General features: G+C 40.9%; 46 protein-coding genes and 1 tRNA gene (1 of these 47 running past the window's edge). 27 read left to right on the top strand and 20 right to left on the bottom strand.

Going from position 1 to position 57671, the window contains the following annotated elements; translation table 11 throughout:
- Positions 1-6107, bottom strand: partial view of a type I polyketide synthase gene (locus K245_RS0106155; RefSeq protein WP_027358592.1) — the 5' portion only. Its footprint begins 1045 nt before the window's first position; the window shows 6107 of its 7152 coding nt (coding positions 1-6107); its start codon is at positions 6105-6107; its stop codon lies beyond the left edge, outside the window.
- 466 nt (positions 6108-6573) lie between these two features.
- Positions 6574-7485 (bottom strand): type 2 periplasmic-binding domain-containing protein, encoded by a 912-nt coding sequence (locus K245_RS23315; RefSeq protein ID WP_156906711.1) that lies wholly within the window; start codon positions 7483-7485, stop codon positions 6574-6576.
- Between the two features lie 372 nt (positions 7486-7857).
- Between K245_RS23315 and K245_RS0106140 the strand changes: the two genes are divergently transcribed.
- The gene (locus K245_RS0106140) at positions 7858-8790 is read left to right on the top strand and encodes a hypothetical protein (RefSeq protein ID WP_156906710.1); all 933 of its coding nucleotides are present in this window, start codon (positions 7858-7860) and stop codon (positions 8788-8790) included.
- 29 nt (positions 8791-8819) lie between these two features.
- Here K245_RS0106140 and buk read toward each other — a convergent pair whose 3' ends face one another.
- Entirely contained in the window at positions 8820-9890 is a 1071-nt protein-coding gene (buk, locus tag K245_RS0106135; RefSeq protein WP_232223799.1) for a butyrate kinase, read from the bottom strand.
- A 353-nt stretch (positions 9891-10243) separates the two neighbouring features.
- Here buk and K245_RS0106130 point away from each other — a divergent pair, with 353 nt between their 5' ends.
- The 10 genes from K245_RS0106130 (at position 10244) to K245_RS0106080 (ending at position 17874) form a co-directional block, all read left to right on the top strand.
- Positions 10244-10849, top strand: coding sequence for a DedA family protein (locus K245_RS0106130; protein WP_027358589.1), 606 nt, complete (start codon positions 10244-10246; stop codon positions 10847-10849).
- A gap of 5 nt (positions 10850-10854) precedes the next feature.
- On the top strand, positions 10855-11271 hold the full coding sequence (ndk, locus tag K245_RS0106125; RefSeq protein WP_027358588.1) for a nucleoside-diphosphate kinase: 417 nt from the start codon (positions 10855-10857) through the stop codon (positions 11269-11271).
- Positions 11264-12013: an RNA methyltransferase gene (locus K245_RS0106120; protein ID WP_232223798.1), complete on the top strand. Its 750-nt coding sequence runs from the start codon at positions 11264-11266 to the stop codon at positions 12011-12013. Before ndk ends, K245_RS0106120 begins: the two co-directional genes overlap by 8 nt.
- 249 nt (positions 12014-12262) lie before the next feature.
- On the top strand, positions 12263-13024 hold the full coding sequence (locus K245_RS23310) for a metal-dependent transcriptional regulator (RefSeq protein WP_084156146.1): 762 nt from the start codon (positions 12263-12265) through the stop codon (positions 13022-13024).
- A 366-nt stretch (positions 13025-13390) separates the two neighbouring features.
- Positions 13391-13813, top strand: a complete 423-nt coding sequence (locus tag K245_RS0106105; protein ID WP_027358585.1) for an EamA family transporter — start codon at positions 13391-13393, stop codon at positions 13811-13813.
- Between the two features lie 6 nt (positions 13814-13819).
- Positions 13820-14242 (top strand): acyl-CoA thioesterase, encoded by a 423-nt coding sequence (locus K245_RS0106100; RefSeq protein WP_027358584.1) that lies wholly within the window; start codon positions 13820-13822, stop codon positions 14240-14242.
- A 476-nt stretch (positions 14243-14718) separates the two neighbouring features.
- The gene (locus tag K245_RS0106095; protein ID WP_027358583.1) at positions 14719-15180 is read left to right on the top strand and encodes a universal stress protein; all 462 of its coding nucleotides are present in this window, start codon (positions 14719-14721) and stop codon (positions 15178-15180) included.
- A 443-nt stretch (positions 15181-15623) separates the two neighbouring features.
- Entirely contained in the window at positions 15624-16232 is a 609-nt protein-coding gene (locus tag K245_RS0106090; RefSeq protein WP_027358582.1) for a TetR/AcrR family transcriptional regulator, read from the top strand.
- A complete protein-coding gene (locus K245_RS26405) occupies positions 16229-16777 on the top strand; it encodes a PaaI family thioesterase (protein ID WP_051283918.1) in 549 nt (182 codons plus the stop codon). The genes K245_RS0106090 and K245_RS26405 overlap by 4 nt, the downstream gene beginning before the upstream one ends.
- Positions 16774-17874 (top strand): patatin-like phospholipase family protein, encoded by a 1101-nt coding sequence (locus K245_RS0106080; protein ID WP_027358581.1) that lies wholly within the window; start codon positions 16774-16776, stop codon positions 17872-17874. Before K245_RS26405 ends, K245_RS0106080 begins: the two co-directional genes overlap by 4 nt.
- Positions 17875-18189: 315 nt before the next feature.
- Here K245_RS0106080 and K245_RS0106075 read toward each other — a convergent pair whose 3' ends face one another.
- Positions 18190-18381 carry a hypothetical protein gene (locus K245_RS0106075; RefSeq protein WP_027358580.1) on the bottom strand — a complete coding sequence of 64 codons (192 nt, stop codon included), beginning with the start codon at positions 18379-18381 and terminating at the stop codon, positions 18190-18192.
- A 91-nt stretch (positions 18382-18472) separates the two neighbouring features.
- Here K245_RS0106075 and K245_RS0106070 point away from each other — a divergent pair, with 91 nt between their 5' ends.
- Together K245_RS0106070 and K245_RS0106065 are read left to right on the top strand one after the other, a co-directional pair.
- Positions 18473-19171, top strand: coding sequence for a GntR family transcriptional regulator (locus K245_RS0106070; RefSeq protein ID WP_027358579.1), 699 nt, complete (start codon positions 18473-18475; stop codon positions 19169-19171).
- 38 nt (positions 19172-19209) lie between these two features.
- A complete protein-coding gene (locus tag K245_RS0106065; RefSeq protein WP_027358578.1) occupies positions 19210-20763 on the top strand; it encodes a glycerol-3-phosphate dehydrogenase/oxidase in 1554 nt (517 codons plus the stop codon).
- Between the two features lie 189 nt (positions 20764-20952).
- On the opposite strand, the gene K245_RS0106060 is transcribed toward K245_RS0106065, so the two are convergent.
- Both K245_RS0106060 and K245_RS0106055 read right to left on the bottom strand, forming a co-directional pair.
- Positions 20953-22050, bottom strand: a complete 1098-nt coding sequence (locus K245_RS0106060) for a HAMP domain-containing protein (protein ID WP_027358577.1) — start codon at positions 22048-22050, stop codon at positions 20953-20955.
- Positions 22051-22066: 16 nt separating this feature from the next.
- Positions 22067-22528: a hypothetical protein gene (locus K245_RS0106055; RefSeq protein ID WP_027358576.1), complete on the bottom strand. Its 462-nt coding sequence runs from the start codon at positions 22526-22528 to the stop codon at positions 22067-22069.
- Positions 22529-22726: 198 nt separating this feature from the next.
- Here K245_RS0106055 and K245_RS26400 point away from each other — a divergent pair, with 198 nt between their 5' ends.
- From K245_RS26400 to K245_RS0106035, 3 genes are all read left to right on the top strand, one after another.
- Positions 22727-23746 carry a Smr/MutS family protein gene (locus K245_RS26400; RefSeq protein ID WP_051283917.1) on the top strand — a complete coding sequence of 340 codons (1020 nt, stop codon included), beginning with the start codon at positions 22727-22729 and terminating at the stop codon, positions 23744-23746.
- Positions 23747-23952: 206 nt separating this feature from the next.
- Positions 23953-24318, top strand: coding sequence for a CidA/LrgA family protein (locus K245_RS0106040; RefSeq protein WP_027358573.1), 366 nt, complete (start codon positions 23953-23955; stop codon positions 24316-24318).
- Entirely contained in the window at positions 24315-25034 is a 720-nt protein-coding gene (locus K245_RS0106035) for an LrgB family protein (RefSeq protein WP_027358572.1), read from the top strand. Before K245_RS0106040 ends, K245_RS0106035 begins: the two co-directional genes overlap by 4 nt.
- Positions 25035-25262: 228 nt before the next feature.
- On the opposite strand, the gene K245_RS0106025 is transcribed toward K245_RS0106035, so the two are convergent.
- A complete protein-coding gene (locus K245_RS0106025) occupies positions 25263-26642 on the bottom strand; it encodes an FAD-binding oxidoreductase (RefSeq protein ID WP_027358571.1) in 1380 nt (459 codons plus the stop codon).
- A 139-nt stretch (positions 26643-26781) separates the two neighbouring features.
- Positions 26782-28140 (bottom strand): chromosomal replication initiator protein DnaA, encoded by a 1359-nt coding sequence (gene dnaA / locus K245_RS0106020; protein ID WP_027358570.1) that lies wholly within the window; start codon positions 28138-28140, stop codon positions 26782-26784.
- 804 nt (positions 28141-28944) lie between these two features.
- On the opposite strand from dnaA, the gene pdxA reads away from it, so the two are divergent.
- Both pdxA and uvrA read left to right on the top strand, forming a co-directional pair.
- Positions 28945-29967, top strand: a complete 1023-nt coding sequence (pdxA, locus tag K245_RS0106015) for a 4-hydroxythreonine-4-phosphate dehydrogenase PdxA (protein ID WP_156906709.1) — start codon at positions 28945-28947, stop codon at positions 29965-29967.
- Between the two features lie 561 nt (positions 29968-30528).
- Complete coding sequence (gene uvrA, locus K245_RS0106005) at positions 30529-33351, top strand: excinuclease ABC subunit UvrA (RefSeq protein WP_027358568.1); 2823 nt, start codon at positions 30529-30531, stop codon at positions 33349-33351.
- Positions 33352-33588: 237 nt separating this feature from the next.
- On the opposite strand, the gene K245_RS0106000 is transcribed toward uvrA, so the two are convergent.
- Both K245_RS0106000 and K245_RS0105995 read right to left on the bottom strand, forming a co-directional pair.
- Positions 33589-34065: a hypothetical protein gene (locus tag K245_RS0106000; RefSeq protein WP_027358567.1), complete on the bottom strand. Its 477-nt coding sequence runs from the start codon at positions 34063-34065 to the stop codon at positions 33589-33591.
- 178 nt (positions 34066-34243) lie between these two features.
- The gene (locus K245_RS0105995; protein WP_027358566.1) at positions 34244-34936 is read right to left on the bottom strand and encodes a 4Fe-4S binding protein; all 693 of its coding nucleotides are present in this window, start codon (positions 34934-34936) and stop codon (positions 34244-34246) included.
- A gap of 355 nt (positions 34937-35291) precedes the next feature.
- On the opposite strand from K245_RS0105995, the gene K245_RS26395 reads away from it, so the two are divergent.
- Positions 35292-36653, top strand: coding sequence for a hypothetical protein (locus K245_RS26395; protein ID WP_051283916.1), 1362 nt, complete (start codon positions 35292-35294; stop codon positions 36651-36653).
- A gap of 468 nt (positions 36654-37121) precedes the next feature.
- Here K245_RS26395 and K245_RS23295 read toward each other — a convergent pair whose 3' ends face one another.
- The 3 genes from K245_RS23295 to K245_RS0105970 all read right to left on the bottom strand — a co-directional run bounded on the left by K245_RS23295 (position 37122) and on the right by K245_RS0105970 (position 40092).
- Complete coding sequence (locus tag K245_RS23295; protein ID WP_084156144.1) at positions 37122-38249, bottom strand: HD-GYP domain-containing protein; 1128 nt, start codon at positions 38247-38249, stop codon at positions 37122-37124.
- A gap of 51 nt (positions 38250-38300) precedes the next feature.
- Complete coding sequence (locus tag K245_RS0105980) at positions 38301-39119, bottom strand: hypothetical protein (RefSeq protein WP_027358565.1); 819 nt, start codon at positions 39117-39119, stop codon at positions 38301-38303.
- A gap of 130 nt (positions 39120-39249) precedes the next feature.
- On the bottom strand, positions 39250-40092 hold the full coding sequence (locus tag K245_RS0105970) for a glycosyltransferase family 2 protein (RefSeq protein WP_027358564.1): 843 nt from the start codon (positions 40090-40092) through the stop codon (positions 39250-39252).
- Between the two features lie 853 nt (positions 40093-40945).
- Here K245_RS0105970 and rpsF point away from each other — a divergent pair.
- From rpsF to hflX, 5 genes are all read left to right on the top strand, one after another.
- Positions 40946-41371 (top strand): 30S ribosomal protein S6, encoded by a 426-nt coding sequence (rpsF, locus tag K245_RS23290; protein WP_035276606.1) that lies wholly within the window; start codon positions 40946-40948, stop codon positions 41369-41371.
- Between the two features lie 18 nt (positions 41372-41389).
- Positions 41390-41656, top strand: a complete 267-nt coding sequence (gene rpsR, locus K245_RS0105955) for a 30S ribosomal protein S18 (RefSeq protein WP_027358563.1) — start codon at positions 41390-41392, stop codon at positions 41654-41656.
- Between the two features lie 33 nt (positions 41657-41689).
- Positions 41690-42133 carry a 50S ribosomal protein L9 gene (gene rplI, locus K245_RS0105950; protein ID WP_027358562.1) on the top strand — a complete coding sequence of 148 codons (444 nt, stop codon included), beginning with the start codon at positions 41690-41692 and terminating at the stop codon, positions 42131-42133.
- 104 nt (positions 42134-42237) lie between these two features.
- Complete coding sequence (gene dnaB / locus K245_RS23285) at positions 42238-43593, top strand: replicative DNA helicase (protein WP_035276605.1); 1356 nt, start codon at positions 42238-42240, stop codon at positions 43591-43593.
- Positions 43594-44104: 511 nt separating this feature from the next.
- A complete protein-coding gene (hflX, locus tag K245_RS0105935) occupies positions 44105-45772 on the top strand; it encodes a GTPase HflX (protein ID WP_027358560.1) in 1668 nt (555 codons plus the stop codon).
- Positions 45773-45783: 11 nt separating this feature from the next.
- On the opposite strand, the gene K245_RS26390 is transcribed toward hflX, so the two are convergent.
- From K245_RS26390 to K245_RS23275, 6 genes are all read right to left on the bottom strand, one after another.
- Positions 45784-47118, bottom strand: coding sequence for a GGDEF domain-containing protein (locus K245_RS26390; protein ID WP_051283915.1), 1335 nt, complete (start codon positions 47116-47118; stop codon positions 45784-45786).
- 124 nt (positions 47119-47242) lie between these two features.
- Entirely contained in the window at positions 47243-48205 is a 963-nt protein-coding gene (locus tag K245_RS0105925; protein ID WP_027358559.1) for an electron transfer flavoprotein subunit alpha/FixB family protein, read from the bottom strand.
- Positions 48206-48207: 2 nt separating this feature from the next.
- Complete coding sequence (locus tag K245_RS0105920) at positions 48208-48993, bottom strand: electron transfer flavoprotein subunit beta/FixA family protein (RefSeq protein ID WP_027358558.1); 786 nt, start codon at positions 48991-48993, stop codon at positions 48208-48210.
- Positions 48994-49106: 113 nt separating this feature from the next.
- On the bottom strand, positions 49107-51194 hold the full coding sequence (locus K245_RS0105915) for a (Fe-S)-binding protein (protein ID WP_027358557.1): 2088 nt from the start codon (positions 51192-51194) through the stop codon (positions 49107-49109).
- Between the two features lie 327 nt (positions 51195-51521).
- The gene (locus K245_RS0105910; RefSeq protein ID WP_027358556.1) at positions 51522-53321 is read right to left on the bottom strand and encodes an acyl-CoA dehydrogenase; all 1800 of its coding nucleotides are present in this window, start codon (positions 53319-53321) and stop codon (positions 51522-51524) included.
- Positions 53322-53347: 26 nt separating this feature from the next.
- Positions 53348-53923, bottom strand: coding sequence for a TetR/AcrR family transcriptional regulator (locus K245_RS23275; protein WP_269545259.1), 576 nt, complete (start codon positions 53921-53923; stop codon positions 53348-53350).
- 593 nt (positions 53924-54516) lie between these two features.
- Here K245_RS23275 and K245_RS0105895 point away from each other — a divergent pair.
- From K245_RS0105895 to K245_RS0105880, 3 genes are all read left to right on the top strand, one after another.
- Positions 54517-55818, top strand: coding sequence for a pyridoxal phosphate-dependent aminotransferase (locus tag K245_RS0105895; RefSeq protein ID WP_027358555.1), 1302 nt, complete (start codon positions 54517-54519; stop codon positions 55816-55818).
- 266 nt (positions 55819-56084) lie between these two features.
- Positions 56085-56606, top strand: a complete 522-nt coding sequence (locus K245_RS0105885) for a YkgJ family cysteine cluster protein (RefSeq protein ID WP_027358553.1) — start codon at positions 56085-56087, stop codon at positions 56604-56606.
- Between the two features lie 151 nt (positions 56607-56757).
- Positions 56758-56844: transfer RNA gene (locus K245_RS0105880), tRNA-Leu, on the top strand.
- Between the two features lie 640 nt (positions 56845-57484).
- On the opposite strand, the gene K245_RS0105870 is transcribed toward K245_RS0105880, so the two are convergent.
- The coding region (locus K245_RS0105870) for an integrase core domain-containing protein (RefSeq protein WP_027358551.1) at positions 57485-57671 on the bottom strand (187 nt) is incomplete at its 5' end.

Here is a 57671-nt window from a genome sequence, read left to right as displayed (position 1 = left end):
AATTCTTTTTTGAGGGCTGGATTAACCATGCCCCCATCCCAAGGCCCCCAGTTTATTGAAACAACCCTGCATCCAGGCCTCTTGGAGGATTCATAAACAGCCATCTTGTTAAGAACTTCATTGGCCATTGCGTAATCAACCTGCCCCTTGTTCCCCATTCTGGCGGATACTGAAGAGAAGAATACAATGGCCTTGAGAGGATCGTTTCTTGTGGCGTCGAGAATATTTTTGAGTCCTTCGGTTTTTGTTCCGAATACGTTTTCAAACTGGGTAATTGTCTTGTCCGCAATGAATCTGTCTTCAAGAACTCCAGCTCCGTGAATTATTGCGCTTACAGAGCCATATTTTGTTCTAATTTTGTCTACGACCATTTCCATGTCAGAATGACTTCTTACATCAGCCTGATAATAAAAGGCCTTTGAACCTTTTAATTTTATCGAGTCTATTGTTTCTGAAATTTCTCTTCCAGCCTTGAATTTTCTGTAAGATTTTTCAAGTTCCTGGGGAGTTGCCTTCTTGCCCTTGAACTCATTATCAAGAATGGCTTTTTTCATCGCAGGCTCACCATTAACGCTGGAAAGCCAGGCAGGTTCTTTTTCAGGTTCGGGAGATCTGCCCAGCAGAACCATTATCGGCTGACAGAATTCAGCAAGCTCTTCAGCGCATGCAGCTGTAACTCCTCTTGCGCCTCCGGTTATAATAACAACATCATTCTTGCCCATTGTTTGAACCGGCTTGCTGAAGCTCACATCTTCAAGCTCAAGACCATACTGTGAGAAATCATCAAATCCGGTTTCAACAGGTCCTTTTGACAGAATTTCATCCGCAATAAGAGAAGCTGTTTTTTTAATGTCTGATATAAAAGGACTGACGTCAAAAGCCCTGCATGAAACATCTGGCCACTCGATTCTTGCTGTTTTAACCAGACCAGGAAGAGCGCCCTGCATCGGATCAGAGATATTTGAGGTAAGAAAGCCGAAAGCGCCATCAAGTCTTGTTATTGTTGCAAAAACAGCGCTTTTTTCCTTGCCAGCCGCGCAGAGCTTGGCAGAAGCATTTTTTGCTGCAAGAAAAGCTTTTTTAAGAAAGTCTGCTTTTGAATCCTTCCAGATTCCTGATTCAGGAGAGTTATCCGCTACAATAATCAGACCTGCGGCATTATCAGAAAACTGCCCGGCCCAGTCTATCTGATCTGGCTGATCTTTCTGGTCTGGCTGGTCAATATCAATGGTTTTAACATTAATGCCTTTAGATGAAAGCTCTTGGGCAACTTCTTTTCCAAGTCCATCAAGACAGCCTGTTACAAAAACCGTTCCTGAGTCTGGCAAGACAATTTTTTCTGAAGAAGCAGAACCAGTCATCTTGTAAACATTTACGGTTTTTCTTGAGATATCTTCTGGCAAGGAGATCTTATCAGCAGACTTAACCTCAATTGGGCCTGCTTCTGATAATATTGCAGATGGCTGTTCTTTACTGCCAGACCCTGAGCAGAGGCTGTTAATATGACTGATTATCTGGCCAAGGGTTTTCAGTTTTCCGAGATCATCAGGCTGAACAGGAGGAATCCCCGGCATTTTTTCTTCAAAAGCTGAAAGAATCTCGACTCTTTTTATGGAATCAATACCAAGATCAGACTCAATATCCATATCAAGATCAAGCATTTCCGAAGGATAGCCTGTTAGACTACTTACGACTTCAATAAGCAGATCTTTGATTTTTTCAGAATCATGTCCTGAAGAAGATGCCTGAACATTTACTGTGGCGGTTTCAGAAGGCCCTGATTGAGAGACATGCCTTATGGATAAATGATTGGTGGATACATGTTTAATTATCTGGCCAAGAGTCTTAAGCGTTCCAAGGTCTGACGGATCAATATTTCCGGCTCCTGGCATCTTCTCTTCAAAAGCTGAAAGAATCTCAACTCGTTTGATTGAATCTATTCCTAAATCAGATTCAATATCCATATCAAGATCAAGCATTTCCACTGGATATCCTGTGAGAGAACTCACCACATCAAGAAGAGCCACTCTTATTTCATCAGAATCTGCAGATTTATTCACACTAGCCGAAGAGTCCTGCAAAACAATAGTAGAATCAGATGGAGAAATCTTGACTATATAATCGATTATCTGGCCAAGAGTCTTAAGTGTTCCAAGGTCTGAAGGATCAATATTTCCAGCTCCGGGCATCTTTTCTTCAAAAGCAGAAAGAATCTCAACCCGTTTGATAGAATCTATGCCGAGATCTGACTCTATATCCATATCAAGATCAAGCATTTCCGCAGGATAGCCCGTAAGATTGCTGACAACATCTATCAGCGTTTCCTTTATTTTTTCCTTATCAGGGCCAGCCTGAATATTGGCTTTTGAACTTGAAGGAATATTGGCAGTCTGGGCATTAACCGGTAAATTAACTGAAACATGGTCAATTATCTGCCCAAGGGTTTTAAGCCTTCCAAGATCTGAAGGATCAACATTACCGGCTCCAGGCATTTTTTCTTCAAACGCTGAAAGAATCTCAACCCTCTTGATAGAATCTATGCCGAGATCAGATTCGATATCCATATCAAGATCAAGCATTTCAACCGGATAACCTGTAAGATCGCTTACAACACCAAGAAGGGCATTTTTAATTTTTTCAGGGTCGATCGCATCTGCTTTAGCAACAGAAGCAGACTTTGGAGAATGAATCTCGGTTTTAACAACCGTTACATTTGGAGCCTGTTTTGTTTCAATAATTGCTTTTTCAGGTTCAGCAGTTTTCTGAACATAAGCAGGTTTACTATCAGGATATGATTCAGCCTTCACGGTTTTCTGAGCAGGAGCAGAAGAGACGTTATTAGCATATGCCTGGACAGAAGAAGTCATTCCAGATATTTCACCGATCTTCTGCATCAGGGTTTCGAGGGTTTTACTTGCCTGCATCTGGGTTTCAAGGAATTTTTTGTGTGCGTCTGTAGTCTGCATCTGAAGCGACTGCATCGCCTTGAAACCTTCATTAATTGACCTTACCGCTGCATCCGCAGATTTTGAAGAGACACTACTAACCTGAGTGCCCATTGATGGCGGCCTTTCCGGGCCAGAAGAAACATTTTTTGCAGAATCTGTTATCTGAGGATTAACCGCAATTATGGGATCATTGTTTGAAGACAAGGCCACATTTTTTAATTCAGAAGCATTTTTTATGTTTTCCACTTCTGGCTTAGTTTCTATATTTTTCTCTATTGCCACTTCGGAGACATTCGCAGATAAAAGTGAAGAATTTGTCATCACCATAGGCTCAGAAGCCGGAATTTTAATAATTTTTTCTGGGCTTCTATAGTTTGTACCGCTGATTGGAATATTCATTTTAGGTTTTCTTGGAACAAGAGGCTTGGTTTCCCAGTTTTCCAGAGCTATTTCATGGCCAATGGCAGCAAGTTTACAAAGAAGGGTCGCGATATCAAGGAGGCCTGATTTTTTACCGGATGAATCGTCTGTTGCCGCGCATTCAAAAGCCTTGCCCTTGAGTATCGACTTTACAAGCCCGGTAAGAACTGTCTTGGGGCCTGTTTCTATGAAGGTATGAACGCCTGAAGAATGCATGGTTTCGATAATTCCGACAAAATTGACGGAATTCACAAGCTGGTTCCCAAGAAGATGCCTTGATTCCTCAATACTCGAAGGATAAGGAGCAGCCGTGGTGTTTGCAAAAACCGGGATTTCATTTTTTCTGAAATCAATTTTTTCAAGCTCTTTAGAAAATGGAACAGCAGCTGAAGCAACATATTTACTATGAAAGGCTGCCGCCACATTGAGCTGGGAGCCTCTCATCTTTCTTTCCTTGCAAAGCTGTTTTGCCTGTTCAATTGCCTCTGCTGAACCAGACAGAACTCCCTGGTCGTGGCTGTTTCTGTTCGCAAGAACAACATCCACTCCGGTTTCGCTTATCATTTTTTCAATATCAGCAAGCTGTGCTTTTACGGCAAGCATGGTTCCGGCGTCTCCGCCCTTCCCTGCTTCAGCCATATATTTGCCTCGGAGAACCGCAAGCTTGAAGAAATCCTCTTCAGTTATACTTTTTGCTGATGCAAGCGCAGTAAGCTCACCAAAGCTGTGGCCGCATACTGAGTCAGGCTTTATGCCAAATCTTTCAAGAATCTTCATTGCTCCAAGACTAACTGCTCCTATGGCAGGCTGGGCAACAGAAGTATTTCTAAGATTTGATTCGTTCTCTTCTTCTACGCCTGATCTCGGATAGATGAGATCATGAAGTTTTTGATCCCCTTTAAAAACTGATGAAGCTTTTTCAATGCTTTCCATCATCTCCGGGAATATACAGGAAAGCTCGCGCGCCATGCCTGTATACTGGCTTCCCTGTCCTGGAAAAATAAAAGCAATTTTTCCTGGTTTGGAACCTTCTGCATAATAGGCTGACCCTGAGCGGGAAGTATAATCCTTTTCTCCTGCATCAAGCATTGCCTTTGTCTTTTCAAAGACCTCCCCAACCTTGTCAAAAAGCGCTGAAGCAAGAAGTCTGTAATTCTTTTTTGAATCAAAACTTTTTCTTGATTCATAGGCTGTCAGACTTGTCATCTTGCCATCAGAAACGATGGTGTTCCTTGCTTTTTCAAAAGCTTTCATCAAATCCTCTCTGGAATCAGAGCTGAAAGCGAATATTTCAATTGATCCATCCCATGACGGCTCATTTTTATCTTTTTTGTATTCTTCGAGTGCCATATGAAAATTGCTGCCTCCAAATCCAAAAGCTGATACACCGGCTCTTCTTGGATGTTCATCATTTGAAAACCACGGTAAAGATATTGATGGTAGATAAAATGGACTGTTTTCTATTTCAAGCTTCGGGTCAGGCACAGAAATTTTCAACGTCGGAGGTATTACCTTATTATAAATGGCAAGAGCTGTTTTTATCATTCCAGCAGCACCGGCAGCGGCTTTTGTATGGCCAATCATTGATTTTACAGAGCCAAGCGCAATCTGATTTCTTTCTTCTCTCTTTGAAAAGACGTGGCGCAATGCATTGAATTCAACTGCATCGCCTACCCTTGTTCCTGTGCCATGGGCTTCAACAAGATCAACTGTTGCAGGACTGAACCCGGCAAACTCATAAGCCTTTTTAAGCGCCTTTTCCTGACCCTTTGCATTGGGCGCGTAAATACTCTGGCTTTTGCCATCGCTGGATGAACCTGCGCCCTTAATTACAGCGTAGATTCTGTCTCCATCTTTTTCTGCATCTTCAAGGCGTTTCAACGTCAGCATGCCTATGCCTTCACCAAGTACCGTGCCATCCGCATTTTCAGAAAAAGGTTTGGCATCTCCTGATTTTGAAAGAACTCCTGTCTTTGCAAAACACATATGCATAAAAATATCATTAAGAAGGTCAACGCCCCCTGTAATCGCCATATCACTTCTGCCTGTCAATAGCTCAAGAAGGGCAAGGTGAATAGCGCCGAGCGAGCTTCCGCAAGCTGCGTCAACCACACAGTTTGTTCCTCCCAAATCAAGTCTGTTCGCTATTCTTCCGGCTATCACATTTCCTAAGAGTCCTGGAAATGAACTCTCCTGCCATGAGACAAAACCAGCGGATATTCTCTTGATGACTTCTTCAGTCTTTTCAGATGGAATACCAGCATCATTCAGCGCCCTTCGCCAAACAGGATGACCAAGACGAGTTGCAAGCGGAACTGTCAGTTCCTGGGTTCCGGTTGCTCCTATTATTACGCTGGTCTTATTCCTGTTGAACTCCTTGCCGCCTTCGCCATATCCGGCGTCATTCAACGCCATTTTTGCGGCTATTAGCCCAAGCAGCTGGGACGAGTCAGTCGCTTCAAGAATTGAAGGAGGTATCCCGAATTCAGAAGGATCATAAGCCTGAGGATCTATGAACCCACCCCTTTTGCAATAAACGTGATCAGGTTTCTGGGGATCTTCGTCATAATAATCAGACGGTGACCAGTGAGATTCAGGCACTTCACCAACACAGTCAAGCCCCATGAACAGGGCGCGCCAAAACTCTTTTGCTCCTGTTGATTTAGGAAATATGCATCCTATCCCGGTAATGGCAATAGGAGTGAAACCATCTGAATTTCGAGAACTGCTCTTTTTCAATTCTTCACCTGTAAATTATATGAAAACACTGATGATGAGTTTTTGCGGGGAGCTAAAAACCTAAAATCTGCTGAAAATGCCTGACTACAGAATGTCTATTAATATATTAATTTATTAACGATTAATATCCCGCAGTTGTTAAATACAATAGTTTTACACAGATATAATGGCATACATAGACACTTCAGGTTGTTTTGATTCGGTATGCAGAGAGCGCGGACTAAAAAAAGAAGGTTCTGGTCTCGTTAAGTGAGGAATATTTTATTATTCCAATAACTACTGATATTTTTAATAAAAAAGATACCAAAGAGTCGCTCTTTTGAAAAAAGATCCGCAAAAAGTCAAAAAAGGCAACAGCGTCATGCCGGACATGATCCGGCATATTTGTATTTTCAGATACTTCTGGATCCCAGCCTGCGCAGTAATTAAGAGAACCGGACTTTTTTGCGACCTTGTCAAACTTATCTTATTTTGATTTTATTAATAAATCATTTAACCACCAGGAAGTGTCAGGTTCAGGAGTTCCAGCGGAGAGATCCGGATTTGAGAGCCTTAAAACCATTCTATTATCAAGATTTACCTTTTTTATGGCAGAAGAGTGCTCTTCAAGAAAAAGCCTCTTAAATGCCCCTTCTTTTTCAGCTTTTTTTAAGCCTTCTTCTATCCTGTTTGCAAGGGCTGCATTGTTCTTGTTGACGAAGAAATAGACAGGCATGGGATAATAAAGGGCCAGTTTTTTTTCCTCATCTATGGCTGGAAATGTATCCCTGATCTTAGAAAGCTCTGGCCCTATTTCATTTATTCCTCTTGGGAAAAAATCAAAGCGCTTATAATAAAGCATTGGGAACAGATTGGTGTATACGCTTGATGTCACGACGCGAATGCCATTTGCCTTTAGAATATCAATATCTGCCCACTGATCACAGAATCCGGCGACAAAACCATCCTTAAGATCCTTGAAATTATTAACTTTTTCGAATCTTGGGGCATTATCTTTATGTATGAGTAAAAGCCTTAAACCAATAATTCCTTTCATGATATCCATTTTGACAGGCAAAAAACGTTTTTCTCTTTCGATATTTGATGGAAGAAAAGCTACGTCGTAATTATTTTTTTCAAGTTCGTACAAACCTCTTGCCTGGGTTATTTCCGAATCCCCCTTGTATGGCACAAGAACATACCCTCCATGGGTTTCCAGTGTTTTCTCAAGTGCAAGTGCAAGCAATTTTATTCTGTAATCGTATCTCGGATCAGTCTGGAAATACCTGACAACAGTATCAACTTCTGCAAAGGTAATGCCTGGGCATGTCATCATGCCCGCAAGGACGATGATAAATAATAGCGGAAAAATTTGGGGATAAAAAAGAAACTTACTCATGAGAAACCCGATATTTATGGTTAGGCTGAAATATTGATGGAATCGCAAAAAGTCAAAAAATGGCTTTAGCATCATGCCGGGCTTGATCCGGCATCTTTGTATTTTCAAATATTTATGGATTTCGACCTTCGCCGGAATGACGGGGATCTGATTTTATTGCGAGATCATCAAATATTATATTGTCATTTAGAGCAAATGCTGACATTCCGGTTAACAGTTCTATTTAAGATCTCATTGTCTCGCGTCAAAATATATATTACTTAGATCTTGTTAGTCGAACAAATAATTCACCATATAAAAATTATGATTATAAAAACAAAAGATTCCAACTACATCAAAATAAGCATTTGCATGTTTGCAGTCTTCATTTTCATGTCAATAAGCCTGGATGCTGCTATTTCAGAGCCATTGACCCAAAAAGGGTATTCGTTTCTTGGAAATATTGAGCACCCTGATCTTTTTGAAGCAAGCGGACTTGCATATTCCACGTTGAACCAGGGTATCATCTGGTCCCATAATGACAGCGGTAATGCCCCTGTTATTTACGCAATGTCAACAAATGGCCGGAATATGGCATGCTTCACGCTTGAGGACTCAGGATGCCTTGACTGGGAAGACATAGCTTCATTTTCAAAAAACAAAATATCTTATCTGCTGATATCAGACACAGGAGATAACCTTGGGATCAGAGACCTGAATTATCTGAATATTGTCAGGGAGCCATTATTAAACAAGACCCCGGAATCAATCAATCAGGAATCAGTCATGAATGATGAAAAATGCTCTAAGAGCCTCAAGCCTGAGAAGATCATCAAATTCAGATATCCTGATGGCAGTCATGACTGTGAGGCTGTGGCTGTGGATACAACATCAGATTCGGCTTTCCTTGTATCCAAAGGAGAGATGCCGCCTGTTCTTTATGAAATCCCCTTATCTTCTTCAGGGAATGAGGCCATAACTGCAAAAAAAATCGGAATCATCAATCTTGCATCATCTGATTCAAATGATAATGAAAAAATAAATCAGGGTAAAAAAAGTTTACGTGTGACTGCCATGGACATAAGCAGGGACTGCATGTCCATGGTACTTTTGACTTATACCGACGCATATCTCTTTAAAAGAACGAGTTTAAAAGAATCGTGGCGGTCAGTTGTTTCACGCCCTGCTCAAAAAATAAGCCTCTTAAGTAATACAGATAAAAGACTACCCCAAAGGGAAGCTGTCTGTTTTGAGCCAGACGCTTCTGCGATTATTGTCACAACGGAAATAAAGCCTTCTGGTATTTTCAGATTCCCGGTTAAATAATTGTCTGATTATTCGCTTATTTGTGGCTATCAATAATTCTTTGCGGCTTCTTCTCCGTTCAAAACCCTTAGCGCTCCTGCTGCAAGTGCTGACATTTCGTCCTCTCCAGGAAAAATTCTTACGGGTGCTATAAATGAAACCATTTCAGTAATCCAGCCTGTGAGCCTTTTGTCAAAAGCCAGTCCCCCTGTAAGGATTATTAAGTCGACCCTACCCTTTAAAACTGCGCCGCACATACCTATTTCCTTGCCTATTTGGTAAGCCATGGCATTGTATACAAGAAGCGCCTTTTCATTGCCGGAATCTATCATTTCAGATACTTCCCTGCCATCATTTGAATTGAGGTAGGCGACAAGGCCGCCCTTCCCTTTTATTCTTTTTTTCATTTCTGAAAATTCAATTTCTCCAGAAAAGCAAAGCCTCGAAAGTTCGCCAACAGGAAGACTGCCTGATCGTTCAGGGCTGAATGGCCCATCACCGTCAAGGGCGTTATTCACATCGATCACCCTGCCTTTTTCATGTGCTCCGACAGAAATGCCTCCGCCCATATGACAGACTATGAAATTGCAGTCATTGTAGCCTTTCCCAAGTTCTTCGGCTGCACGTCTTGCAACGGCTTTCTGGTTGAGTGCATGGAATATTGATCTTCGTTCAATTTCAGGTAGCCCGGATATTCTTGCAAGGTCAGAGAGTTCATCCACAACCACAGGATCCACAATAAAAGACGGGACTCCAAGATTTCCCGCAATTTCATTGGCAATAACTGCCCCAAGATTGGAGGCATGCTCGCCGTAAAATCCTGATTTAAGATCAGCTATCATTGTATAATCGACAATATAGGTACCACCGGATACAGGTCTAAGCAGACCACCACGACCTACAACCGCTGTCATTTCAGCAAGATTAACGCCATTTTTTTTTAAGCTCTCAAGTATTACATCTTTTCTGAAACTGTACTGGGATAGTATTGATTCAAAAGAATTAATTTCATCGCTCGAGTGCCTGAGAGTTTCCTCAAATAAAGGAACAGTTTCCTTAAAAACCGATATTTTAGTGGATGTCGAGCCAGGATTGATGGCAAGAATCATATTTCCCATCATTAAATGATTTCCTTTTATAATTGACAAGGTCGCCAAAAGTCCGACTACCGTCATTCCGGAGCAGGCCGGAATCCAGACCTTTCTGAAAAGACTGGAGCCGGGTCAAGTCCGGCATGACGCTAAAGCCATTTTTTGACTTTTTGCGAGTCCATCATAATTTGAACTTTTCAGGTTCTTTTTTGATATAAAAAACGATTTGCAGTCAACATGATTTTGGCGCCGGACAACAGGCATGATTCAAATTTGTCATTGCAGCAACGCCGCATCCGTTGTATTCAGGCAATCTCGAATGTATATAATGGGTTGTTCAAGCCTCTTAAAAAAAATACAATAGAATTTGCATAAGGAGCCTTATGGGTATTACGCAGTTTTTAATAGAAAAAGCCACCTGGATAATTGATCTTACTGGTCATCCGGGCATAGCTGTTCTAATGATGTTTGAAAGCATGATCGCCCCTATACCAAGCGAAGCTGTAATGCCATTTGCAGGATGGCTTGTTGCGACCGGGAGATTCACATTCCTTGGAGTTTTCATATCAAGCACCATCGGCAGCATTGTCGGATCTCTGCTCTCTTATTGGATTGGATATTACGGAGGCAGACCACTTGTAGAGAAATTCGGAAAATATCTTCTGCTCAACAGTTCAGATCTTGAGGCAACAGAAAGGTTCTTCTCAAAATACGGCTCACCAGCAATATTCATAGGAAGATTCATTCCTGTTGTCAGACATCTGATATCGCTCCCTGCCGGCGCCGGTAAAATGAAACTTCTCCCCTTCTGCATCTATACAACAATAGGTGCTTCGGCATGGAACATGTTCCTTGCGTGGGTCGGATTCAAAATGGAAGGATACAGAGAGCTGATTCATCATTACAGCAGGCCTGTTGACGTTGTGGTGGTTCTTGTTATTCTTGCAGGAGCGGCCTATTTTGTTAAGTCTCATCTGAAAAGAGGATAAGAATCATGCAAAAGACCCTTGCGCTTATTAAACCTGATGCCGTTGCGATAAATGCTACAGGAGAAATAATTAAAAGAATCCAGACAAAGGGATTCAGAATAAAAGCAATGAAAATGACCAGGCTCTCCCTTGAGATAGCAGAAGATTTTTATGACGTTCACAAAGGCAAGCCTTTTTATGACGATCTCAATTCCTTCATGATCTCAGGCCCGATTGTGGCCATGGTGCTTGAAAAGGAAAACGCCATAAAAGCCTGGAGAGATCTCATGGGAGCGACAAACTTCAAGGAAGCGGCAGAAGGAACCATAAGAAAGGATTTCGGCTCTGCCATGGAAAAAAATGCTGTGCATGGATCTGACGCCCCTGAAACAGCTGCGAGGGAAATTTCTTTTTTCTTCAGTAAAATGGAGCTGGTTGGATAGAAAGATCATGGTTGAAGCTTTAAAACTCGAAAATATCAGTATTGTTCTTCACAGGCCAAAATTCCCGGAAAATATAGGAAGCTCCGCAAGGGCCATGAAAAACATGGGAATAAAAGAACTCCTTGTTGTTGATCCTGATGATTTTGATCTTACAAAAATCGGGAAAATGGCCACACATGCATCTATGGATATTGTGGATAATATCAAAAGGTTTGATACCTTGAATGAGGCCCTTGCAGACTTCTCCTATGTAGTCGGGACAACAGCCAGAATAGGAAGAAACAGACAGGTCATTCATGATCCGGCGGATCTTGCGCAGTCACTCATTCCTGTGTCAGTGAATAACCGTATAGCCATTGTATTCGGTCGTGAAGACAGGGGTCTTGAATCAGGTGAAGTCCAGCTATGCCACAGCCTGCTCAATATTCCGACAGATGGATTTTCCTCTCTCAATCTGTCCCAGGCAGTAATGGTTGTATGCTATGAGCTTTTCAAAGCAAAGGGATATATTGGCAAGGATTTTCTACCCACACTTGCGACAAGATTCGAGCTTGAACAAATGTACTTTCATCTGAAGGATATTCTCCTGAAAATTGATTTCATACAGAAAGACAATCCTGATTACTGGCTCAACAATCTGAGAAACTTCTTTTCAAGACTGCCTTTAAGAGCCAAAGAAGTCAGAATAATCAGGGGGATATGCAGGCAGATTGAATGGTATGGGAACAGGGACAAGGAATAGTTATACCAATTCCAAATCAAAGCGCTATCTATGTTGGCATCGTCGTCAGCTCCTCAACGTACAAACCACGTACGTTTGCGTCGCTTCCTCCTTGCCGCCTTGATTTCATCTTTGATTTGAAAATGGTATTATATAGTTCACTGACTGCTCTTTTTACAAAATATCAGGTCTTTGCATTCTTACACAATTTGGGATATATGTTTGGGGCTTTATTTATTAAACCTTATTTTAAAATAAAGGTGCCTCTTAATGGAATTTGACATAACCCTGACCGCCAGCCTTGAAGATTATCTCGAAGCAATTTTTCATATAGTTGCCGAAAAACAGGCTGCCAGAGGAAAAGATATTGCAAAGAGGCTGAACGTTAACAGCTCTTCTGTTACTGGAGCCCTGCGTTCATTATCTGAAAAAGGTTATATTAATTATGCACCATACGACCTTATAACTTTAACTGAAAATGGTCAGACAATAGCAAGGGAAATTGTACGAAGACATGAAACCCTAAGGGATTTTTTTGAAAAAATTCTGAAGATAGAAAAAATAGAAGCGGAAGAAACTGCCTGCAAAGTAGAACATGCTGTTTCGAGGAAAACCCTGGATAAACTGATCAGCTTTGTCGAGTTCATAGAAACATGCCCAAGAACAGGAAGAGACTGGCTTGCAAGTTTCGATGGCAGGTGCGAAAACCCGTCCATGCACGAAGAAGAATGCTCTGAATGCCTTAGTCGTTGCATAAGCCTAATGCAGAAAAGGATTGGGGATCTTTCAGACAAACAGAATATTCACTCCCTTTTGTTCCTCAAAAAAGGAGAAAAAGGGACAATAAATGAAATCGGAGAAAATAGCTCCATAGCAAAAAAACTTGCAGATATGCAGGCTTCTCCGGGATGTATCATAACAGTCGAAAATTCTGATATGGAATCTGGTCAGATGGATATAAAAGTTAAAGGCTATCACCTTAAAATATCCAAGGAAGATGCCGAAAGAATAACCGTGGTTCATCTCAAATAATTTTGTGGGTATGTCTTATTTTCAGTTACAGTGCCTTGTATGGTTAAATTGCCGTAAAAAAGGCCAATTCGTCGGATAAGAGCGTCCTTTGCTCGTAATCCGACATTGATCCGAATGCCTTCGGCGAGTCGCTTTTTGAAAAAAGCTCCGCAAAAACTTTATGGTTTTGTTAGTAGACAAAAAACTGATATTTTTAGAGTTTTAAAAATGTTAAGCCCATGAACTTTCAAATATTACTGAGAATTGAGCATAACCACAAAAACTTATGATTTAGTATAAAAATTTGCCAAAGTCCTTCTCGAAGTCTTTTTTACTAAACCATCAAGTTCAAGTCCAAATTTGTTTTAGTTCTTTATGAGTTTATAAATGCTTTTAGTTTCAATATTCATAGTAATAATATCGGGTGTGCTTTATCACTTCTGCCAGAAGACAATATCTCCGGACGCCCACCCACTAGTTTCCCTGATAATTACATATACAACAGCAATCGTGCTGTCATTGGCGGCTTTTTTCTTTTTTCCGCTAAAACATGGAATAGTGGATTCTTTAAAACAGGCGGGATGGGCAACATATTTGCTCGGTATAGCAATATTCGGTCTTGAGGCCGGATATCTATTAGCATACAGAGCTGGAGCCGATCTTAGTTCTACGGCAATTTACACCAATGCTGCCGTTGCCATAATGCTTATTCCAATTGGAATGTTCATATTCAGGGAACATCTATCTGCGGCAAGGATGGCGGGAATAGTATTGTGCATAGTCGGATTTCTTCTTATCAGTCGAAAGTGAGTAAATATGCCAAAAGTTACAATTGATATTCCGGAAAAATGCCATTTCGAGACAACCATAAACGTCAGAATCACAGATCTAAATTATGGAAATCATGTTGGCACGGACAATATGGTTTCCCTCATTCATGAGGCCAGGTTCAAATTATTTGCAAGCCTCGGCTACTCGGAAATGGATATTGAAGGAACTCGTATCCTTATATCTGACCTTGTGGTTCTGTACAAAGCAGAGTCTTTTTACGGAGATGTACTAAGGTTTGAGATAAGTGTCTGCGGTTTCAATAAATATGGATGCGAGATTTTTTACAGAATCTCAGACTTGAAAGACAATAAACCAATTGCGAATGCAAAAACAGGCGTAGTTTTTAAAGACAAGAAAACTGAACAGCTGACAAGTCCGCCTCAAAAATTCATTTCCATGTTTTCATGATTAGGCTTTTCTGCTGCAAATTAATTATTGATGGACTCGCAAATAGACAGAAAAGTGATTCATCACCATGCTGGACTGGATAAGGCATCTTTGTATTTTCAAGCACTTCTGGACTCAGGCATGCGCCGAAATGACCGAAATCGGACTTTTTTTACGACTTTGTCAATTATTAGAATTTATAATTTCTGATAACCTTCCATAAGCCTTGAAATCAAATACACTTTTAGTTAGAATGTAATAAAAATAAGCAGTTAATATAGTATCAAGTTTTTTTTGAGATCTCTGTTTCATGCATTTTTGATGTGGCAGGAAGGAAGCTGCGTACGGAGAACGGGAGTTTATATGGTTATAAAGGAGGATTAGAGTACGACGCTGACGAGTCTAAAGCGCAAAAAGGCAATTTTTAGAGGTGGCCTAGGGTTATGGGCATTTTGCTTTACATCCCTGAAATCCCACCAATCTGAAAGGAGGGAGTCATGCAGACAGATCAGAAAGAATTCAAAAAAATACTTTTCCCCATTGATTTTTCCGAGCCTACCAAAAAAATCATACCTTATGTATTAACAATGGCAGACAAATTCGGAGCAGAAGTTCACATACTGTTTGTTTCCAGCACAGTTGAGCACTTCAAGAGCATTTATGTTCCGCATCCGGCCGTAAACAGTTTTGAAAAAGAAATTGCTGAAGGGGCCAAAAGGAAAATTGATGAATACACCGAGGATAATTTCCCACCCAAACAACAGCCTATAAAAGCAGTAAGGTTGGGAGATCCTGCAGATGAAATAATCAAATACGTTGAAGAAAACGCTATAGACCTTGCCATTGTTGGAACACACGCAAGAAAAGGCCTGGAAAGGATAATATACGGCAGCGTTGCAAGAAGTGTTTTTGAGAGATCAAAAATACCAATTATGGTAATCAATCCCTATCTTCTTTAGAAACGCCATCCTGCCATGATATTGACCCGGTGAAGCGCAATGCTTAACGCTTCACCGCGATGCTGAAACTATGCCTTCACCCTATGTGCTGCCATTCTTTTTTTTGACCTTTTGCTGTCTTTTTATGGTTTTTGCAATCATGTCGGGCATCAAAAAAATATGTGGTTATGTTCAATTCTCAGTAGCATTTGAAAGTTCATGGGCTTAACATTTTTAAAACTCTAAAAATATCAGGCTTAACGTCGGATTACGGACAAAGGGCGTCCTAATCCGACCTACGCATCACCCTTTTTTGATGGCAAATTAACCATAAAAGGCACTTCTTAACTGAAAATCAGGCAGAGCTACATAAAAATATTGATATTTTAGTGGTTGAATTTTTTTAAAAGGTTAACTAAATGAATATTCAATTAAGCTTTCTAATAATTAAAAGCCGGAACTAAATGAAGAAAAGACAGACCGCAGAAATAAGAAAACCTGAAATCATAAGCAATTTTTACCAAGTCATCATTGAAGAGGGATTCGAAAATGCCTCGATCCAGAAGGTTGCAAAAAGAATGGGGATTCACCCTAGTCTGATCATCCACTATTTTGCATCAAAGGAAAATATGGTGATGGGACTGGTTGACCTTGTGCTTGAATCCAACTCCAATCTTTTTACAGGACTTCCTCCTTACGACTTTTCCCCGGAAAAAAGGCTCAAATCCCTTATCGGGATTATATGGAGCCAGGACTGGCAGACAAACATCGACATTTCAGTTGTTTATGCCGTTTTGTCCATGGGATACAGAAACACCAAGGTTTTTGAAAGAATTCTGAATCTTTACACATCCTATAAACTGTTTCTTAAAACAGAACTTTCAAGATTCAGTGAGGCAGGAATAATAAGCGGCATTGATCCTGAAAACGCAGCTGATATTATTATTTCAATGTCTGAAGGCTCCCACTATTTCATGCCGTTTCATATAAAACATGAGGAAATTGAAGCACACAGACAAAGAATGATGGATGCGGCTTTAAAGCTGCTGAATTATAAGGGCATGGAACCATGAAATCTGCAAGCAATCCAAATGCACAAAAAAAAGAAAGAAAACTTCTGCCTGTGATAGATCTCAAATGCTTCGGATGCGGAAGCGAAAATCCTCATGGCCTCAGAATGAGATTCGAGACTGATGGTTCGAGACTCTATTCAAGACTGTCCATCGCAGAGCATCTAAGGGGCTGGAGCAACCTTGCCCACGGAGGCGTCATTTCGTCCATCCTTGATGAAGTGATGAGCTGGACAGCAATATGCCTGAGCGAACGACTAATTCTTACAAAAAAGATGGAGGTCGAGTTCCTGAGACCTGTTTTAATTAAAGAGGAAATATTCGCGGAAGGCTGGTCAGACGAGATCATAGATGGCCGGACAGCAATAATTTCGGCCCACATAACGGATGCAAAAGGCAATGTACTTGCACGGGCAAAAGGGAATTTTGCACTTCTAAAAAAATCCAGTTTTGAAAGGCTGGGAATAACAGTTGAAAATCTGCCCAACAGCATTGAAACTCTTCTTGAAATTGTGGCAAATCTCAAAAATATGGATGAAGACAAATGAAATCAGGACTAATTGAATTCAGGGCCGGAGAATCAGCATACAGGATAATAAAGGAAAAAGGTCTTTCTTCTGATGACGTCAAGGTGGTTGCAGGAGCGTCAGGAGCCGCAAAATGGCTTGTCCTTGCAGGACTTGACAAGTATCTTTTTTCTGACTGGTTCAAGGATAGAACAAACCCTCTGTTTCTTGTGGGGTCATCAATAGGAGCATGGAGATTTGCAACAGCATCCTGTCCTGATCCTGAAAAATCAATTTCCAACTTAGAGTATGGATACATTAACCAGAAATACGATGGGAAACCGACTCCGGGAGAAGTAAGCAGTGTAGGCTGGGATATTCTTGGAAAACTTTTCGATGAAAAATCATCCATGCATGCCCTGAACCATCCGTTCATGCGTCTAAGTATACTGACAGCAAGAAGCAGGGGCATTCTTTCAACAGAATCAAAAATCAGAACCACCCTTGGAATTACCGCTGCCGCAATGGCAAATGCCGTTGACAGAAAATACCTCGGATATTTCTTCGAACGCGCCATGTTCTCTGATTTCAGGGATCTCCCGCATTTTTTTAATATGGATGAATTCCCGATTTCCCAAATAAGGCTTGATGAACATAATCTAAAACAGGCTGTAATGGCATCTGGCTCCATACCAATCATAATGGAGCCTGTGACAGGCATTAATAATGCGAAACCGGGAGTTTACAGGGATGGAGGCATAATAGACTATCACCTCGACATCCCATTTCTGCCTGTTGAGTCCGAGGGGATAACTCTTTATCCCCATTATGCTGGCCAGATAATTCCGGGCTGGTTTGATAAATACCTGAAAAAAAGAAGGCCGGACATGGAAAATATGTCTTCTGTTCTTCTTGTTTACCCTTCTGAAAAATTCGTAAAAATGCTGCCTTATTCAAAAATCCCGGACAGAAACGATTTCACCAGATTTTTGAACAAAGACAAAGAAAGAATAGCATACTGGACAAAGGCTGCGGAAATGAGCAAAATGATAGCTGATGAATTTCATGACATTGTTGATTCAGGAAGAATCAAAAATACTGTTAAGCACATGAATACTCTTTGGCCTGACAGATTGTAGTTTTTTTGGGGTCAACTCAAAACGACGCTTAAATTCTAATTTTGATAGGCTAAAGTCAGAAAAAGGCTTCAGCGCGTGCCGGACTTGATCCGGCATTTTTGTATTTTCAGATACTTCTGGATTCAGGCTCCCGGTTTTCACAAGAACAGGCCCCGCCGGAGGCCGCTTTTTTATTAAAAGCAATACTTAGTCAGTGGAATAACATTTAACTGGACAAAGCCATAAACAATGCCCCTCCTGTGCGTCCTCATCCTTGCCGTCATAAAAAGGTGTCGGCGTCATACCTGATTTGATCCGGCATCTTTGTATTTTCAATTACTTCTGGATTCCGGACTTCGTCTGAATGACGATAATCTGACTTTTTGCAAGACCATCAACAAATGATAACAGGTAAAAAAAATCTATCACAGCGGTAAAAAGGAGAACAGCCTTTGCTTTCAGCTCCTCCGTAATTTTTGAGACTTTATCAATTTTTATTTTTCCGATTTCATGATTTATTCTATACATAAAATATATGCCTTTTTTCTTAAGTAATTTCTTGTATAAATAACAGATTAGAGGTAATACCAGTATCCGAAATATCTTCCGGAGGTTATAAATGAGCTCTTCCAAACCATTAAAGCCAGCGCATTTTGCTGAACATCAACTCATGACGTCTATTCTTCAAGGAGAATACAGCGCTGGATCCCCCCTACCGGGTGAGAGGGAGCTTTCCCTGCAACTTGGAGTTACAAGGCCAACCCTGAGGGAAACCCTGCATAAGCTTGCGGCAGAGGGCTGGATAACGATTCAGCATGGGAAACAGACTGTGGTTAATAATTATTTTGAAGCGGGCGGACTAAGGATGCTGAGCACGCTCATAAAATACTCGGTAAATCTGCCAGAGGGCTTCATTTTGAATCTCCTTGAAGTCAGAGGAGTAATCTTTCCTGCAATCGCAAGGGCTGCCGCAAAAAATGACTCCAAGACCTTGCTGTCTCATTTAAAAGAATCAGAATCATTATCAGATGATCCTGATTCTTTTCTGAATTTTGACTGGAAACTTCAGATTCTCATTGCAAAAATTTCTGGCAACCCGGTCTGGACATTGCTTTTAAATGATTTTGCCGCAGTGTTTGGAAATATGGCCGCAAAATATTTCAGCATTCCAAAAAACAGAACCTTATCAAGGATTTATTATAAGGAATTCATAAGAGCGTTATCAGAAGATGGAGACGTAGTTGAAGCAGTTGTAAAAAGTGCTCTGAAACAGAGTTCGAGCTCATGGAAAGAACTTATCAGCAGCAATAATATTTGAACTAAAACATATTATAGTTTTTGATTTAAGGTGAATGAATGGATTTTTCGAGTCTTCCTGTAAGTGCCGATGTGGTAATCGCCGGAGGAGGGATAACGGGCGCCGGAGTTTTAAGGGAAGCCATAAGAATGGGACTTAGCGCAGTTCTGATAGAACAGAAGGACTATGCATGGGGCACTTCCAGCAAATCATCAAAACTTATTCACGGTGGTTTGCGGTATCTCAAGGAAGGCAAAGTCCATCTCACCATGGATTCGGTTATTCACAGGGAAAGACTAATCAGGGAAGCACCGGGGCTTGTCTCATCCCTTGGATTTTATATGCCTGTATACGAAGACAAGGGCCCTGGAAAACTGATGCTTGAAACAGGCCTTACGGTATACGACCTGATATCAAAAAAAAAACAGCATCATTATCTCGACAGAGATGAATTTACAAAAATTCTGCCGGGGCTTGATAAAAAAGGCTTAAAGGGTGGTTTTTATTTTCATGATGCCCAGGTTGACGATTCAAGGCTTGTACAGAGACTCATAAGTGAATCGAAGGCTCTTGGAGGCTATTCAGTTAATTATACCAGGCTTACGGATATCCACAGAGACCTCAAGGGCATGGTAAATGCGGTAACGGTTCAAGATATAGAGACAGGAAAGCCCCATGAAATCAAGACAAAAGCTGTAATTAATGCCACAGGAGCTTGGGCTGAGAGCATTATGAAATCACCAAATCCTGCTTATCACCTGAGGCCTCTCAGGGGCAGCCATCTTGTATTTCCAAAAGAAACTTTTTCCTTTAACGACGCAGTCACACTTATCCACCCTTCTGACAAGCGCCCTCTTTTCATTATTCCGTGGGAATCCGTATATATTTTTGGAACCACTGACATTGACCACAAAAATGATCTGAGTAAAGAACCATCAATGACAAAACAGGAGGCTGTTTATCTTATTGAGGCTCTTGATTACTATTTCGGAAGCCTTGGCAAAGGCATCAAAGATGCCATATCATCATTTTCCGGAATAAGACCTGTGTTAAGCAGGGGTAATGTGCCTCCGTCAAAAGAATCCAGGGAGCACGCAGTCTGGGAGAATAAAGGTCTTGTAACAGTTACCGGCGGTAAACTTACAACTTTCAGAAAGCTTGCCTGGGACGCACTCAAAGCCGCAAAAGCATATATATCTATAAATAAGGGAATAAACGAGAAACAGCCTGCTTTCACTTTAAACGCTTCAACTCGCTCAGACAGCGATCTGATTTCAGAGAGAGCATGGAAAAGGCTTTCAGGAAGATATGGAAAAAATGCACATGATATTATCAAAGGATGGGATGGCAAGGTTACAGAAATATCTGGCTGTGAAATAACATGGGCTGAATTAAAATTCAGCTCAGCAAACGAGCAAATCCGCCATCTTTCCGATCTTCTTCAGAGAAGAACAAGACTCGGGCTTCTACTTCCAAATGGTGGTAGCGAAATTTTGGATGAACTTGGGCAAATAGTTAAACCTGTTTTAGGCTGGGATGAACATAAGTGGAATGAAGAAGTAGAAATCTATAAAAAAGAATGGCAGAAGTTCCATCGTCCGCCCGTAATATAAAAAACCCCCTCATGGTTTTAATAGCCATGAGGGGTACAAAAATGACAAGGTCGCAAAAAGCCCTATTCCCGACATTCCGGTGCAGGCCTGAATCCATAACTTACTGAAAAGACTGAATACCGGATCAAGTCCGGCATGACGCCGACGCCTTTTTGGGACTTTTTGCGAATCCATCAAAAATATGCGGACTTATTTTTTGAGCCTTTTTAAGGCAATGACAAGGCTTGTCTGAAGCCTTGAAATTGATTCGGCAAGTACTCCGATCTCGTCTTTTGTATCAATATCAATTTTCAAGTCCATTTCACCAAGACTCATCTTGTTTGCGGCATCCGCCAGGAAAAGGACTGGCCTGGTGATGGATTTTCCAACAATAACCGCCAGAATCACTGATATCAGCGTTGACAACAACAAAATAGCAATGGCAAGTATCTGGAACTGCCTGATGCTGGCAAAAATTTCTGATTCATCCTGCCTGACAGAAAGCATCCAGTCATTTGATACTTTAACACTTACGGCCAATACACTCTGGCCCATTTCATTCTTGAAATACACTGGCTTGGAAGAATTGCCGGATCTGGCAGCTTTTATTAAAGGATCATCACTAAGATTTTTCTGTTCAAGATTATATTCCGGTTTAGGATGCGATATTACCTTGTTTTCCCCATCCACCATAAAAGCATAACCTGTTCTGCCATTTTTCCATGTGGCAACTGTAGTGGAAAGTCTATCAATATTCATAGCAGCTCCAAGAACGCCAATAATTTCATCCCCGCTTTTAATAGGCACAGCCATTACAAGCGCTGGTTTTTTTGAAGTTTTGCCGATAAGAGTCTCAAAAGCAAATGCCTTGCCAGACATTACTTCTTTGAAATAGCCTCTGTCAGAGTAGTTCTGAGCCTCACCATTATCTGTCCTTGAAATATTATGGCCTGATTTATCAACGGTGAAGACAAGATAGACCCAAGGAAATTCCTCCTGAAACGATTTGATTATTTTGTCCTGGGAGTCTTTTTCCATTGACTGGATACCAGGCTGTTTTGAAACCATTATCAGGCTTCTCGTATTTTTATCTATCCACTCATTCACCTGCCCTGCCATTCCACTTGCGGTCTGGGACAGAAGATTTTCAGCATCGGCTCTCAGTACATTCATATTATGAATATAATTTGAGATACCTAAGATCAGTAAAGGGAAAACAGACACTATAAGAATAAGAATGCTCAACTTCTGTGAAATCCCAAACTTTATTCCGGTACTGCCCTTATCCTGGTTTATTTGGCCGTCCATCGTTTCCTCCCTTATCTCATCTTAAGTATTCAGCCATTATTTTAATAAATGACTGTTTTGATATATTATCTGTAATTTCAGATGCAATTGCCCTGATGATTGCAGCACCATTTTCTTTTTTTAAATTATTTCTGGATAGACCTGATTCTTCCATGGCCTCCTCAATCAGAAATTCGGCCATGGGGCCTATTGCCCTTTTAAGATTCAATTCCAGGGCTGAAAAAAAATCATTCCCAAGATACAGTGACTTTGGTTCATATTTTTCAAGGAGTCCCAATTCGATCAGCCTGGAAAGCAACAAAGCTACTTTTTGCGGAGATAGTCCTGATTCCTCAACTATTTGTGAAGCTGGTTCATCTTCCTTGACCGAAAAAAAAATATGCATCATGTTGCCGTCCAGAGTAAATTCTCCTGCTCTGCCACTGTTCAGGCTTTTTCTTAAAAATGTCGAATTCAGCTGTTCAGCAGTTATTTTCATTCGGGTTCCTTGTATTTATGAAAACTTAAGCGGTTTTTGCAGATTAAGTCGGGGTATTTCAGATTGTTTTTTGAATATAGCTTGGGATTTGATATGTATCAATTACTTTTTAATAATCATAAATACACTATCAGCAGGAACTTGTTTCAGGCAGATAGCATAATCGTTTTTTGAATCTTAATTGTAATGAGGCTCACGATGTTTTCTGAACTTGCCAGATTTTTTGGCTTAAAGACATCTCAAAAAATAAAACAAATACAGGAAAAGACTATTGCTATTGAAAAAGAAAGCACTGAACCGAAAAAAACAGTTAATGAAGAGCCTGTAAATAATCAAGCTGATATTGTTAATGATTCAGTCCAAATTGCAAAAATTACTGAAAAACCACAGAAAAAAATCGCCGGAAATAAAAAATCAAAAAACGGATTACCGGTTCTATCGGAAAACTTCGATTTTTCAACCGCCTTTTCAGAAGAACACGAAGACAATTCTTATATAAACACTGAAAAACAAGAACATACAGAGATTCCAGAAATAATAGTAAAACAGTCAGAACCAGCTCCGCTTAAAGCAAAAAAAATGGTTCCCATAAAAACTGACAGAAAAGGAATACCAAAATTATCGTCGGTTCATGATCTTGAAGCTCTTATGATTTCAGGGATAGAAGGCATTGAAAGAACAGAGATACCACAGGCTCCAAAAAGGACGAATACGGATAAACCAATCATAAAACCCCTCAAGGACAAGAACAGGATACCCATTCTTTCTGAAACAATTGATCTTACAAAGGTATTTGGATCCGATTCAGATCAAAGATTCCATGATCTCCTTAGCAAAAATCTCGAAGGTAAATCTAAAAATGCTCTATTAAGGGAGAAAAAAGAAAAAACTGAAAAACCCATGCCTGTTCCAGTGGAGCAGAGAATCAAGAGATATCCTGGCCCCCAGGAAGATCTTGACCTTCACGGCTTTACAGCTATTGAGGCAGACAGAAAAACCGATATTTTCATCAGATCAGCGAGACGCAGAGGGCTTTTTACAGTGAAAATAATCGTTGGAAAGGGAACTCACTCCCAGGGAAGAGCTGTTTTGCCTGACGTGGTCGAAGACAGGCTGGCAGCTTTAAAAAATGAAAAGGAAATTCTTACGTTCAGATGGGAAAAAAGGCTCAAGACTCAAAGTGGATCAGTTATAGCGTATTTGAATCAGTATGACTGAAGCTGCGAAGGTTAATATAAAATCAAAACAGGCCGATTCCTATCATTTAAGAGTCTTTTCAACATCTAAGGGGAACACAGCCAAAGTAGAAAGGCTGAATCGTTACAAAAACAAATCCCGGAAACAATTTTTTAAGATGTTTTTCGGATATTCCCTCTCAGATCTTTTCAAATGAACAATCACTAAAAAAATCAAAAAAGGCATATATGCTTGGATATCTTACACTTGTTCTCGTCTGTCAGCTCACAGGAGAAATAATTGCAAAATTAACCGGGTTGCCTGTTCCCGGGCCTGTAATTGGCATGGTTATTCTGTTCCTTATACTGTGTTTGCTTGGAAAAGTGCCCAAGGAACTTGAAAATGTCAGCAATTCTCTTCTTGGATATCTGACCTTACTGTTCGTTCCTGCCGGAGTCGGGGTTATTACAAATACAGATATTATTTTGAAGTCATGGGCTCCGATAACTGGAGCAATAGTCTTTGGTACAGCTATAACCATTGGAGTTACGGGATTTTTCATGCAATGTCTCAACAAGTTCATGATTTCAAGGCAACAAGGAAAAAGGCAATGATAGAAAACACTCAGAAGTTGTGGCCTCATCTATCTGCCTCCCCAATTTTATGGTTGACACTCACAATGCTTGTTTTTCTTGCTGGTCTAAGGATCTTTGTAAAATCAGGCCGTAATCCGCTTCTTAATCCTGTAATGATTTCAGTCATTGCAATTGTCGGTCTTCTTAAAATTACAGGAACAGACTATCAGACCTATTTCAAGGGGGCTCAGTTCATACATTTTTTGCTTGGCCCTGCGACTGTGGTGCTTGCAATCCCATTGTACAAGCAGATAGGGATCATTAAAAAGGCTTTTTTTCCAATTACACTCAGCCTTGCCATAGGATCATTAACAGGAATCCTTAGCGCTGTTACAATTGCCCGTAATTTAGGAGGTGATAAAACAGTAGTTCTGTCCCTTGCCCCTAAATCCATAACAACCCCAATAGCCATGGCAGTTTCAGAACAGATAAAAGGCCTGCCGTCACTCACAGCAGTTGTTGTTGTTCTGACTGGCATAACTGGCGCTGTCATGGGAGATATAATTTTGAACAAGCTAAGAATAAAGGATGAAATGGCTCGCGGACTTGCATTTGGGGTTGCTGCACACGGGGTAGGAACTGCCCATGCGATTCAGGCAAGCCAGATTGCAGGAGCTTTCGCTGGACTTGCAATGGGACTAAACGGACTTTTTACGGCTATTCTGCTTCCAGGAATCATAAATTTTATCTACTGATTGAGACCGTAAATATCGTCTGCTATAGGAATCCTGTCTTAATAAAAACCACAGGTTTTTTGCGAAGCTTTTTTTCAAAAAAAACGACCTGCCGACAAAAATCTGCCTTCATATTACGGACAAAGAACCTCCTATTCGACCGACGCATCGCACTTGTTTTAATGGCAAATTACCATACGAGGCTTTGATCAAGCTGCTTTTCCACTTGATACTTCGATCCCCAGATGTTTAAAATATCTTTCCTGGATTTAGTATCCCGGCAGGATCAAAGGCCTTTTTGATATCCCTCATGAGCTTTATTTCAACAGGACCTATTTCTTTAGTCATGTAATCCAACTTTGTTATTCCGATGCCGTGCTCGCCAGAGATTGTGCCTCCAAGCTTGAGTGTATAGTCAAAAATATCATCAACAGCCTTATGTGCCTTACCAAGGGCAATCTTATCCTTTTTGTCCAGCATCACATTAACGTGGATATTGCCGTCTCCGGCATGGCCGAATGCAACTATCGCAAGGCCAGAGTCTTTGCTTAATTTTTCAAGAAATTCTGTCATCAATGGTATTTTTGATCGAGGTACAACAATGTCTTCATTAATCTTGTCAGGGGCAATCTGATAAACAGCCGGAGACAAAGCTTTCCTTGCTTTCCAGATATTTTCAGTTTCCTCCTTTGTTTTTGCAATCTTAGTTTCAGAAGCGCCGCAATCCCTGCATGCAGTTTCAAGTTCGAAAATGGCTGTACCTGCTTCCGAATCTGTCCTTCCGTCACTCTCTATAATAAGGAGTGCTCCGGCATCAACAGGCAGACCTGACTTGAGATATCCTTCTGCGCATCTTATGGCGGCATTGTCCAGATATTCAACAGCACTCGGCACAAGGCCCCGCCTGATAATCTCTGAAACAGCAGATGCGGCATCGTGCATTTTAGGAAAAACAGCAGTCATTGTTTTTTTATGTTTTGGCAAAGGCAGAAGTTTCAGAGTCATTTCCGTAATTACGGCAAGAGTGCCTTCTGATCCGACAATAAGTTTTGTAAGATCATAACCTACAACTCCTTTTGCCGTCTGAACACCTGTCTTTATGATTTCACCAGTTGGAAGAACCGCTTTCAGACCAAGGACATAGTCACGTGTAACTCCATATTTTACGGCCCTAGGGCCGCCGGCGCATTCGGCAAGGTTCCCACCTAATGTAGAAAATGCCGAGCTTGATGGATCAGGCGGATAAAAAAGCCCCCTGGATTCAACTGCTCTATGAAAATCGGCGGTTATGACTCCGGTTTCTGCAACTGCAACAAGATTGTCAGTGTCAATATTCATTATATTGTTCAATCGTGTAAGAACCAGTACCACGCCGCCCTGTACGGCTACAGAACCTCCTGTAGTACCTGATCCGCTTCCCCTTGGAATAACATTGAACCTGTATTTTGTGGCAAGCTTCAGGATTGAAGATATCTCACCTGCGGATCCTGGGAAAACTACCGCATCCGGCATGAAAATTCTTCCTGTGGCATCATAGGAATAACAGTACCTGTCCGCTTCGGAAATTTTAATATTTTCCACACCTGAGATTTTCTGAATTTCTTTGATTATGTTTTTTGAAAGGTTCACGGTCATCCTTATATATTATAGCCTATGCGCCCCATGGACTTGGGAATAAGACACGAATGCTTTAATGGAAGGCATAATAACAAAAAACCCCGGTTTTTCAACCAGGGTTAGTCATAATTACTTGATTTTCTATTTTTTATCAGACTCTGCCGTGTTCAATCTTTTTGGATATATGAGCCACCTGCTTGGATATCGGAGAATTCAGTTTTATGGCTTTTTCAATGGAATTAATGGAATGAATCGCTGTAGCATGGTACCTGTTGAAACTCTTGCCTATTACCTGAAGGGGCTGGTCAGTATAACGCCTTGAAAGATAAATTGCGACCTGCCTCGGAGTAACAACAGTTTTCTTCCTGGAATTCGACTCAAGTTCTTCAGTAGTAACCTTATATTCACTGCACACAAGCTCTTTGATGAAATCAATGGTTATCTTCTTGGACTCCTTGACCATATTTTTCACAACAGTACCAGCCAGACTAAGATCGAGAGGGATTCCAAGGAGTGAGGATTTTGTTGTAACTCCAAGAATACCGCTTTCAAGCTGGCGGACATTATCGCTCAGTTCGGACGCAAGATATTCCATTACATCCATTGGAACCGCAAAACCATAATCAAGGGCTTTACGCTTTAGAATACGCACCCTGGTTCTGAAGTTGGGCGGCTCAATATTTGTTATCATGCCGGATGAAAGTCTTGACTTCAGCTGGTCATTTATTTTCGGAATCTCGCCAGGGAGATGACATGAACTGAAAATCACCTTTTTATTTGATTCATAAAGATAATCCAGTATTTGAACAAGTTCTGTCTGTGTTCTTGTTTTGCCTGTAAGAAAATGCACGTCTTCCATAAGAAGAACATCACAGTTGTTCCTGTATTTTTCCTTAAAAGTATCAAGACTGTCGGTCTGCATTGCTCCGACCATCTCACCTGCAAAATCTTCTGCACTTATATAATAAACCCTCTCTCCTGGATTTTTTGCAAGTATCTGATGCCCGACTGCCTGGGAAAGATGACTTTTGCCAAGACCGGTATCAGATAAAAGAAAAAGGGAATTTGTGTGATTCCTGTTTTTGGATGCCAAAGAAAGAGCTGCTGTATATGCAAAATCACTGTTGTTGCCAACTACAAAACGATCAAATGTATAATTGTCCCTGAGCAGTCTTCCACTCATAAGCTTTGGCTTTTCAGTCGGGAGAGAAAGCTGGATTGGAGCTTGAGCAGATGCTGTTCTTCTTGTGCCCCTGCCTGTGGATTCACTGCCTTTGCCAACACCGAAGCTTATATTGTAGCGTTTATTGTGTTTTTCAAGAAAAGCGTCAGAAATAACCTGAAGATAATTATCCCTGACCCTTTTCTGGGAAAACAAATTAGGGCAAAGCAGCACTATTTCTGACTCGTCAAGAGAGCCTAAGCTGATGGGCTCTATCCACATTCTGTATGAATGCGCCGGAAGCTGATCTTTCAGATAACCCTTTATGCCCGCCCAAATATTTTCCATAATAGCCCTATCCTAATACCAGACAACGTCAATTTAAACACTTGTCCCCAAAAAAAGACAATAAATCATACTACCCCGACAAGCTAAGCCCGCCGATTTTTTATTAAATAAGTATTTGTTTTTTTGGATAAAAAAAGAATCTTAAAAAATAGACTTCAGGATTCATGAAAAGCTTATTACTGAATCGAGGGTTTAATTATGCCAAACCCATGGAAGAGTCAAAGCCAATGAAACGTCTTTATGAAATCTTAGGAGGAATTACGACAATCACACACAAAATACTGATATATTTATGTTTTTATTCTTCATCGACCGATAATCCTTTTAAATACAAAGGATTCCTCATTTTTAATTTTTTCTGAATGATTCTTGCGGTCTTGGCAGTTTTTAGTCAACAAACTAAATACTTAAACTCTTATTTTTGCCAATTTTTAGCTATTTTCTTTGATTTTCTAATAAATAGCCATATTAGAAGATAATATATGAATACACTTCCTTTATCAACCAAGGATAAAGAAGAATACTTATCAACAAGTATATACCATTCTGTATTTATAGTGTTTTCCTATACCAGCACTTGTATGACCATGGAGATTCAAAAAAAATATTTAATTTTTATTCTTTAATATAAGTTAGTTGCAAATATGTTAACAACTATACGGCATCTTTTGAACATTATTACACATCTTTTTAGTCAACCACATCACAATCATTTTTTTCCACTCCTAAACTAATGAAAAAAATTGAATTTGGGCTCATTAACTGCAATACTATGTCTAAATAGACCCGAAACAGGAGATGTTTATGAGCGATTTTAAGCCTTTAGTGGCAATTACAATGGGTGATCCAGCTGGCATAGGGCCGGAGATTGTTATAAAAGCCCTGAATTTTAAAGAAATTTATGATCATTGCCGTCCTTTTGTTGTCGGAGACAAAAATCTAATCGGATGGCTGAATACAAAGAACAAGTCTGACTCAGATATTGTGGAAATAAACAGCCCTGATAAAGCTATCTACAGGACCGGAACTATTAATATCATAAATACATCTAATCTAAACCCAGAAAACCTGAAATGGGGGCAGGCAACTCCTGAAACAGGTGCTGCCATGACTTCTTATATTTTAAAAGCAGTCGAAATGGTTTCCAAAGGCGAAGCCCATGCAATGGCAACAGCGCCAATCAGCAAATATGCAATGCAGCTTGCAGGCTTTCACTATCCTGGGCACACAGAGCTTATTGCTGAAAAAACCGGCTGCCAGAACTTTGCAATGATGCTTGCAGGAAGCAGAATAAGGACCGCTCTTGTAACAATACACACTCCTCTTTCAAAGGTTCCATCACTTATTACAGAAGAATCTGTACTCAGAATCATAAGGCTGACCCACCACAGCCTGTTATCAAGATTCGGAATCGACAACCCAAGGATCGCCGTGGCGGGCCTCAATCCCCACGCAGGAGAGGGAGGCATGTTTGGGTACGAAGAATCAGAAATAATCGAACCAGCAATTAACAGGGCCGTTTCTGAGGGCATCAACGCGAGTGGACCACATCCACCAGACACAGTTTATTTCCACGCAAACAATGGCCTTTATGACGCAGTTGTATGTATGTATCATGATCAGGGGCTTATTCCATTCAAACTTGTTCATTTCGAAGACGGGGTCAACACTACGCTCGGACTTCCAATCATACGCACATCTGTGGATCACGGGACTGCCTATGACATTGCTGGAAAAGGAATAGCAAATCCCTTGAGCATGATTGCCGCAATAAAGATGGCAGCGGAACATGCCGTAAATCTTACAAGATTCAATAAATTGAATTGAAGTAATGGAGATTACATATTTATCAAACTTGCCTTCAGATTATTCGTTCTTAACTTCCAAAAAGTATCTTGTAAAGATGGAGGCTTTTTAAAAGGCTATGTTCCCCTTAGGAGCTGTAGCAAAATAACATGACCACTTAAATGTGTTAACGTTTTGTAATTATACATATAAATCATTACAAAATGACCATGTTATTATTTTACAAGCCCTTAGATGTTAAAAAGTGAAATAATAATCCTTTTTGGACTTATGGATCTTGGGGAACTTTTTGTAAAAAGGCCCTTAAGTACCCTCAAAAACTTTATGTCTTTATTATGATCAGACGCAAATGCCATAAAATTGTGCTTGAACCGTCTAATTACCTGAAAGTTTTTGCGGAGCTTTTTTCAAAAAGCGACCCGCCTGAGGCCGTTTTTTATTAAAAGTATTAGTTAGTTATTGGAATGATAAAATATTCCACACTTAACGGGAACAGAGCCTTTTAAAAAGTCTCCACTCTAATAAATAAGTTTGATGAATAGTTATGCTATTGATAACTTCGGTTCCGGAGAACAGATATAAATGAGTTCAGATTCTATCCATGTCAGAGGCGCAAGACAACACAACCTCAAGAACATTGACGTACAGATACCAAGAAACAAACTTGTGGTCATAACAGGCCTTTCAGGCTCAGGGAAATCCACACTTGCTTTTGACACCCTCTATGCAGAAGGACAAAGAAGATATGTGGAATCCCTTTCAACATATGCACGTCAGTTCCTTGGACAGATGGACAAACCGGATGTGGATTCAATCGAAGGGCTGTCTCCTGCCATTGCCATTGAACAGAAAACAGCAGGGCATAATCCACGCTCGACTGTCGGAACCATTACAGAAATATATGATTATATAAGACTTCTTTTTGCAAGGACAGGAGTCCCCCACTGTCATGTCTGCGGAAAAATCATACAGTCCCAGAGCCTTGACCAGATAGTGGATCAGGTAATGGGAATGGAAGAAGGCACAAGAATCTTTATCCTGTCACCAGTTGCAAAACTTCAGAAAGGTACACATGAAAAACTGTTCACCACTATAAGAAAAGGCGGATTCGCAAGAGTAAGGGTAAATGGTGAAATATTCGACATTGAAGAAGTTCCTGTTCTTGATAAAAACAAAAAACACACTATTGAAATTGTTGTGGACAGACTTGTTGTCAAACCAGAAATAAGAACAAGGCTTGCGGATTCAATAGAGCTTTCAATTTCCAATTCGGGAGGCAACGCAGTTATTGAAACTGCTTCAGGTGAAGCATTTTTCTTCAGTGAAAATGCAGCATGCCGTGATTGCGGAATCAGCTATCCAGAATTCACACCTGCCAGTTTTTCCTTCAACTCACCCCATGGAGCTTGCACAGCCTGCGACGGACTCGGATCAACCACGGAGTTTGACCCAGGCCTTATAATTCCGGATAGGGATTTATCGCTTCGCGATGGTGCAGTAACACCTTGGTCAGGAAGAAGTTCCGTCCAGTTCACTGAGTTTCTTGATGCCCTGACAAATCACTATGGAATAGATATTTACACTCCGGTCAATAAACTTCCTGAAAAATTCCTTAATGTGCTTTTGTATGGATCTGGAGCTGAAGAAATCCCTTTTTATTTTGAAAGGGACGGGCAGAAGATCGTTTATAAGAAAAACTTTGAGGGGGTTATTCCCAATCTTAAAAGACGCTACAAGGAAACAAATTCGGCGTGGATGCGAGAGGAAATTAGCCAGTACATGAACTTCATTCCTTGCACAAGCTGCACAGGAACAAGGCTCAATCCAGCTGCAAGAAACGTAAGGGTGTCGGGTTTGACTGTCCCTGAAATGACGTCCCATTCCGTCGAAAAATGCCTTGATTGGTTCATGGATTTGAAACTTGAAGGAAAAAACAAGGTTATTTCAGAGCCAATAGTAAAAGAAATCACAGACAGACTATCTTTTTTAAAAAATGTCGGACTTAATTATCTTACTCTGAACAGAACCGCTTCTACCCTTTCAGGAGGAGAAAGCCAGAGAATCAGGCTCGCAACCCAGATAGGATCAAGACTGACAGGAGTAATGTATGTTCTTGATGAGCCGAGCATTGGCCTCCATCAAAGGGACAATCAGAGACTGATAACAACACTCAAAAATATGCGTGACTTAGGGAATACGGTTATTGTTGTCGAGCACGACTCTGAGACAATCACAGAATCGGATTACGTTATAGACATGGGCCCTGGAGCTGGAGTTCACGGTGGTGAGGTTGTCTTTGCAGGCACACCAGCTCAGTTGATTGAAGATGAGAAATCACTCACCGCCCTATATATGTCTGGCAAGGAAGAAATCAGAATCCCTGAGAAAAGAAGGACTTCCAAAAAACATATCATTCTTAAAGGCGCGTCAGAAAACAATCTAAAAAATGTCACTGCTGAATTTCCCATCGCCTGTCTGACATGCGTCACAGGAGTTTCAGGATCAGGCAAATCAACTCTTATCCTTGAAACCCTTAACAAGCTGCTGGCACGAAAGTTCTCGGAATCAAGAGCTGCGGCTGGAGCCAACAAAGGAATTGAAGGGCTTGAGCATATAGACAAAGTCGTTCACATTGACCAGTCACCAATAGGCAGAACTCCAAGGTCAAATCCAGGAACTTATACAGGGATCTTTTCCTTTATACGCGAGCTGTTTGCACAGACCCAGGAAGCAAAGGCAAGGGGCTACAAGCTTGGCCGTTTCAGCTTCAATGTAAAGGGCGGCAGATGTGAATCCTGCCAGGGCGATGGAATCATAAAGATTGAAATGCATTTTCTGCCGGATGTATATGTCGCCTGTGATGTCTGCAAAGGCAAGAGATATAACAGGGAAACCCTTGAGATTCATTATAAAGGCAAAAATATTTCTGATGTTCTTAACATGACAGTGGATCAGGCGGCAGATTTTTTTACGAACATCCCCTCAATCAAAATCAAGCTCCAGACTCTTCAGGATGTCGGACTTGGATATATAAGAATAGGCCAGGCAGCGACCACACTTTCAGGCGGAGAAGCCCAAAGAATCAAGTTAGCAAGGGAATTAAGCAAAAGAAGCACCGGCAGAACCATATACATCCTCGACGAGCCAACAACCGGCCTTCATATGGACGATATCAGAAAGCTGCTTGATGTTCTGGACAGATTAGTTGAATCAGGAAACACGATGATAGTCATTGAACACAATCTGGACGTAATTAAATTTGCCGATTACATTGTGGACCTGGGACCTGAAGGCGGAGACGGAGGAGGAGAAATAATAGCGACCGGAACTCCCGAGGAAGTTGCTGAAAACGAAAAATCACATACTGGAAAGTTTCTGAAACAAATTCTTCATAATGCCATATAAAAATAAAGGCATAGCAATTATCAAAGAAACACATCCGATTGTATTTCAAATAAAACTGGGGAACTTTTTTTTAAAAAAGTTCCCCAGACACCTCAAAAACTTAATTGGTTTTTATGCTAACAGCACATTATTTATATGTCATTGAAAATTTTTGCGGAGCTTTTTCCAAAAAGCGACCCGCCGGATGCAGCTTTTATACTTGAATATCAAATAGTTATTATATACATCCTCCGATATTTACCCGCTCTTTTTCTTGGAAACATCCATCTTTAAAAAAAGAGAATATATATTTTTCCTCCAGTTTTTTACAAACTGCCTTGCCTCGTCCTTAATCAAATCGTGAAAAAGCTCTTCTTCGCCGTGCTGATTATAATCAAGTGACAAACGCTCAATCTGGTCAATAAAAAATTTTTCCAGTTTGTCTGCGCAATCAGTAAGGGATTCAGCAGTTCCGAACGCTGCTTCCATATACCAATCAGCTGTCAGATTTTCCTCAAACCTGACATTCTCGTCCCATAGATCAAGAATCATGGAACCAAGCGGCATACAACCATTAAGATGATTCTTAAGCTCTTCAAACTCTTCATCTGAAAGCTCGGTTGTCATATGCTCCTGTTTATCGGCCTCTTCTTTTTCCGGGAACCACATCCTCATCATCTGGTAACCAGAATAATCATTGCCTTTTTCGCTACTGTAATCATCAAAATTGTTCATCTTACTCCGCCATAAATATTAAATTCACCAGCCAATTCTATTTTTTATAATTATTATAGATAAAAAGCGAGAGTAACTTGTAATGAATTCATTTTTTTTGAAAAAACAATCCAAATGCGAATAAAAATATCGGGTATTACCGTAAAGCATCATCCGGCTTCAAGTATTTCTGAAGAGATCATGCCGCCTTGTTATTCACTGGCCATGAAAGCGCCTTTTTAGAACAGACTCCTATGCATTCAGGGCATTTTAAGCAATCGCGTGAACCCACTTTCCCGCTATTTTTGAAATCAACAATTTGTATACCCATAGGACAAGCCTTTTCGCATATCCGGCATTCCCGACATAAATTCGATTTTATTTCAAGCTGGTTCTTGCCGCCACCCATGGCATTCTGCATTGTTCCCATTGGGCAGAAGGAACACCATGCTCTTGGATTAATAAATATACCAAGAATAACTCCCACAAGCGTTGTGACTGCACACATGATCCAGAACACATGCCCCCAGTGCTCCCAGCTTGTTGGGTTTCGCGATATTTGAAAAGTCATGAATCCCATAAGCGCTGCAAAAACAATCCATCTGAATTTCATAGACCGGAAAAAATCAGGAATTGGTAACTTTCTGCTGAACGGAGCAATAATCCTGTCAAAAAAACCGCCCCTTGGACATAAATTTCCGCATGCATATCTTCCATTTACTGATCCGAAAACCATTCCAAGTCCCATTACGACTGGAACCGTAAATCCGAGAACAGTATATCTCCATCCGAGCCCAATAACCAGAACCACTATTGGCGCAAGAATCCACTGTATTAATCTTCTGTTTCTGACATTTATCCTGTTTTTATCCATATCTGCCTTTTTCTTCATTTAGTTCCCCTCAATTTTTTGCAAATAGATTCCGTTACCGAGTTGCTCCTTATGAGAGACATCTATTTCGAAAAGTTACAAAAATAATTGAGATTTTCAGATCGAAATTTTCTTGATGGACTCGCAAAAAGTTAAAAAATGGCATTAGCGTCATGCCGAACTTGATCCGCATCTTTGTAATTTCAGCTACTTCTGGATTCCGGCATAGGCTGGAATGGCGGTAGTCGGACTTTTTGCGGCCTTGTAATTCTTAATAATCCTAAATTATGACTCATTCAGATATTCATCTGTTTTTTTCTCTAAAGTTTTCTCATTCATCCACCGAATAAAGTTTAAACGACATTAAGGAGGCTCCATGAAAATAAAAGGGTTCACCATCAATATGGGATCAGAGCGAGTATTCACCTCAAGTGACGCTTCATTTGAAAAAAGGGAAACCTTTCTTATTTCTCAAGGTGCACTCCCAAACAGTTTTTCAGGAGACAGGGTTTCAATTTCCAGGGAAAGTTCGGCAAAGATTCAGAGCGAAAAAAGCTTCGAAACTTCGTCAAAAACAGTTGTAAAAAGAACGGTCTCTGATGCGTCTGCAACAGCAAAACCTGTGATAGAATCAATAACAAGTGCTCTGAGCGGAAGAAAAACATCTGTAACCAGCCTCTATTCAAGGTCAGGCGATGAAAGAACAACTCAGCAACAGCAAAGAAACCGCCAGCCTGAAACCCAGACAGACTCGATAATGAAAATATCAAGATCATATGTACACAAGGAAAAAGAGTCTACTTCCATCGCATCTTCAGGAACAATCCATACAAGTGACGGAACTGAAATATCTTTCAATCTTTTCCTTAAAATGCAAAGAGGGCTTATGAAGGAGGGGTACGAGCAGACAATTGGTGATGCCAGACTGCTCACGGATCCCATTGTAATTAATCTTTCAGGCAAACCTCCTGAAATCTCAGACTCTGTATTCACTTTCGACATAGACTCAGACGGGACAGCTGACAAAGTGCATTCCCTTGAACAGGGGAATGGCTTTCTTGCCCTCGACAGAAACATGGACGGAAAAATTAATAACGGAACTGAGCTTTTCGGACCCTCAAGCGGGAATGGATTCGGAGAGTTATCTGCTTTAGATGGAAATTCTGACGGCTGGATTGATGAAAACGACGATTCTTTTTCCAAACTCGTTATATGGACCAAAGACGAAAATGGAGAGGACAAGCTTACTGATCTGAAGACAGCTGGTTTAGGCGCAATTTTCACAGGATCAAGAGATTCGGAATTCAGCATGCAGGGACAGGATGGAAACATCCAGGGAATTTTAAGGAAGACAGGCCTTTATGTTAAAGAAACAGGAGAAGTTCAGAACCTCTTTCAGATAGACCTTGCAAAGGAAGCACAACAACCGGCTTCCCAAACACAGTCATTATCAGCAGCCAGAAATCAAATGCCGGAAATGCTACTCCAGGCTGCAAATGATGCAAGAACATCAATGTTTCAGGCAATAAAAGAACAGATTGGCAAAATGAATGATAATATATCTAAAAATAGTGAATCTAATAACAAGGGATCTTCTGCCAAAGATGAGCTTTTTGAAAAATTGCAAAAGAGGCTCGATGACCTGATGAAATTTTTTGATGAAAAAATAAAAGAGTCAAATTCAAGGAATAACAGGACAAAGCAATCTTCGACTAAAAAGATTTCGACGTATATATGATGGTCTCTTTACGCTTTTCCTTGCCCTGTATAGTAGCTTACACTTAATAAAAGCATAGAAAGAGATTCATGGTTTACAAAGTCCAAGAGATTTCAACATTTTAGAATTTTTCAAGTTTACTTTTGCAAATATAGCATCTTCCTTTGTCTCTGTTAAAATGAAAAAGTCACAAAAAGTCCGGTGTGATGCGCGTGCCTTGCATGGTTAAATTGTCGTTAAATAAGACCAATTCGTAGGACGGATTAGAGCGTCCTTTGCTCGTAATCCGACATTGATCCGAATGTCGGCGGGTCGCTTTTTGAAAAAAAAGCCCCTCAAAAAATTTCAGGTAAATAGACCGTGTATGCACAACTTTAGGGCATTTTAGCCTGATAAGTCTGGCATTCCGGTGATGTTTTTTTTGACTTTTAGTTAGGTCATCAAAATCCGAATTAATTGTCAGAATACACTTAACTGGCAAAAATAGAGCTATAAGGAACCATCTCTTTTATCGCCAAAAAGAGAAGCCATGTTTATGTTTGTCCCAACTGCCAGATCTCTCTCGCTCCACTCAAAATCTGTAATCTCAAGTGATGCCATTTCTCCTACAGATCCTCTGAGCGTTATCATCTCATCAAGATGATCCAGAAACACATCTGCAATCTCAGGGTCAAACTGCTTCCCCCTTTCATTCTTGATAATTTCAGCCGCCACCTGAGGAGGATATGGTTTTTTATAAGGCCTTGCAGATGTCAATGCGTCAAAAGTATCTGCCACGGCAACTATTCTGCCGCATATGGGAATGGATTTTCCGGCAAGACCTTTTGGGTAGCCACATCCATCCCAACGTTCATGATGAGTAAGAGCGATATCGCAAGCCATTCTTATAATTGCGGGTTTTGAGTGAGCAAGGATTTTTGCGCCAATAATGGTATGGGTTTTCATTATTTCAAACTCATCAGGATCAAGTTTCCCGGGTTTGAGAAGTATTTTATCAGGAATACCGATCTTCCCGACATCATGCATTGGCGAGGCATACATGATTGTTTCCACAAAATCCGAAGGCATATTCATCCATTTTGCGATAAATGAACAATACTTGCTAATTCTTACAATATGGTCGCCTGTATCTTCATCCTTGTATTCAGAGGCAATAACCAGCCTGTTGACCGTATCAATATAGGCGTCTTTCAGCTCTGTGAAAGCCTGATTTCTCTGCTTCACCAGCGCTCTTTCATGGGTTACCCTTTTAAGACGTGCTAGAAGTTCTCCCAGATTGACGGGCTTATGAATAAAGTCCTTTGCGCCGAGTGCAATTATTTTCTCGTAAGTATAATCTTCAGCATAGCCTGTCATGACAATGATGTCCGTATCGTATTTTTCACGAATCCGGCCCATTAGCTCTATACCATTCATGTCCGGCATTCTGATGTCTGTTATTACAACGTCCGCATGAATGTTTTTGAGTATTCCAAGAGCCTCTGCCGCACTTCCGGCTGCTGTGCTCTGAAAACCGGCAAGTCTTATCGCATCCCTGTAAACAGTTCGAATGGGTTCTTCATCATCAACAACCAGCACATGAACTTCACTTTTCAAAAAAGGTTCTACAAAACTCATTAGGCCTCCGCCTTCAATTTTATGAGAAAGGCATCAAAATAATATTTAAACCTATGATTTAAAACTATCCAGCATTGCTTCGGCTTCCGCAAGATTATTTGCAAATGAGGCTTTATATCCTGCGTCAAGCTGTCCTTCCCCAAGGGTTAACTGAACCCATGTTTCAGGATCAAGCGCTTCTCTGTTAACGAGATTATCCAACCAAAACTCATTATTTACAACCCTTACGACAAAACGCATACCAAGCTTAGTCAAGCCTTTTTGCACACCCTTGACATCCTCAATAACTTTGACATCAAGGTTTGTCCAGTCGACCTTGAGAAATCTTATATCTAATATACAGCCAAAATCCGGTTTAAGCATTGAGGCTTCCTTCATTATAAGATCACACGTTTTGTTGAAATCAATGGAAGAAAGCCTGCTGAAAGATATATAAAGTCTGTTTCTATTAATATCAGCCTGAACAAGAGGATATATGCGCGAATGGCTTGACTCAAATCCTTTTTCAAATATTGACTCGGCTTTTGTCAAATCATCGACATAGGCAATATTGACTCCTGAAATCATTTCACTTTCTGCAAGGGCGGCTGCGAGCCAGACTTGGGATTCTGCTATTCGAACTATACCGCTTACGCTTTTTTCCTTCAACATCCTGTGCACATGAAGAATCTTCTCAAGATCCTCCTGCTCAATCCTTTCAACGGGTATTCTTAATCCCCTTATGTCTGTAATACATCCGAATCCAGGAGATAGCTCTTTCAGGGCCTCTCTGACATCGGCATTAAACCTGGAAATCTCAACCTTATCCATAACACCGAGAATCAAGTAAAGTCTGTTTTTCTCCGAATCAGCCCTGACCTGATAGCTCATAGATACCTCGTATGGAAGGATTTGAAAAGGAAGGCCAAAAGAACAGAAAATTTAAACAACATCATTATAAAACAGATATTGCTTTTCTTAGTCAACAAAAATCAGGCCAGAATCATGTCTTGTGTACTTTTTAAAGAAAACAGCCGTATTTTTCAGCAATGGCCATAATTTCCGATGCCTCAATATTCTTTCCTCTTTTAACACATCCAGCGGTGTAAATCCTACATTTTTCGCCCAATACGTTTAAAGCAGCATTTTTCTGAAAATCGTCAAGCCGGCCAGAGTCAATAAGCTGAGAAATTGAAATAATCCTGTATTTATCGAGGCTATCCATGGATGAAAGCTGCCCCTCATGCCCTCCCCTTTTCATCACAAGCGGTTCATCTATCAAAAATATAGGAATCGTGCAGGCAATTCTGAGCCAGAGATCATAATCCTCACAAGCTGGAAAATTTTCATTGAAATATCCGACTTCATGAAAAACACTTTTTTTCAGCATCACCGCAGAAGGACTTACGAGGCAAAGATTCAAGGATGGTTCAAATATCATCCCTGATGGTTTTATGTGTTTTTTGCAGGGATTGACTCTTTTGCCCCGTCTAATCCATATCTCTCCGGCCTGGCATACACTTGCCCCTGGATTTTTATGAAAAAAGGCAACCTGGCGTTCAAGCTTCTGATCCATCCAGAGATCATCAGAATCAAGAAAAGCAATGAAACAATGCTTTGCAGCCATGATTCCTTTATTTCTGGCTGAACTCACACCTTTGTTTTCCTGCCTTATATTTACAATTTTATCACCATATGAATTTATCACATCAGGCGTTGAGTCGGTTGATCCGTCGTCAACAACAATGATTTCAAAATTTCGGAATGTCTGCTTTAAAGCTGAATCCAGTGCTTCCTTAAGAAAATCTGGCCTATTATATACCGGAATAATAACACTTACACCTTCATGAGCATAAAAATCCATATTCTAATCCCCAGACTGATTATTGTTTCAAAAACAGTCATGATTCTTTTCATAACCAAATTAGCCGTTCAAACTGGCCATTCCTAATAACCCCAAGTAATTCCGAACCAGATTAAGAACAAGGATATTTTTGCCTTACTATTGACAACAAAATAAATAATTTTATTTTAATACTAAAGAATTTAGGGTGACCTAAATTAATTTCGAGTTTTTAAATAATCAATAAACATAACGAATAACAATTACCTCTTAAAAAGATTGAAATCATAATGAAACATTTCTATTAAAGGAGATATGTTATGAATCCAATAATTCAAAACTATATTGAAACCGAAGAAGAAGCAAGACTTGGCCACCTCAATACAAGAGAAGCTGTCGAAGGATGCGATGTAGATATTCCTAGCTAAATATATATGTAAATGGATGCCTCTGACAAAAAGGCATTCATTTACAAAAATTTGGAAAACCTCAACAAAAGCCCTTTTCTGGATAGCCAGATTAATTTCATAGTAACTATACTACAATCAGGTTATCAAACCTCTCTTTAATGATTATATTGACAAAGTCGCAAAAAGACCGATTTCCGTCATTACGGCGCAGGCCGAAATCCAGAAATATCTAAAAATACAAATATGCCAGATCAAGTCCAGCATGACGACACCGCCCGTTTTTGACTTTTTGCGAGACCATCAATTTTAATCTTCACTGATTTTAAAATGAAAAACCTCTTCCTGTAAAAATTGCCTTGACTTAAAAAAAATGCCGGTATAACTACCATCTGTTATTTGGATTCGGGAACTATTTTTATCCTTGCTCTGTATGGGACAGGGCTTTATATCCAAAAGGAGAAAACATGAACAGATACGAAACGATTTTTATCATTGAGCCCGACACCGGCGAAGAAGGTCGGGGTCAGCTCATCCAGAAAGTCAAGGACATCATCACCAATTATAATGGTGCCTTGATTGAAATGGATGAGTGGGGCACCAAAAAAATGGCTTATGAAATCAGAAGAAAACTCCGCGGCTATTATGTAAGAGCCGATTACTGCGGCAGTGGCGATCTGATTGCGGAATTGGAACGCAACTTCCGTATTGATGACCGCATTCTCAAGTTTATGACCATCCTTCTGACAGAAGATACAAATCCGGAAAAGGTCAGGATTGAACTTGAGGAATTAGCTGCACAGAAGGCAAAAAGAGCAAAACTTGCAGCTGAAAGAGCGGCAAGAGAAGCTGATCTTGATTCTGACGATGACCAGACAGACGACAACGACTAATATCCGAGGAGTTTAAATATGAATCCAAGAAACGCCGGAAATAAAAAACGTAAACGCCGGGTGTATCAGCGCCGCAAAGTATGCCGTTTCTGCGCAGACAGCACAATCCAGATTGACTACAAGGATGTCCGCACATTGAAATACTTCATCACAGAGCGCGGAAAAATTCTTCCTAGAAGAATAACTGGTTCTTGTGCAAAGCATCAGCGTGAACTTAACACAGCCATTAAACGCGCAAGAACGATAGCTCTTCTGCCGTTTGTAGGCACCCTTGAAACCAATTAAGATGTGTATCCGCCCAAAAACGGAGGTTTATAAATGCAAGTCATCCTGCTGGAAACAATAGATTCTTTAGGGATAGCCGGCTCCGAGGTAAAGGTGGCAGATGGATACGGCAGAAACTACCTTCTTCCAAGGAAAAAGGCGCTTCTGGCGACTCCTCAGAACAAAAAGCTGATGGAATCCCAGAAAGCCAAAATAGCACTCAAGATCGAAAAAGAAAAAGGCCTTGCCAATGAAATGGCTAAGCGTCTTGAGGCTGTCGTTATCACTGTACCTGTCAAGATCACTGAAGACAATCGTCTTTACGGTTCTGTCAACGCCATCGATATCAAGGCAGCTCTCGAAGCCATGGGTATCGAAGTTGAACGCCGCATGATTCTTCTTTCAGAGCCTATCAAGGCTGTTGGTTCTTTCAAAGTACCTGTAAAGGTTTATTCAGGTATAGAGCCAGAGATCACAATCGAAGTAATAGCTGAATAAATATTTTTCAATAAGTATTTATCATTAAGGTTTTACTGGCCGTTTCTGAAAAGGAACGGCCAGTTTATTTTTCTTCACACTTCACTTTTTTCAATTTTCAAATTATGGCATACTCAGACTCAAGCTCACAGGGACGATATCCTCAAAATGTTGAGGCCGAAGAGTCGGTCATTAGCGCTGTACTTCTTGACAATTCAACCCTTATTGATGTTGTTGAAATACTGTCACCAGATGATTTTTACAAGCCTTCACATAAAAAAATATTTGCTGCTGTCTCTGATCTTTTTGCTAAGAGTGAACCTGTTGACCTTGTAACTCTCTCTGAAATGCTCCAGAAAAAAGGACAGCTCGAAGAAATCGGCGGAGCATCGTATCTTGCAAGAATCATCGACACTGCGCCCATGGCTGTCAACGCCAGACATTACGCAAAGATCATTAAGGACAAGGCCGTCCTTGGAAGACTGATTAATAAAGCATCCACAATCATTCAAAAATGCCATGACAGCCAGGTGGATGTCGAAGATGCCATAGATTTTGCTGAAACAGCTATATTCGAAGCATCGGGCGATAAAATAAAACCTTCGTTTTACTCAATAAGTAATATCATCCAGACAAATATAGATACTCTTGAAGATCGCCAGAACAAAAACGAGATTTATACAGGAACCCCTGCCGGCTTCAGGCAATTAGACAATATGACTTCTGGTCTTCAGAATTCGGATCTTATTATCCTTGCAGCACGTCCAAGTATGGGTAAAACCGCTTTTGCACTTAACATTGCAAGAAACACGGCCTTCATCTCCAAAAAGCCAGTAGCTGTATTCTCCCTTGAAATGTCCAAGGAACAGCTTTCCATGCGTATGCTTGCTTCAGAAGCAAGGGTCGACTCATCCCTTATAAGAAACGGTAAATTTTCTTCGAGCGACTGGCACAGAATCACCGAAGCCGCTGGTATTCTGAGTGATGCTCCTATATTTATTGATGATTCACCAGACCTTACTGCCATGGAAATACGTGCAAAATCGAGGCGTCTTAAAATGGAAAAAGATCTTGGCCTTATCATAATTGACTACCTCCAGCTTATGAGGGGCAGAGCAGGATCTGAATCCAGAACCATAGAAGTGTCGGAAATTTCAAGATCACTCAAGGCCCTGGCCAAAGAGCTTCAGGTTCCTGTGATTGCTCTTTCCCAGCTTAACCGAATGCTTGAGCAGAGGAGTGACAAGCGTCCCATAATGTCCGACCTTCGCGAGTCAGGTGCACTCGAACAGGATGCTGACCTCGTAATGTTCATTTACAGGGATGAGGTTTACAACAAGGATGAAAACAACCCTAATAAGGGCAAGGCTGAAATAATCATAGCAAAACAGAGAAACGGCCCTGTAGGAACCGTGCACCTTGCTTTTTTAGGCCAGTATACACGATTTGAAGATCTGGCTTATGAGCCGTATCATGGCTAAAGAAATTACAAGAAGCTCTCCCCTTTTTTTTAAAAGCTATGTTCACTTTAAGTGTAGAAAAGTATTTTATAGAATATCATTCTGATATTAATAACTAAAAAGGGGCCTCCTGCGGGTCGCTTTTTGAAAAAAGCTTGGCAAAAACTTTTCGGTTATGGATTCTTTTGCTTTAAAAACATATGTTCTCAACTCGTAATAAAAAAACATAAAAGTTTTGGGAAAGGTCTGGAAAACCCTTTTTCAAAAGGGTTTTCCAGTAATGATGCAACAACAGGCTTGCCATTCAAACGGCCTGACTCATTTCAAATGTTCAAGCTGTGACATTGATGAGTATAGTATCTAAGGTGAACATAGCCATTAAAAAACAACCAAGCAAATGCAATAAATAGCCTCCAAGAGTTATTGAATATTTAGTAAATTTTATCGATTTGCTTTCCCGTCATTTGAAGTATATAAACCATTATATTCAATTTAATACAACTTCGACCATCATCAAAAATAAAAGAGAAAAATGAAAGAATTATCAGGAAACCTGTCAGGGCTTGCCTCAAGCCAGATTAAAAAAATCCAGAAGCTTTATGACAACAAAATAAGTTCTGAATTTTTAATCTCACAGCCAGTTCTGGAGCGTCTGGTAGCACTGTCCCATGAAATAAGACGCCAGATAGGCCTTCTGGTTAACAGAGAAGGCAGAATCGAAAATGTAATGATTGGTGACGCGCACCAGATAATGATCCCGGAAACGCCCGACTACAAGGCGACTCCAGGGAGGCTCAAGGGTCTGCGCTGCGTTCACACCCATCTTGATGATTCACCACTCACAAGAGACGATCTCACAGACCTTGCTCTTCTAAGATTAGACATGATTGCCTCTGTGACTGTGAGACAAGATGGTAGGCCTGGTTTTATCTATACAGCCACAATAAAGTCTGATCCGAGCAGTCAGCCACCATACGAGATTTTCCCGCCAATCACCCAGGCCAATCTCGATATGGATTGCAAGAATTATATTTATACTCTTGAAGCAGGCATAACTAAAACAGGAAGTCTTTATGAGGCCCGCGCTGATCAGGAAAAAGCTATTCTTGTAAGTGTCTCATCTCAAAAAAAAGATTACGCCCAGGCTGCCCTGAACGAGCTTTATGAGCTTGCAGTTTCCAATGATATTTTTGTCATAGACACAATTCTGCAGCAGAAATCGAAACCTGATCCAAAATTCCTAATGGGAAAAGGAAAACTCAGCGATGTAAGCATTCTTGCCATGCAAAAATCTGCAACAATGATCGTCTTTGACCAGGAACTAACACCTGCTCAAATCCGTTCAATTACAGATTATATAGACCTCAAGGTTATAGACAGAACCCAGCTTATCCTAGATATTTTTTCCCAGAGAGCAAAAAGCAGGGAGGGAAAACTCCAGGTGGAACTTGCCCAGATGAAATATCTTCTCCCCCGTCTTGCGACTAAAAACACGGCCATGAGCAGACTCACAGGCGGAATCGGAGGAAGAGGACCAGGAGAGACTAAGCTTGAGATCAATCGAAGGCGGGCAAGGGAAAGTATAGAAAAAATGACCAAAGACCTTAAGCTCGTACAAAAACACAGGGAACAGCAAAGAGCCAAAAGAAACAGGATGGGACTGCCGGTTTTTTCCATCGTTGGATACACAAACGCAGGTAAGTCAACCCTGCTGAACAGTCTTACCCAAAGTGAGATTTATACCAAAGATCAGCTCTTTGCCACCCTTGACCCTTCAAGCAGAAAACTTAGATTCCCCCAGGAAATAGAAGCAATAATAACAGATACTGTCGGCTTTATAAGGGATCTTCCAAAAGAGCTTGTTGTTGCATTCAGGGCAACACTTGAGGAGCTTGAATCGGCAGATGTGCTTGTTCATGTCATAGACATCAGTAATCCGGCATGCATGGAACAGATTGAATCCGTAGAAAAGATACTCGGCCAGCTTCATCTTGAAGATATTCCCATCATACCGGTTCTGAACAAAATGGATCTTCTTGACCATGAGACAGTGGATATAATGTCAAAAAAGCTGGGAGGGATCCCTGTGTGTGCAAAAGACAGAAAAACGCTGAACCCCCTTTTTGATAAGATGGCTGAATACGCTGTTCTCAAGCTAAGGGGAGCAGAAGAACCCGATGAAAACCTTGAATATGAATAAGCTTCTTATGTTTATTCCAATAATGAATCATTGTCAGGTATAGGCGGGAGATCCGTGACTTCTGGTTCCCCTGGCGAGTATCCGACACTGTCATATTCTATGTAAAAGCCTTTTACCTTCTTTGCTTCGTACATAAGATTATCAGCTCTTTTAATCAGATCATCCGCCTCATGAAAAACATGGGGCCCGGTCTGAGCTATCCCAATGCTTACAGACACCTCAGGAAATATCGCATTCAGACCTTCTTTGAATCTGTCAAAAAAAAGGCAGGCACTCTTGGCCGGGGTACCAGGAAAAACAACGCAAAACTCATCTCCGCCAAAGCGGAATGCCCTGTCTACATCCCTCATGGTTCCTGTCAGTACGCCTCCGATTGTCATCAAAATCTCATCCCCTTTCTGATGTCCCAGCGTATCATTTATCTTCTTGAAATCATCCAGATCAAAAAAAGCAATGGATATGGGGAAAGAAATTCTTTTTGAAAAGGAAATATTTCGCTGAAGAAAGCTTTTAAAAATTGTCTTATTAAAAAGACCTGTGAGGGCGTCACGCCTGCTCATCTCCTGAAGCTCCCTAGCCCTGTTAACTACCTTATAATATGCAAGAACCATCGGGTTCATATTTCTGTTGTCTTTGATTACATTCTTGGAAGGTGGCTTTGGAATATGCTTGGAAGCAACCTTGAAATATGCCATGGCAAAAGGGTTTTTACCGGATTCACGTTTGACGGCTTCCTGAAGCTCCTTGTTCTTAGCAGCTACTTTGAAATAAGCCATGGCAAACTGAGCTGGCTTCATTGCATTTGTTTCCGGATTAGATACAGTTGCAATTTCTTCAGGAATCGCATTTTTAACTGCGTTATCGATATAAAAATCATAGGCAATGGAAATTTCAAGCATTAGCAGTCTGTCAAACGCTCCTGTGATTGCAAATAGAGATGGTGATCCTCCAGCCTTTCTGGAAATAACATCAACAATTATGTTTTTTATAATAAACAAAAATGACTGGTAATATTTAAACGGAACCCCATTTTGAATATTACCAATTATAAGTTCAATTCTATTATTTGCATATGTTTCATCGTAGCTTCCTGAAAAAAGTGATCTGATATATTCGTTCAAAGGCTTAGTATATTTTTCAAGTTCAGGATGTTTATCTTTAATTTCGTAAAATTCGTCTCTATCGTATATCCATTCGAAGAATTTGATATTTATCTCATTTATTGAATTTTCAAGTAGTTTGCTACAGTCGGCAATGATATTTTCATGAATTTTAGCAAAGGTATACAGCTTTTTTCTCTGTTCTATTTCTGAAGTTGAATAAAATGCATGGAGGGATTCATTCATTTTTATATTTCCAAAAAAACTGAGGGCTTTTGAGAAAGAATTAATTTGCTGGAGGATATTTTAAACACCGGTCGGCTATAATCCGACCGGTGTATAACACTCTAAAACTAAGGCAGAAAAACGACTATTTCATCTCGCCGATCTTCTCAGCAAGTGCTGGAAGGAATTCAACGATGTCAGCTTCTATACCAACATTTGCAACCTGGAAGATAGGAGCGTTAGGGTTTTTATTGATAGCAATAATAAAACCACCCTTTACGCCGCCCATGTGCTGGAACGAGCCGGATATACCACAAGCCATGTAAATCTTTGGCTTAACAGTTTTACCTGATGTACCAACCTGGCGTGAAGCATCCATCCATTTAGCATCAACTATTGGACGTGAGCAGGAAACTTCAGCTGCCGCTCCAATTGCTTCTTTAAGATCAACTGCAATCTGGATGTTTTCCTGATCCTGAATACCACGGCCGATTGATACAAGAACATCAGCTTTGGTGATATCAACATCACCTGCTTCAGGCTCAACAACCTTGAGGAAAGTACGCTTTGAAGCAAGATCACCAGCAGCGGCAGACTTGTCAACAACTGTACCAGCAGCTGTTGCATCAGCCGCAGCAACTGCACCCGGACGCATATTGATTACAGCACCAGTAGAAATATCTATGGTGGTGTGAGTGCTTACGCTACCGCTGAATTCCTGACGAATAAGCTTAACGGTATTGCCGTCAGCGCCTTCGATATCAACGATATCGGAAGCAAACGCGCCGCCAAGTTTGATGGAAAGGCCAGGAGCAAGATCCATTGCGAAAGTATCATGGGCAAAAAGTACAACGCTTCCGGCAGGAAGTACGTTAACAAGTGCCTTACGAACAACTTCTGCATTTGGATATGCAAGAGCAGCGTTATCAATTTTAATAACTTCTGCAAAAATTTTAGCCGCTTCAGCAGCAACCGCGTCAACACCGGAACCAACAACTATACCGGTAACTGAAGCATCGGTGAACTTTTTAGCAGCAGCAAGAAGTTCTTTGGCTGTATCATCTACAGCGCCATTCTTATGAGAAACATAAGCGAAAACCTGTGCCATTATTACAGTCCTCCGTTTGCTTTCATGATTTCAATGAGTTTGCTGATGATATCATCAGTGCTGCCGGTGAGCATTTCTGCGCCTTCGCCGGTTTCAGGGATGAAATAATCAACACGCTTAACTTTTGCAGCGCCTTCACCAACTGAAGCTGCGTCAAGTCCAAGATCGCCGGCGCCGAAAACTGGAATATCTACGGAAGCAACCTTACGTATACCACGAACACCAACATAGCGTGGCTCGTTGATACCAGTCTGGATAGAAAGAACGCATGGAAGAGCCATTTCGTTCATTTCCTGATTTCCGCCTTCGATTTCACGGCCAACAGTGATATTGCCTGAACCGATTTCAATCTTGTTTACAAGTGAAGCATAAGGATAATCAAGGATAGCAGCCATCATACCGCCAACTGCCGCAAAACCCTGATCTGCCTGAGCACCGCTGAGAACGAGGTCATAGTTACCTTTCTTTACGCAAGCAGCAAGAATGGTAGCAATACCTTTAGCATCTGAACCTTCGAAAGCGTCATCCTTAAGAAGGATAGCTTTTTCTGCGCCCATAGCCATTTCACGACGAAGAACTTCGTCTGCATCATCATCGCCAACAGTTACAACAGTAACGCATCCGCCTTTTTCTTCAACTATACGGATTGCTTCTTCAACTGCATAGTTGTCCCACTCGTTTACAGAGTAAACGAGGTCATCGCGCTCGATGTCGTTTCCGTCGGAATTGAGAACGATCTCGTTTTCCGCCGTATCAGGAACTCTTTTAACACATACGAGAATTTCCATTTAATTCCTCCCAGTTTATTGAATTGTGACTAAAATCACTATCCTTGTACCGGTTTGATGGCCAGCTGAGTATCAGGCTGGACCCGCTGGGTTTAGGCAGCGGGCGACCATTTTTACCGGATTATATGTTTTTCAACAAGCTCTACGAAATCAAGAGCTTCCATCTTGCCTTCAAGGTTTGCAACCTTGATTGCATCTTCCATGTTAACAAGGCAGAAAGGACATGCAGTTACAATTACATTAGCACCTGCGGTTGCTGCCATCTTGACACGGAGAACAGCCATACGTTCTTCTTCGTGTGGCTCATAGAAAAGCATGAGACCACCACCAGAACAACAGAATGAACGATCACGGCTTTTGAGCATTTCAACGCGCTTGAGACCAGGAATTGCATCAAGAACATCACGAGGCTCGTCATATATGCCATTATGGCGTCCTAGGTAGCAAGGATCATGATAAGTGTATACTTTTGTATCGTCTTCAATCTTCCTGAGTCTGACCTTGCCACTCTTTATTTCACGAAGAATGGTCTGGCTGATGTGCTCAATCGGAGTATCATTGAGTGTGCCGTAATCATTCTTGAGAGCATTTAGCGCATGAGGGTCGGATGTAACGATTCTCTTGCAGCCGGTTTCCTTGATCATTTCAGTATTGTGGTTCTTGAGATCCTGGAACATGAGTTCTTCACCGAATCTGCGAACTTCGTTACCAGAATCTTTTTCATCTTTACCAAGTACGCCGAAATCTTCACCAACATGGTTAAGAACAAGAGCGGTTGACTTGGCAATGTTTCTCATACGGTCATCATATGAGGTGATGGAGTCAACAAAGTAAAGTGTTTCAGCCTTATCACCATTATCAAATCTCTTGACAGGGCAATTAGCGGCAAATTCTTTGTCTTCCGCCCATTCTGCACGTTTCTTCTCAACCTTGCCCCATGGGTTACCGCGTTTTGATATAGCCTGAAGAGGTTTCTGGAGTGTCTGTGGAACCATGCCTTCATCAACCATGGCACGACGCATATCAACAATCTTGTCAATATATTCGATTCCGATTGGGCATTCCTGTTCACAGGCACCGCATGTTGTACATGACCAAATTTCATCTTCATCATAAATGCTTCCGATAATGAGACCTTCCTGCTTGTGGCCTTCGCCCATGAGCGGATACTGCTTGAATATCGCGTCACGACCCTTGATGGATATAAAACGAGGTGAAAGCGAACGGCCTACTGTTCTTGCAGGACACTGATCTGAACAGCGACCGCAGTCTGCACAGCTGTAGAAATCAAGTATATGCTTCCATGTGAAGTCTTCAAGTTTCTTTACGCCGAAATAAGGAAGATCTTCTATCTTGTCATCAGCAACACCGTACTGAATTGGCTTGATATTCCCTGTTTTGATACGCATGAAGTATACGTTGAAGATCGATGTGATAACATGAAAGTGCTTACCCATAGGAAGGAAACAAAGAAAGAAAAAGAATACGAAATCATGGACATAATAGCTTGCCACATGGAGTGTCTGGAGGGTTTCCATGGAAGCGCCCTTGTAAACAAGCATTTTCATGAAGAACCATGCAAGTGTACCAGGAGCCATGAAAGCAACATGCTCTGCGCCAGACTTGATTTCTGCTGCGACATACGCAGATTCGAACATTGACTCACTGCACATGAGGGTCATGATGATCGCAAGTACGAAAACAGCTTCTGCAGTATGATCTTTACCGAAACGCTTTGGAACTGAGTAACGCTCTGGCTGGAAAATTCCGCGGCGGATTGCGGCAACAAGACAAGCGCCGAAAACAGCTGTTGCCATATAATCTTTAATTACATTGTAGATCTTGCCAAGGATTCCGCCGAAACCAGGAACAATGAAGTCATTAAACATACCAATGACAACGAGCTGGGTTGAGCGGAGAGCAAGACTTAAGAAACCAAAGAATATTATGATATGAAGTACGCCTGCCATCATATATCTTGGCTGACGAAGCTGGGCAAGATAGATGAGAACAACTTTCATGATACGCTCAGGAATGCTGTCAAATCTTGCATCTTTCCTGGCGTTCAGCAAAGGCTGAATGCGCTTTGCCATGATGTAGGTAAAAAGGCCCACGCCAACCATCGGAATAATAGCCGACAGAATGATCGTGGGGATTCCCAGAAAACTAAAACTATCTGGAGCAATTAAAACAGGTTCCATTTAGATTCCTTCCCCCTTCATAAATAGTTAAAATGCTTGAACTTTTATATTAAACGATGCCTCCCGCACCGCCTACAAACCGGCTGGATAATCGACCAACTCTTAATAAACAAAGTTCTGACAGTCAAGAAAAAAAACAAGCCCGCAGCTGATCGACAAAAAACGTAATAATTGATAACATACTGATATCTCACAGTATCATATCAAGAATCGTTTTAGAGCCTTAGGATGATTATCCGCTATGAATATACTTTTGATGCAGTTTTTATTTTAAGGACGGAGCAGGCCCCGTCCTTAAATATTCTATTTCAAATCAATCAATATCGATTAGGAAGCAAATGCATCCTCATGAATTTCATTTACAGCTCCATCACAGGCAAGAATCGCTTCCATCTTACCATGAGTTACAGGAAGTACGCTGTTTGCAAAATACTGGAGAGATTTCACAATGCCTTCATAGAAAGCGTCATCTTTTTTCTTCTGGCCAATTTTGGGCTGAGCAACAGCCGCGCGCCACAGAAGCATCCACGCAACAGTTACATCACCGCAAGCCTCAAGGAACGGATGAGAGAAAGCAAATGCATTGAGAACTTTATCAGTCATGGCTGTCTTTGCCATATGCATAGCAACTTCACCCATCTTATTAACTGCTTTTTCAACTTTTGCCGTAAGATCATTGAGAGCAGGAATTTCTTTTGCCATCTTTATGGTCTTGTTCATCTGGGCCATGAAATCCATGAAAATCTTGCCTTTTTTCATGCCAAGCTTACGGCCAAGGAGGTCCATGGACTGAATTCCGTTTGTTCCTTCATAAATAAGGGTAATGCGGCAGTCGCGGAGAAGCTGTGCCTGGGGATATTCTTCAACAAAGCCATATCCGCCGTATACCTGCATACCATGAGAGCAAACTTCGAAAGCCTTGTCAGTAACATAGCCCTTTCCTATCGGAGTAAGAACTTCTGTAAGACCTTCCCACATTTCCTTCTCTTCATGATCTGTGCAAACCACTGACATGTCATGGCAGTAAGCAAGATAATAAAGAATGCTTCTCATGCCTTCCACATAAGACTTCATGATCATAAGCTGACGTCTTACGTCAGGATGCTGGATAATTGGAACGCCGGGTCCTTTTGGATTTGTTATGGCCTTGCCCTGAACACGTTCCTTGGCATAACCAACTGCGTTCACATATGAAGCTGACGCACATCCGAAACCCTGAAGACCAACAAGCTGACGCGCTTCATTCATCATGAGGAACATGTGGCTCATACCCTTGTTTTCTTCACCAAGGAGAGTGCCTAAGCATGGCCCTTTTGCTCCGAGGGCAAGAGAGCAGGTAGCATTGCCATGAATACCCATTTTGTGCTCAATCCCCGTACATTCAACATTATTGAATGCGCCGATGCTTCCGTCAGCATTAACAAGGAATTTAGGAACAAGGAAAAGAGATATGCCTCTTGTGCCTTCCGGAGCGCCTTCGATACGAGCGAGAACCGGATGGATGATGTTGTCAGCCATATCATGCTCGCCGCCGGAAATGAATATCTTGTTTCCTTCGATATTGTATGTGCCGTCAGCGTTCTTTTTGGCAACTGTTTCGAGGGCGCCAACGTCAGAGCCAGCGCATGCCTCGGTAAGAAGCATGGTGCCTGTCCATTTTCCTGTATAAACATTCTTGAGGAAAACTTTTTTCTGCTCGTCAGTACCAAAGCTTTCGATGAGCTTTCCGCAGCCATGGGTAAGGCCTGGATACATCATGAAAGGATAGTTTGCTCCGTTGAAATGTTCACTTGCGGCAAGAGCAACGGATCTTGGCATTCCCTGACCGCCCCACTCCGGTTCCTCGGTCATTGCAACCCATTCGCCATCTTTGAATATTTCCCAAAGTTTGTAAAAAGGCTTCGGAATTTTCACCTGACCATTTTCAAATGTACATCCCTGACGGTCGCCTTCAACCATTGTAGGAAGAATTTCATTGATGGCAAGCTTGCGTGCTTCAGTCACGATCATATCAACGGTCTTTTTGTTGTATGAAGCGAACTTTTCATTCTTGCTGAGTTCGGTTACGTTGAGCTGTTCATGAAGAACAAAATCAACATCCCTGCGGTCACAAATCTGTTGAGCCATGACAATCTCCTTAAATATTTAGTCTGTTAAGGCCCTGTTGGGGCCAATTTTTCCCCTGCGCCTATACCGTTTATAACTAGATTAACCAAAGGATCCCCCATGCTGACAAGATCATATTTGCCGCCGGAAGAAACCCAGGTATTGATTACTTCATTTACCGCGCCAAGAATAAATCTCTTCGTGAGGCCCATATACAGTTCTTTACTGAATAATCCCTCATCCTGACCCTGTTCCAGGATATCACCCAGGGCGCTCAGATATTTTCTTGTCATTTCATTTAGCTGGTCTCGCATCTGATGATTTCCTTTGGTCTCGGACTGGAAAACCATGGCCATATCTATATCAGACTGGAATGCTGCCAGATGACTTTTAACCAGATTTCTGAGCTTTTCAACAGAATTTTTACCTTCATCCACAGCCATCCAGAATCCGTCGAAAATTTCCTTGGCCTTATAGGAAAAAAACTGAAGAAGAATATCGTCTTTGTTTTTGAAATACAGATATATAGTTCCGTCAGCCACACCGGCTTCTTTGGCGATCTGGGATATTGTCGAGCTGAAAAAACCATTACGGGCAAAAATGCGGATAGCTGCTTCGAGGATGCGATTATATTTTTCTGACTTTCCCTTGAGATTGATAGCGGCCTCCGTAGTTTATAGCAGAATGCTGAATGAAGATTCATTCAATTAGCAGCCGTCATTATCATTGTCAAGAAAAATGAAATCAGCCTCGCGCTTACTGAAATGCCGCATTATATCGGAACCAAATTGCAGAAATCAAAACGGATGAGCTATAATTTCAGAATTCCTGGAAATGGTGAGTCGGCCTTAAAAACACCTTCGTCTCCGGCCAGATTTTTTTCTGATGACGTCATTTTTGATTTAATAAATACTCAATTTTCTTTTTATTGCCTTATATGCCGAATTTGATTGCTAATCATAATTTGATTTTGTAAATTTTCTGCTTCTGAAAAATTAGGTTTTTTCAGGAGAAATAATAATTTTGACAAGGTCGCAAAAAGTGCAGTTTCCGTCATTCCTGAGCAGAACGGAATCCAGAAATAACTTAAAATGCAGGATACCGGATCAATTCAGGCATGGCGTTGACGCTCTCTTTTTTGACTTTTTGCGAGTCCATCAATTTTCACTTAATTTTCAAAATGGAATTTTTTTAGATTCCGCCGGGGTAATTAGTTATGCGAAGAGATATTGTTCATGCTGGTTCAGGACAGCTAACCTATGAAATCAGGGAGATCGTAGCTGTAGCCCAGGATCTTGAAAAGCTGGGCGTAAAAATTACTTGGGAAAACATTGGAGATCCGATTGCAAAGGGTGAAAAACTGCCTGCATGGATCAAGGAGATCATCACAGATCTAGCATCCAAAGATGAAACTTATGGTTATGTAGCAACTCCCGGAATTCCTCAGACAAGGGAATTTCTTGCGGACATAATCAATAAAAGAGGCGGCTATCAGGTTACAGCCGATGACATTATTTTCTTTAACGGCCTTGGTGATGCAATCGCCAAAATTTTCGGTTTCCTCAAACGTGAAGCAAGGGTAATAGGACCATCCCCGGCGTACTCTACCCATTCTTCTGCCGAAGCCGCCCATTCGGGCTACGAACATTTAACATACGATCTTGATCCTAACAATAACTGGATGCCTGATCTGGTAGATCTTGAAAACAAGATTAAATATAACGATTCCATTACAGGCATCCTTCTCATTAATCCCGATAACCCGACAGGCGCGGTTTATCCACGGGAACTGTTAGAGAAGATAGTCGATATTGCACGGAAATATGACCTGTTTGTAATTTGCGATGAAATATATGCCCATATCGTATTTAACGGAGCTGAAACGGTGCACCTGAGCGAAGTAATTGGTGAGGTTCCAGGGATTGCGCTCAGAGGTATATCCAAGGAATATCCTTGGCCAGGAGCGAGATGCGGTTGGATAGAAGTCTTTAATCAGGACAAGTATCCGATGTTCAAGCAGTATATTAAATCCGTAAGGGACGCTAAAATGCTTGAGGTTTGCTCAACAAGCCTGCCTCAGTATTCGATTCCCCATGTCATAGGCGACCCTAGATATATAGAGCATCTTGAAACCAGAAAAAAAATGTTCGAATCAAGGGTCAACGAAGCTTATGACATACTCAGCAAGGTTGAATGCATACATGTCGTAAAACCAAAGGGTGCTTTTTACATGACGGTATTGTTCAGAGACGGAATACTGAATGAAAAACAGTCACTGCCCGTCGAAGGTGAAGGCGCAAAAGCATATATAGAAGAAAAGATCAAAGGGGTTGAAGTGGATAAACGCTTTGTCTATTATCTTCTGGCTTCCACAGGTATTTGCGTCGTTCCTATAACAGGCTTCTGCTGTAAACGCAAAGGCTTCAGAATAACCCTCCTAGAATGTGATGATTCAAAAAGAAGATTAACATTCAATACTATCGCTGATAGCATTAAAAAATACGTCGAATCAAAATAACAGAATATTTTCTGGCCGGTTTTTACCGGCCAGTTTTTTTAAAATCATACATATACTGAAAACGGGCATAAACTGCATTTTTACTCCCCCACCCGTTTTTGTGAGAGGGTCAGGGTTAGGGCTAAATTGATTGATTTTACCCCCCTCATTCCAGTCTTCTCCACGGAAGCGATGGAGGAGGAGCTGTTTTGAAAACTTCAATTTATGATTGATGTGCAGTATAGCAAGTTTTTTTCACCCGTATTTTTATGAAAGATTATTTTTAAATGACCACCAATAGCAATGTTAAAGATTTTCTGCTTAACTATAAAAACCTCGTCAAAAAAATTGATGAAAAATGCCTTTCCATTTCAACACATTACAATCAGCATATAAAATGTAAAAAAGGCTGTAGCCAGTGCTGCAAGCTGGACGCTGTATTTCCTGTGGAGGCTGTATCCATAGCACTATCTGTTATTGATAATAAAATAGGATTTAATGCAACAAGGGAAAACGAAGACTGCAATTTTCTAAAAGAAGGGATATGCACGATTTACAACGAAAGGCCGATAATCTGCAGAACCCACGGATATCCAATATTTTTTGAGGAAGATGGACGACAGAAAGCCGACTGCTGTTCAATGAATTTCTCTGATATTGATGAAACTTTAGGTTCTAATGCCTTCGTAGACATAGATAAAATAAACAACCTGCTTTACACAATCAACAGCCTGTTCATCAAGGAACTGAACCTGCCCTTCACTCCTGATGAGAGGGTCTTGCTGACCGATATTGAAAAATTCATTTGAATTTTTTGCGACGTTCCCGTTATCCCAAACAATAATGTTCACAACTGATTCGAAATGAATCCGTAATCAGCAAAACAAAAAATGAAGGTAATTTCTCAGACATATTGACAAATCGATATAAACTGCATATAAACTCGCATGTTTTTAAAATGCCTGGATGGTGGAATAGGTAGACACAAGGGACTTAAAATCCCTCGGCTGCGAGGCTGTACCGGTTCGATTCCGGTTCCAGGTACCACATAAAATCAGGTAGTTACCCCAAATAATTAACTCCTGAAAAACAGAGTAAAAATTTCCAGCATGGAAATAGCATGGACTCGATAATAACCCGGTCTGCTTTCAAGCAAGATCGGGTTTGTTTTTTAAGCACATCAACCTACTCATTTTTTTTTAATGTCGAGAATTAGTTTTATATCAAACTAAATTTAAGCCTATAGAATCTACTTGCTAAATATTAAATCCACTGCCCTTTTCTCTCTTCCTGGACTTCAATAATTTATAAATGGTCCATTTTTACACTTCTTTAAAAAAATATGGATTGTCATAAAAAAAACAAAAAACCGTCAATACCCAAATTATTTCTATGAAGATCCTTTGAGGATTAAAAAGTTAAGCATAACTAACTTTCAAAAATCAGATCCTCAAAAATACAAATAAAAAACATCGGATAATTTCGACAACCTGCCCTTCACATCAGCAAGGACAGCTCTTTCAATGATGCCGAGGCTTAAAGCCTCGGAAAATCCTAATCCCAACACCCCAGTTGTTATAAGTGGTCGGTTTTGATTGGACAGATTTTCTGAAAATATAAGTGAAAATCCTATCAACAAATCCTTATATAATTTTGACCTCTGTGTCTCATATTTTTAATAAAAGCTTCAAGCGGCGATTGGAATTTCCAGACCTTCAAAATATGTTTTATCAGGCGTATTATTCTTAAAGCTCTGGTGAGGCCTTTTTGTGTTGTAGAACCTCAGATAATCGCCAATTTTGTGTCTCGCTTCTGACATGCTTCCATAGGCCTTCAGATAAACCTCCTCATATTTCAAACTTCTCCACAGCCTT

This window comes from Desulforegula conservatrix Mb1Pa (assembly GCF_000426225.1).
GTDB lineage: Bacteria > Desulfobacterota > Desulfobacteria > Desulfobacterales > Desulforegulaceae > Desulforegula > Desulforegula conservatrix.
Note: the sequence above shows the minus strand (reverse complement) of the source record. Positions and strands in the feature narration are given on the sequence as shown.

What these genes read in the sequence shown, in the direction of transcription:
- K245_RS23315 (WP_156906711.1), bottom strand. Translation starts at nt 7,485, where the DNA reads ATGAGTAAGTTTCTTTTTTATCCCCAAATTTTTCCGCTATTATTTATC.
- K245_RS0106140 (WP_156906710.1), top strand. Translation starts at nt 7,858, where the DNA reads ATGTCAATAAGCCTGGATGCTGCTATTTCAGAGCCATTGACCCAAAAA.
- buk (WP_232223799.1), bottom strand. Translation starts at nt 9,890, where the DNA reads ATGATGGGAAATATGATTCTTGCCATCAATCCTGGCTCGACATCCACT.
- K245_RS0106130 (WP_027358589.1), top strand. Translation starts at nt 10,244, where the DNA reads ATGGGTATTACGCAGTTTTTAATAGAAAAAGCCACCTGGATAATTGAT.
- ndk (WP_027358588.1), top strand. Translation starts at nt 10,855, where the DNA reads ATGCAAAAGACCCTTGCGCTTATTAAACCTGATGCCGTTGCGATAAAT.
- K245_RS23310 (WP_084156146.1), top strand. Translation starts at nt 12,263, where the DNA reads ATGGAATTTGACATAACCCTGACCGCCAGCCTTGAAGATTATCTCGAA.
- K245_RS0106105 (WP_027358585.1), top strand. Translation starts at nt 13,391, where the DNA reads ATGCTTTTAGTTTCAATATTCATAGTAATAATATCGGGTGTGCTTTAT.
- K245_RS0106100 (WP_027358584.1), top strand. Translation starts at nt 13,820, where the DNA reads ATGCCAAAAGTTACAATTGATATTCCGGAAAAATGCCATTTCGAGACA.
- K245_RS0106095 (WP_027358583.1), top strand. Translation starts at nt 14,719, where the DNA reads ATGCAGACAGATCAGAAAGAATTCAAAAAAATACTTTTCCCCATTGAT.
- K245_RS0106090 (WP_027358582.1), top strand. Translation starts at nt 15,624, where the DNA reads ATGAAGAAAAGACAGACCGCAGAAATAAGAAAACCTGAAATCATAAGC.
- K245_RS26405 (WP_051283918.1), top strand. Translation starts at nt 16,229, where the DNA reads ATGAAATCTGCAAGCAATCCAAATGCACAAAAAAAAGAAAGAAAACTT.
- K245_RS0106080 (WP_027358581.1), top strand. Translation starts at nt 16,774, where the DNA reads ATGAAATCAGGACTAATTGAATTCAGGGCCGGAGAATCAGCATACAGG.
- K245_RS0106075 (WP_027358580.1), bottom strand. Translation starts at nt 18,381, where the DNA reads ATGTATAGAATAAATCATGAAATCGGAAAAATAAAAATTGATAAAGTC.
- K245_RS0106070 (WP_027358579.1), top strand. Translation starts at nt 18,473, where the DNA reads ATGAGCTCTTCCAAACCATTAAAGCCAGCGCATTTTGCTGAACATCAA.
- K245_RS0106065 (WP_027358578.1), top strand. Translation starts at nt 19,210, where the DNA reads ATGGATTTTTCGAGTCTTCCTGTAAGTGCCGATGTGGTAATCGCCGGA.
- K245_RS0106060 (WP_027358577.1), bottom strand. Translation starts at nt 22,050, where the DNA reads ATGGACGGCCAAATAAACCAGGATAAGGGCAGTACCGGAATAAAGTTT.
- K245_RS0106055 (WP_027358576.1), bottom strand. Translation starts at nt 22,528, where the DNA reads ATGAAAATAACTGCTGAACAGCTGAATTCGACATTTTTAAGAAAAAGC.
- K245_RS26400 (WP_051283917.1), top strand. Translation starts at nt 22,727, where the DNA reads ATGTTTTCTGAACTTGCCAGATTTTTTGGCTTAAAGACATCTCAAAAA.
- K245_RS0106040 (WP_027358573.1), top strand. Translation starts at nt 23,953, where the DNA reads ATGCTTGGATATCTTACACTTGTTCTCGTCTGTCAGCTCACAGGAGAA.
- K245_RS0106035 (WP_027358572.1), top strand. Translation starts at nt 24,315, where the DNA reads ATGATAGAAAACACTCAGAAGTTGTGGCCTCATCTATCTGCCTCCCCA.
- dnaA (WP_027358570.1), bottom strand. Translation starts at nt 28,140, where the DNA reads ATGGAAAATATTTGGGCGGGCATAAAGGGTTATCTGAAAGATCAGCTT.
- pdxA (WP_156906709.1), top strand. Translation starts at nt 28,945, where the DNA reads ATGAGCGATTTTAAGCCTTTAGTGGCAATTACAATGGGTGATCCAGCT.
- uvrA (WP_027358568.1), top strand. Translation starts at nt 30,529, where the DNA reads ATGAGTTCAGATTCTATCCATGTCAGAGGCGCAAGACAACACAACCTC.
- K245_RS0106000 (WP_027358567.1), bottom strand. Translation starts at nt 34,065, where the DNA reads ATGAACAATTTTGATGATTACAGTAGCGAAAAAGGCAATGATTATTCT.
- K245_RS0105995 (WP_027358566.1), bottom strand. Translation starts at nt 34,936, where the DNA reads ATGAAGAAAAAGGCAGATATGGATAAAAACAGGATAAATGTCAGAAAC.
- K245_RS26395 (WP_051283916.1), top strand. Translation starts at nt 35,292, where the DNA reads ATGAAAATAAAAGGGTTCACCATCAATATGGGATCAGAGCGAGTATTC.
- K245_RS23295 (WP_084156144.1), bottom strand. Translation starts at nt 38,249, where the DNA reads ATGAGTTTTGTAGAACCTTTTTTGAAAAGTGAAGTTCATGTGCTGGTT.
- K245_RS0105980 (WP_027358565.1), bottom strand. Translation starts at nt 39,119, where the DNA reads ATGAGCTATCAGGTCAGGGCTGATTCGGAGAAAAACAGACTTTACTTG.
- K245_RS0105970 (WP_027358564.1), bottom strand. Translation starts at nt 40,092, where the DNA reads ATGGATTTTTATGCTCATGAAGGTGTAAGTGTTATTATTCCGGTATAT.
- rpsF (WP_035276606.1), top strand. Translation starts at nt 40,946, where the DNA reads ATGAACAGATACGAAACGATTTTTATCATTGAGCCCGACACCGGCGAA.
- rpsR (WP_027358563.1), top strand. Translation starts at nt 41,390, where the DNA reads ATGAATCCAAGAAACGCCGGAAATAAAAAACGTAAACGCCGGGTGTAT.
- rplI (WP_027358562.1), top strand. Translation starts at nt 41,690, where the DNA reads ATGCAAGTCATCCTGCTGGAAACAATAGATTCTTTAGGGATAGCCGGC.
- dnaB (WP_035276605.1), top strand. Translation starts at nt 42,238, where the DNA reads ATGGCATACTCAGACTCAAGCTCACAGGGACGATATCCTCAAAATGTT.
- hflX (WP_027358560.1), top strand. Translation starts at nt 44,105, where the DNA reads ATGAAAGAATTATCAGGAAACCTGTCAGGGCTTGCCTCAAGCCAGATT.
- K245_RS26390 (WP_051283915.1), bottom strand. Translation starts at nt 47,118, where the DNA reads ATGAATGAATCCCTCCATGCATTTTATTCAACTTCAGAAATAGAACAG.
- K245_RS0105925 (WP_027358559.1), bottom strand. Translation starts at nt 48,205, where the DNA reads ATGGCACAGGTTTTCGCTTATGTTTCTCATAAGAATGGCGCTGTAGAT.
- K245_RS0105920 (WP_027358558.1), bottom strand. Translation starts at nt 48,993, where the DNA reads ATGGAAATTCTCGTATGTGTTAAAAGAGTTCCTGATACGGCGGAAAAC.
- K245_RS0105915 (WP_027358557.1), bottom strand. Translation starts at nt 51,194, where the DNA reads ATGGAACCTGTTTTAATTGCTCCAGATAGTTTTAGTTTTCTGGGAATC.
- K245_RS0105910 (WP_027358556.1), bottom strand. Translation starts at nt 53,321, where the DNA reads ATGGCTCAACAGATTTGTGACCGCAGGGATGTTGATTTTGTTCTTCAT.
- K245_RS0105895 (WP_027358555.1), top strand. Translation starts at nt 54,517, where the DNA reads ATGCGAAGAGATATTGTTCATGCTGGTTCAGGACAGCTAACCTATGAA.
- K245_RS0105885 (WP_027358553.1), top strand. Translation starts at nt 56,085, where the DNA reads ATGACCACCAATAGCAATGTTAAAGATTTTCTGCTTAACTATAAAAAC.